Here is a 57,671-nt window from a genome sequence, read left to right as displayed (position 1 = left end):
AGAGCCGGAACAACTGCATAAATTCTAAAATTCTTCTTGTTATGCTCTACGAGATACTTCTCATACCCAGAGAACTTATGACCAATTACAAAGCATACCTCGTCGGGATTTAAGAATTCCAACATATCATCCAGCTGTTTAATGGCTGAATCCGTCATTCGAGTTGCCCTGTTTTCAGTGTTGAAGCTTCCGCCCATAAGAATAATCGGAAAGCGGTCCCAGGTAATATCCGAAATAATGTCCTTAAGCTCTGTATTGGCATCATAGCGTTTTTCAGCTTTTTTCCTAGTATTTGAGATCCTGACAGTCTGCATTTTCTCAAGCAGGACATCCTCCATATCCCTGTTTCCAACCAGCCTTTCAAAGGCAGCTTTTTTGTCGGAATAGGCCTTTCTGCTCTTTTCTATGATGCTGCTTTCCGTCTCCTTCATAAGGCGAAGGTCATTCTCGGAAAGATTAAGCAGCTTTTCAAGTGAAAGCTGTTCATCCAAAGAGGTGGTGCCATAAAGAGCTGCTCCGTCAGTTCCCTCTACGCACTTTATTCCTCTTTTCAAGTATTCTTTTAACGGGTGCTTATCTAGTGAGTTCAGGTTATTCAGTCTGACATTACTGGTTATCTGAAACTCCAGAACCACGTTGTTTTCTTTAAGTTCCTTTAGTACCTCTCTTCCTTTTTTTGAATTAAGAGAATAGGTATAAAGGCCATGTCCAAGCCTTATTCTGGGCATTTGTTGACCCTTGGCAAGAGAATCTCTTACGCACTGTATGGAATGAGCAATATTGTCCCTCAGAGAATCGTTTTCTCCAGCATGAACGCGGATTACAAAGGAAGGGTCCTTGGCTGCTATTTTGGCAAGCTCCTTGAATACCGGTTTAAGCACGATGATGTCGTTGATCTCTTCTCCTACAAAGTCACAACCTGCCACGTAAGGATCAAGGGATGTGGCCTTTAGAACCTCAAGATTCTGCTCCAGATAGTTTTCTGGAGTTACCGCATCCTTGATGATAGTTAAAGGAATCCTTCTCATAGCCGCAAGGAATCTGATCATTACACCGGTTTCCATGTATATTTTGGGCATTACCTCATGGACCTGCCTCAGCATTTCAATGGACTCGTATTTTTTAACAAGGGTTGTGTCACTAATTTCCGCATACTCAACTCCCTGTTTTTTGTAGTTTCTTGCTATCCACAAGAGCTTATCCTGAAAAATGGTATTATTGGAATAATCAGGATTCTCTTTGTCCTTAAGCATCTGAGTTAACGCTTTTTGTACGTCTCTGTCCGGGATCTGGGATATGTTGTTAAGGGGAATTTTTTCTTCACTCTCTTTTCCCTTTGCAAAGACATATCGATACAGATACACCTTCTCCAGGTTTGTGAAAACAGCCTGTCCATCCCTAATAATTCCTAAAGAGCCGCGAATTTTAACAATATTAAGTTCGGCATTATCAAGATTATTTAATATCAGATCTGCGAAATTGATGAAGGTATTATCATTGATTTTCCTATCAAGATACTTACCCTTAAGATCTGAAGACACAAACTGCCTTGCTACCTTTTCCCTCTGGGCCAGGGCCTTGACCCACTGAGCGTCAGTAAGCTGAAGTTCAAGCTTTTTAACATAATACAGGGGATACCTGATCTGATGATAGATTCCCAGCGCAATTAAAATATCAGCCGGAAGATTTCCGTTCATATGAGTATGTAGATCTGCTCTGAACTTGAGCTGTTTGGGAATATAGGTTCTGAAAAGTGTCTTGGAAAGATCCAGCCGATAGTCCTTGGTCTGACTCATAAGTGTCTTGGCGATGGCTGGAATAGCAGCCTTTGTTTCCACTCTTCCGTCGGGATAGATTGTAGCTACTTCTATATCCCCAAGTTTAAAAAGATAAATCTCTTCGCAGTTTGCATTTATGAAGCAAGGGACTTCTCCCTTGATAACAAGTTTGCCACCTTCATCTTCTGAAAGAGGCAAATTGCAGGTTTTCGCAAGGTTACTTATAAGATTTCCCGAATGATGATTGGGCGTTGCAAGAACATAAAAGAGCTTGTCCAGATCCTTATAGAGATTAACAACTATATCTTTTTCATTATCCAAAAAGAAAAATGTAAAATACGTCATAAGTTTCTCTCCAATTACTTCTAATGCAAGTCTATGCTGTATCGATAACTCTTTTCATGTCTTCAGGAATATCTGCAGATATACATATATTTTCTCCGGTAATCGGATGGTTAAACTCGATGTAACCTGCATGTAGCGCTGCCCTGGTAAGGCCATGGTTATCCGGTATTTCTTTTCCGTAAAAATTATCACCAAGAAGAGGATGCCCTAAATGTGCCATATGAACACGAATCTGATGGGTTCTCCCCGTATCAAGGTGGAGACGGACCAGAGCAAAATCCTCAAACTGCTTCTCAACTTTGTAATGAGTTATGGCTTCTTTTCCCTCGGGATGAACTTCCCTTATCATGCGCTCTTCCGGGCGCCTTCTGATAGGTTCATTCACAGTTCCATTTTGATTTTCAAAAACTCCGTAGCAAAGAGCCTGATACTCTTTTCTCCGAGACATACTGATGCAGTCATCATCTCCGTCTGTCTTTATCTGTTTGGCCATAAGGGCTGCCGCGTGACGATTCTTGGCAAAGATAACAAGTCCTGAGGTTTCACGGTCAAGCCTTCCTACTGTCCTTATAACATGCTGCTGACCGGTTCTTGCAAAGTATCCGGCCAGATAATTACTGAGAGAATCCATGTAATGGGCATATGAGGGATGTACAACCATATCCCCCGGCTTATTAACTATGATTAAATCCTCATCCTCAAAAACTAAATCCAGAGGGCCATCCGCCGGAACAATATCACCTGCATTATCATTATCTTCATAGATTCTGACAAATAACTCATCCCCCGGAAAAAGAGAATCTATAAGCCTTATGGGCATCTTCTCTTTAGTTGTAGCTCTGATACATGTAACTCCGTCTTCAAACTGTTTGCATCTGGAAATCTCGCGGCTTGAAAGCTTCATTATCTGCCGCATAACATCTCCGGCGGTAACATTGTCATCACATATGTATTTAAGTTCTCTGAAGCTCGTTTCCATCATTTATTTCTTTCTGCCAATTCAAGATAGTTTTCATTGTTTTTCTCCAGGTTATCTTTTGGAGTTAACTGTGAATTGATGATATTTTATCATTTTAATGATAGCACATAGAATCTGCACGGAATATAAAGCTTTTGTGAAAAATCAGAATATAAATATATCGCAATAACAAGGGAAAAGCTAGCAAGTTGTGGGTGGCTGAGGGCTTTGGCCTGGGATATATTATAGAAAGCATCACAGTATCAGATACTAAGGTGCTAATAAATGAAAAGGTAAAGAGAGAAAGGTATGAAAAAAAATAGTTTATTGGCAGCTCTTTTAGCTGCTACCCTTCTGGTTGGATGTGGGGTATCCAATCAGGAAAATGCTTCTGCATCGGCAAGTTCTACAGAAGCCGTAGTTGAAGAAAATGAATCAGCAGCTGTTGCAAGTAGCGAAAGTAACGCAGATGCAGCTATTGAGGCCTCATCAGAGGAAACATCAGAGGTTTTTGTGGATGATGTGGCCCTTAAGGATCTTTGCGCTGATTATTTCACATTGGGCGTAGGAATTAACGGAAGTGACCTGTTCAATCAGTGTCTCAATATCCCACAGTACATGGAATTATCCAAAAAGCATTTCAACAGCGTAACCATGAGTAACCTCATGAAGAGTTGCTATATTCTTGATCAGATGGGCTCTCAGGAGAGCCTTAAAAGCGGCGATGGAATGCCGGCCCTTAACTTTGCTTCAATTGATCCTACCCTGGAATGGTGTCAGGAAAACGACATGAAGATGCGCGGTCACACTCTCGTATGGCACACACAGGCTCCAAACTGGTTCTTCCGCGAGGGCTATACAGATGACGGTGAATACGTTGATAAAGATACTATGCTTAAGAGAATGGAAAGCTATATACAGCAGCTTATGACTCACTGCCAGGATGAATATCCCGGAGTTATCTATTGCTGGGACGTTGTAAATGAAGCCGTTGATCCCGACAGTGCCGATCCTGATTCCTATTTCAAGTGCAGAACCAAGTGCGGACAGGATCCTAACCCTTGGTACGATACTATCGGTGAGGACTACGTAGAGATGGCTTTTACCTACGCAAGAAAATATGCCGCTGACGATGTCAAGCTCTTTTACAATGACTATAACACTTTCCAGGCTCCCAAGACTGAAGGCATCGTTGCTCTTGCAACTTCCCTCAAGGAAAAAGGTCTGATCGATGGAATCGGTATGCAAGGCTATTGGGGAATCAAATATCCTTCAATAGATGAAATCAAGACTGCTATGACTAAGTTCGCTGATCTTAACCTTGAAATTCAGGTAACTGAGCTTTCTATCGGAGTAGATAAAGAGACTGACGCTGAATTTGAGAAACAGGCAGAGGCCTATAAGAAAGTCTTCGAGATGTTCAAAGAAATGGACACTCAGGGCGGTGGTCCTGCCAATATCACCAACGTCACAGTATTTGGCCTCGTAGACCACTACAGAGAAGGCGACAAGACCAATACCCGTCTATTTGACAAAGACTACCAGCCAAAGCCTGCATTTATCAAAGTAAGAGAAGTAATGGAGACCTATTGATAGGCGCTTCTCTCACAATTTATAGGAATTAAATCTGACATAAAATAATCCGTATGAGTTTGCATTTAAGCATTCTCATACGGATTTTTATTATTTGTTCTCAGTTGTCTCCAAGCTTTCCATCACTTTGGCAAATTCAGACTGATATATTTCTCCGTCTTTGGCGTGCTGTCTTGAAGCCTCTCTAATTAACTCCTTCGATAAAACTTCATGAGAAATAAATTTAAGATTATCTGTTGCTTTCATGCTCTTTAAGACAATCTGCTGCGACATAGGGCCTATCAAAAGAAGCTTCATTGCCTCTTCATCAGACAAATAGCCACTGGTAATTATCCCAAAAGTCTCATAGATCGTATCATTAGCAACCGGTCCCATTATCAGGTCATACTCTGCATAGGCATCGGGCTTAACCCTGCGATTGGAAAAGATATAATTAAACCACTCAGTATTCCTCTCAAACCTTTTTATCTTAAGAGAGCTTTCATCAAGACTGTAGCGGCTAATGATAATGTCTTTTCCGGGACTTTCTCTCACCCATTTGCGGGCAAAATCCAGACTGTCAGTAGTATAAAACCCCTGTCCAAAATCGGCATTCTTCCTGCCGTAGTGCACATCCGGATGTTCGATTATCTCATAGCTTGCATGGTACAGATCAATCATAAAAACTTACCTTTGGGAGATTTTCTGATTCTCCAAGCTTATACCAGTTCAATATTTCTTGTAGCTATAACATCAACACCTGTTCCGGCTACATCCTTGATAAGAACATCTCCGATGTGTGCCGGTGCAGCTACAGTTGCAGCATCGATATCCTTCATAACCTCAAAAATCTTGTTCTTTGGAATATCGCTTGCAGTCTTGCAGGATACTCTCTCTTTGTCACCGCCTATGATCTTAACAGTGCTGGTAACAATTCTTGTAGGATTAACTACTTCTTTTCTGGCATATATATCACCCTTAGGGCAGGTGTTTCCTGTAACCTCGGTAACTTCACCGTTCTCCATTGATACGGTAAGCTGACATCCCATAGGGCATCCGATACATGTAAGTTCTCTCTTTTCCATGATCATCACTCCTTCTCAATCTTAACAGTAATCTTCTTAAGTCCTGCCTTCTCCTGAAGCTGGCTCTTACGAAGTACGATCTGCTCCATTTCGCCCGGAGCAAGGATTCTCTTCTGGTTGTGCATTACTCTCTCGTCATCAAAGTAAACGCTGACAAAAGAATTCTTGTAAACATCACCAACACGGAATCTTACTGTTAAAAGATCATCCATTCTATCTACGTTAATGGTGCTTGGAACTGTATATCTTGCTCCATCAGTAGCAGTAACCTCGATTATCTCGCTATTACCAGCTTCCTTGCAGCCATCATTTATGTATTTAACAGCGTTTTGGCCTGCTCTCTTTGCTTCTTCAGAAACATAGTCAACAAGGTCATGAACATGAAGAACGTTACCACATGCAAACACTCCAGGGATGTTAGTCTCAAGGGACTCATTAACAACCGGGCCTGAAGTAATAGGACTCATAGTAACTCCAGCTGCTCTAGACAGCTCGTTCTCAGGAATAAGTCCGCAGGAAAGAAGAAGTGTATCGCAGGTGTATCTTTCCTCTGTTCCTGGGATTGGCTTTCTGTCAGGGCCAACCTCAGCGATAGTAACTGCTGTCACATGCTCTTTTCCCTCAATATCAACAACTGTGTGTGAGAGCTTAAGAGGAATTCCATAGTCATCAAGGCACTGAACAATGTTTCTCTTAAGTCCGCCCGAATAAGGCATAAGCTCTGCTACAACCTTAACCTTAGCGCCTTCCAGTGTCATACGGCGTGCCATGATAAGTCCGATATCACCGGATCCGAGGATAACTACCTCTCTTCCGGGCATATAACCTTCGATATTAACAAGTCTCTGTGCTGTACCTGCTGAGAAAATACCGGCAGGTCTGTAACCAGGAATGTTCAGAGCTCCACGAGGCCTTTCTCTGCAGCCCATAGCAAGGATTACAGCCTTAGCCGGAATCTGGAACATTCCGTCTTCTCTGTTCATGGCTGTTACTGTCTTATCCTCAGCAATGTCCATTACCATTGTATTAAGCTTGTATTCAATTCCAAGGTCCAGAACCTGCTTGATAAATCTGTATGCATATTCAGGGCCTGTAAGTTCTTCTTTGAAGGTGTGAAGTCCAAAACCATTGTGAATACACTGATTCAGGATTCCGCCCAGTTCGTGATCTCTTTCAAGGATAAGGATGCTGTCATTTCCGGCTTCCTTGGCAGCTACTGCTGCTGCGAGGCCTGCAGGACCACCACCAACTATAACTATATCGTATGTCTTCATGTCCTTTATACCTCCCCTTTGGTTCTCTCTATTACAATATTTGATTTGCCGCCTGACTTGGTTATCTCTTCATAGGAAAGTCCAAGCTCGCGGTTAAGGATTTCCATAGTTCTTGGTGAGCAGAAGCCTGCCTGGCATCTACCCATTCCTGCACGGGTTCTGCGCTTAACACCGTCGAGGGATCTTGCGCCGAGAGGTCTGTGAATAGCATCAAGGATTTCACCCTCTGTGATAGATTCGCATCTGCAAACGATGGTTCCGTAAGCTGGATTTTCTTTTATCAGCTTGTTCATCTCTTCTACAGAAAGACCTTCTGTTCTTGTGATGCCCTTTCTTGTTCCGATCCAGTTCTCTTTCTCGGTAAGGTTCATCTTCTCTTTAAGCATATCGCCAACCATCTCACCGATTGCAGGTGAAGCAGAAAGGCCTGGAGACTCGATTCCGGCTACATCGATAAAGCAAGGTGCATCCTTAACTTCTTCGATTACAAACTCATGTCTCTCAAGATGAGCACGGAGTCCTGCAAAAGAAGTAATTACATTTCTCATTGGAAGGTTTCTGACATTCTCAGAAGCCTTAGCCTGAAGTTCATCGATTCCTGCAGCTGTTGTGGCTGTGCCCTCTTTATTCTCAATATCAATAGCTGTAGGTCCTACAAGGAGGTTTCCATGTACAGTAGGTGTTACCAGAACGCCCTTACCGAACTTAGTAGGCTGTGGAAAAATAGTGTGTGACACATATCCGCCAACCTGCTTATCAAGAAGGCAGTAGTCACCACGTCTCTCAATAATGTGCATCTTGTCAGCACTTACCATGTTGTGGATCTTGTCAGCGTAAACACCTGCTGCGTTAACAACATATCTAGCCTTGTATTCACCATTGTTGGTGCGAAGGTGCCAAAGTCCATCCTCGCCCTTCTTGATATCCTCAACTCTTGTGTTAAATCTGAATTCTACGCCGTTTACATTGGCATTTTCTGCCATAGCGATAGTAAGCTCAAATGGGCAGATGATTCCGCCTGTTGGAGCATATAAAGCGCCTTCTACGTTGTCTGAAAGATTTGGCTCCATCTCAAGAGCTTCTTCTCTACTTAAGATCTTGAGGCCTTTAACACCGTTTTTTACGCCTCTTTCATAGAGAACCTTAAGGCCATCAAGTTCTTCCTTGTGGATGCAGACAACCATTGAACCATTTCTCTTAAATGGAATATCAAGATCTCTTGCGAGATCATCCATCATCTCATTGCCCTTTACATTAAGCTTAGCCATAAGTGAGCCTTCATCAGCATCAAATCCAGCATGAACAATGGCTGAGTTTGCCTTGGATGTTCCTTCGCAGACATCTTCACATTTCTCAAGTACGCATACGCTTGCGTTGTAGCGTGAAAGCTGTCTTGCAATCGCACTTCCGGATACGCCGGCACCAATTACAATTACGTCAAACATAATAATCTCCTCTTTCTCTTATCCTATATATCCCTATATATTTATGACTTATCTGTATTTCTTCTGATACAACTTAGATTTATGCTTCCTTGGCCCAGCCTCTTGTGGATGCCACAGCCTGCTGCCAGCCCTTAATTTCTTTTTCTCTCATTTCCTTGTCCATGGAAGAAGCAAATGTACGCTCTATAGCCCAGTTGCTGCAAACATCGTCTCTGTCCTTCCAAAAGCCTACTGCATATCCGGCCAGATAAGCAGCTCCAAGAGCAGTAGTCTCAACGCAGCTTGGTCTTATTACATTTGTATTGATAATGTCAGCCTGGAACTGCATCAGGAAGTTATTCTTGGAAGCGCCGCCGTCAACACGAAGTGAGGTGAGCTTCTTGCCTGTATCAAGCTCCATGGCATGAAGTACATCATAGGTCTGGAATGCCAGTGACTCCAGTGTTGCCCTGATAATGTGGTACTTGTTAACGCCTCGTGTAAGACCTACTATCGCACCTCTTGCATATGGATCCCAATATGGAGCACCAAGACCTGTAAATGCCGGAACTACGTAACAACCGTTTGTATCGTTAACTCTTGTTGCAAAGTATTCTGAATCCGGCGCCGAATCAATGGCTCTAAGCTCATCTCTAAGCCACTGGATCGCAGCTCCTGCCACATATACAGAACCTTCAAGAGCGTAAGTAACCTTGCCGTTAATTCCCCAGGCAATTGTTGTAAGAAGATCGTTCTTGGAGAATATTGGCTTATCTCCTGTATTCATCAACATAAAGCAGCCTGTTCCATAAGTATTCTTGGCATCTCCCTCATTAAAGCAGGTCTGACCGAAAAGCGCTGCCTGCTGGTCACCGGCTGCACCGGCAATCTTGATAGGTCCGCCAAAGAATTCCGGATCACTTTCTCCATAAATGCAGCTGCTTGGTTTAACCTCAGGAAGCATGCAGGTTGGAATCTGTAAAAGCTCGCACAGCTCTTCATCCCACTCAAGGGTGTTGATGTTGAAAAGAAGTGTTCTGGAAGCGTTTGAATAATCTGTTACATGAACCGCTCCCTTAGTGAGCTTGTAAATAAGCCAGGAATCCACAGTTCCAAAGCAAAGCTCGCCATTTTCTGCCTTTTTTCTTGCTCCCTCAACATTATCAAGAATCCATCTTATCTTGGTTCCTGAGAAATATGGATCAAACTTAAGACCTGTCTTCTGCTGGAATTTCTCAACAATGCCTGGAACATCTTTTTTCATCTGTTCAGCAAAATCTGCTGTTCTACGGCACTGCCAGACAATAGCCTTTGAAATGGGCTGTCCTGTCTTTCTATCCCAAACAATTACAGTTTCACGCTGATTGGTAATACCAATCGAAGCGATATCTTCAAAGGTTGCATCTATCTTACTCATTGCTTCACGAGCCACAGACAGCTGTGTCTGCCAGATTTCACTGGCATCATGCTCAACCCAGCCCGGCTGAGGAAAGAACTGTGTAAATTCCTTCTGCGCAACACTACACATCTCTCCCTTCTCATTAAAGAGAATACATCTGTTGCTAGTTGTACCTGAATCCAATGCCATTACATATTTTGCCATACCTAAAACTCCTTTTTACTAATGATTAAACACTCATCTGACTAATTCATTCTGATTGTTTTATAATCCCCAAACATCTTCATTGGTAGAGGAAATTGCTATTGCTCCTGCCTCTAAGGCATTCATAACATCTTCTTTGTCAGAGATAAGTCCCCCAGCTATTATTGGAACTCTGCTGACTTTATTTATCTTTTTGATCATCTTGGGCATCACTATACCCGGAAGAAACTCTATAAGGTCCGGTTTAACGCCTGATGCCTTGGACTGCTTCTCTATATTGGTAAGAGCCATACTGTCCAGAATAAAGTATCTTAGGACCGTGCTAAGACCAAGCTCCTTGGCATGAGGAATAAGATTGCTCTTCGTTGTAATGATTCCATCAGCCTTGGTATTGTTCTTAATAAAATCAATGCACACATCTCTTGAATTATTAAGACCAGTGATCAGATCTATGTGCACCATAGCAACTTTTCCTGCTGTCTTAATCTCATCCACGATATCTGAAATCGTACACACATCTCCATATAAAACAAAAATGATTTCCACATCCTCCTTAAGCGCTGTCCTAAGGCCATCATGGTCCTTGACCGCAGCAATTATAGGATTTTGTTCAATCTTATCTATAAATTCCCGATTCTCCATGTATCCTCGCTAAGTTTAATAACTATGTACCTCGTCAAGTTCTCTGCACAAAAAAATGAGCGCAAAAAGGAAGCAGAGGTCCTCCCTCTTGCTTACCCTTTGCTCTCATCTCTAAGGTTCATAATTAATAATTTTTCCATGTGAATATAATAGGCTTTCGCGCTAAAAAACGCAACAAGTTATAAATAGTTTCCGCGTTTTTTCACAATTTTTGTTGCAAGTGCACAATTTGAGCATCTCATTTTGTATGAAATGACAGTACCCTCAAAGGATACAACAATTATTTATTCTACAACTCTGCTATCCATATACTTATCTATAACCTTATATATCTCCATGTTAGGATCATCAATCATCCGAATAGTCGTATCAAGCTGAAGCAGTTTATCCTGGGTTGCAGATCTCTTTTCCCAGGCAGGAAGAAGTTCCGTGGATTTGCTGCCGTCGGCATTTATAAGAAATCCGTTAGGATCTCCTGTATACGCAAAGTTTACCCAGTAGCTCTGCATAATCTCTGAAAGCTTGTAATCTTCCTCGTCGTAAAGCCCCGGATGTCTCCACAGATTGCCATAGGCATAGGGAAGCTCTCCTGCATGATAATTGGACAAAAGGTTATTGGTCTTGGTGAAATAGTACTCGTAGGCGGGCCTATTCTGCTGAATCATGTAGTTATTCCATACATAGTGGGAATAGCTAAACCACATGGCACTATAGGCCACATTCAGAGCGCCCTTTGCTTCTCCCAAAGCGTCAACTATAAAGTGCTGATCTCTTTGAGGAAGTGTCGGAGGAACTACAGAAGCCATTTCATGGGCATATTCTCCCATATTATCCGCAAGCAGCTCTTCATAATTTTCATTAGTTGCCTTAGTGTTCAAAAGAAATGCATCCGACTCTTTTACGTTAAATCCATTAAGAAGGGCCTGCTCATGATTCTCACCCTTTTCATATGTAAGATAAGGCTGCTCAACAATGGCATAACCATCCACTGTCATGGATGAATTCTGAGTTTTGGTCTTAACAAGTTCCGATGCAGGAATGCTTCGAAGTTCTTCTGAGGAAGACACTCCAAACTCTTCCCTTACCTTACCACCGGTCTCTATCGCATCTTCATAATATCTAAAGGTATGAAATGGCTCTTTTGCCACAATACCACTAGACTCTGCAATGGCATATCTAAACAGTCCCTTAGTCAGAGGTGACACACAAAGTGCATTCACACTGGATGAGCCTGCTGATTCCCCTGCAATTGTAATCTTATTCTTGTCTCCGCCAAAGTATTCGATATTATCGTAAACCCACTGAAGGGCTGCAATCTGGTCAAGAAGGCCATAGTTACCTGTTGTGCCGTTTGGAGACTCTGCCTTAAGATCATCGGCTGCATAGTATCCAAAGACACCCAGTCTGTAAGCAAAGTTTACAAACACTACTCCTTTTTGGGCTAAATCTTCACCCCTGTACTCTGTATATGAAGACTGACCTGTTGTAAGGGATCCACCATGTACATAGAAAATTACAGGAAGAAGTTCATCATCGGAATCATTATTATCACTCGTCCCGGATAAAGAGTTTGTGTTTATTCTGGCATCTGCAGGTGTAAAGACATTGATATACAGGCAGTCTTCACTTGTTTCCTCAACATATTCATCACCAAACTTAATCTGATAGTCGTGCCAGCCAAGAATATGGGAAAGTGAATCTACAAATATTGACCCACTTGTCTGCATGGCCCTTGGTCCAAAATGATCAAATGTCCTTACTCCATCCCAGCCTTCGGGGGCCTGAGGCTCTTTATACCTAAGTTCACCAACAGGAGCCTTGGCATATGGAATTCCGGCGTACACCTTCGCAGTATGGTCCTTGTTATATACTCCGGTAAGCTGTCCCTGTGGAATTGTCACAACTTCAGTCACATCGGGATTCTTATTATCGACAGCAGGAGTTCTTTTTACAGGAGGTTGAGTCAGTATGTAGTTTAGAACCAGCACTGCTGCAAATACCAAAAAGGCAATTATTGTTCTTTTTGCACCGCTTCCCTTTTTGTAAAACAGACTTCTGTAAACAAGCATTGCTATCGTAGCCAGAATGCCAATAATCCAGCCTGCAATAACATTCTTGGAAAGCTCAAGAACTGCAATGTATATAATTCCAATGAGTATTACGCAGATATAGTATCCTATCATCTTTCATTACCTCCGTGTATTATTCGAATATCCGTAAAACTTATATTTTTGACATTGATTGTATGCAATTATATTTTATTATCATACTTATGTCAATTATCAATATAATAATCGTCTAACCATTTATCTATGTTTGGTATATAATGTTATTAGGATACAGCCATCAATTCTACAAAAGGAGACTATTATGTCATTAGGAAGAGAAGACCTTATTCATTCACTTGCAAAATCAATGGGAATGGGTGATGCCCAGAAAGCCAAGTACACTGCAGGCAAGTACAATCCTGACACCGGCAGTATCTTTTGTAATGGTCATGTTATAACAAAGCAGACAATCGAGCAGTCTCGAATCTATTTCCACAATCAGTACAGAAAGCTTGCAAGTAAAGACGATGAAGGGGCAAAAGATATGGCTTCTATCTACGAAGTTGCCCTTGAAGCAATTGACATGATGATCGAAAGCGGAAAACCTGACACTCCGCAGTAAGCAACTACGCAACTAGTAACTCCGGTAAGTAATCCCCCTTACTCCCCCACTGCTTCATAGGCAGTATAATAGGTTTCAATCCTGTCAAACTTGTAGTAGGCATCTCCTTTTATGGCTGCACTACTTCCGGGTTCGATGCATACCTCTCCTGAATTCTGAGGTATCATCCAAATGCAGTCCACAAGCTCTTCCCCATCAAAAAATAGCACGTAAGCATCTACTTTAGCCTTTTTATTGCTGGTATTCATAGCAGTAACAAAGGCTGAATTTTCTACGATTTCCCCAAGTACCGCCACATCGTCATATAGATTTTCTTCGTAAGGTTCCCTCTTGGAAATCAAGAACTCATACATAGCCGGAAGCACGCTTCCAAGCTCCTTCTTATCAAATCTTCCTTCAAACACGAATTTCTCGCCGTTTTTAACAACTTCCACTGTCTTATTTGACGTTGCAAGCTCATTTCCATCTTCATCTCTTGCTGTAAAAAGACATTCAAACCTGCAGTCTTTCCCTGTCTCATTCTGAAGAACCAGCACCGGATTACAGTTGTGATCGTCTTCTCTGAAGTACTGTCCCAAAATAAGTGTGCCTATAGGAAGGCCGCCGTAGGATGGCATATTATCGTCTGACGCAGCTTTTTTGCTTGCGCCGTAGCCACTATTCTTACCCTCGTCCAAACTGTCTATACTCTCAAAGATGCTGTCCTGGCCAAGTTCAAGTGCTATTTTCTCAGAAGCCTCTTTTCCGTTCTTATCGCCAAAATCACTCTGTCCGCTTCCTTCCTGATCCAGCGCATTAGTATCCGTATTCCCATTTAAAGTTCCGTCATCTCCGGCAGGACTCCAGTCTTCGTATTTATCCTCTATACTAATTCCGTCATCAGACGCAACAACACCATCTGCCACATAATACATTCCATCAGAATTATCAACCGTGGTCATCATAAAATCATCATCATTGTTCTTTACCATTCCGCTCATATCGAAGCCAAGCTTGGTGTAATTATCATAGATGATCTGGGTAAGCGTACTAAGCCCCTGGGGCTTATCATAGGGCAGCTTAAGTCCATAGGTATTCAGATACATAACTATTGGGAGCAGTATTCCGACAAAAGAGATTGCCAGCGACCTGACAGTCATTATAGATTTCTCATCCTTTAAGTTGAGAATATTCAGAACAAAGGCAAAAACAGAGGGAATTAGTCCCACAAAGCCAAAGGATGTAATTAGACCCAGTATAGATATTATCAGAGCAATTGTTGTTATATGCATGAAATTCCCTCTCATTTTCTGTGCATATTTTACAAAAATTATTTCAATATAAATGTCAATACTTGTATCTATTTATTTTTGTACTACAATATATTGTAGTTAAGAAATGATTTTTATTTCGTATGTATTGTTGTATGAGGAGGGTGTAGATTATGAGTAATGTTGCTGATATTGAGGCGCTTGATTCAAGTGTTATTCGCAACATCCTTCGCTCCATGGCCAATGAACACTGGTCAGTAGCTGAGGCATTGGACGAGTACGATATTCCGGAAGAGCTTCGTAGTGAGTATGAATCTCAAATTGAAGAATGCTTTGTAGATTGATTTCTACAATCACTAGTTGAACTATCAGACCGCTATGATCAGCGGTCTTTTTTTTCGTCCTTTAAAAGGTCCATTCCCACATCGTAGACCTTGCCTTCACAGGCGTCTATAAGCCACTTAGCCATGGTTATTCCGTTTTCAGTAAACAAAAGAAAATGCGGCTCACGGACACTGGTATGCACTGTTCCGCCCATGGTAATAAGCGGTATCTTCCAGTCGTCTATGAACATTCCAAACTTTGGTGTGATCTCCTTTAGCTCTTTTACCATTTCCTGAAGCTGCTTGTAGTATTCAAGCTGAACATCCTGATCAGTCTTGTACTTCTTGTTGATAATATCGTTGTAATAAGCGCTCAGAAGATAATCGTAGATAGAGCTGGAGTATAAATATCTGAACCTGTCACCATACTTGGCATAAAGAGCCTTGTACCAGTCCAACGTAATATTCTCGGTGTGAATTGCTTTCCAGGTGGCCTCCTTGGTCATCCAGATATTCTTGGCAGTCTTCCTCCAGTTCTTGTACAAAAGCTGCCCACTGTCAGAAAACAGCGTAATATTCCTAGCTTTTGGATAATAGTCATCAACTATCTCACCTGCAAGAGCAGGAACTGCAAAGGCTCCGGCGGAATTACCAGCTATCAGGAGTGTACTTGGATTTGGAAAAAGAGATTTGGCAATCTTCATACTCTCAAGAAAATTCACATATCCATGAAAATGAAGAATGTTGTTCTGGCCATCCTCACCTACATAAGGATAATCATTATTACCTACATGGAAATCCCCTGTAGCATAGGTAATTACAACAAAACCCCAATCCCTGAAAGGATTCTTGTCTGTGATAATATCTGTAATTCCCACATTGATATTCATTATCTGAGTAAATGGGCGCAGGTTATTCCAATAGTAATTGGGAAGACCTGCAGCAACTTTGCCGCCTGTTACAGGTCTTGCCGCTGTATATTCGTTGTAGGCAACACCACCTCCGGACAGGAACACGCACAGTTTGTCCGGATCGGCTAGTTTCACGTAAATATGGTACTCAGAGCCATCTCCTGAAAGACCTTTTTCAAGGGGCACCTTATACCAGGTCATCTTCTCAGGTCTTTCGGGAAGGTCCGGGGCCTTAAAAGAACTCTCTTCTATAGCCTTACCAATTCTGTTTTCTACAAAGTCACCAACCTTGGAAGCAAAGACAATTCCACGTTTGAAGTTATTTTTATTAAGTCCGTCCTTTAGACTCATGGTTGTCTCCCACTAGTAATTGATGATAATCATCACATGTTGAACATTTTTTCCGATGCTCTCTTAAGATCTCTGAATCTGAAGATAATAAGCCCGGCTATAAGGATCAAATAAACCATGATCACGCAAACTGCGGGCCAGGTAAACTTATTCATACCGTTTCTGATGAATATTATCTGCAAAAGAGCCATCACAAGATCAAGCACCAGATAAAGAATGTATTCATCAAGTCTTAGCTTAAGAATCTTGGCTGTAACTATCGTTACTATAGCAAGGCCCAATAGCGTACTTGGTATCATCCACATCACGCTCCAGCCAATAAATCCCGTTCTAAGATCTACGTAAACATCGACTATTATGGCCACTATAACTTCAAAGGTAATAACTTTGATCAGATTATTTCTGATGTACATAGTGGTTACGATAGTTGCCCATCCAACCAGTATTCCCAGCATAGTAACGCCGATAAAAGAATATCTGCCGTCAGTCATATAGTTGATTGTTCCAAACACAATCTCAGAAGCAATAAACAAAAAGGTAACTATCTTAAAAAGTGTTATACTGCTGACCTTTTTCTTTTTCAAAGTTGGGAAAGGAGCTTCCGGCTCTCCATCTGTCTGTTTGAGCTGTCCCTGGCATAATGGACAGCAAGCCTTTCGGCCTCTTATATTAACCTTACATTTAGGACAATACTGCATTTTTTACTCCTTGTCGTAATCATTTGTTCCAAGCTCTACTTCCAGGCCCATCTCTGTGAGGCACCTGAAGAAATTAAGCATACTCTTGTGAGTCTTGTAGGGTGAGCATTCACCGAAGGTAAGCCTGTCCTTGTAAGAGCAAACTGTAATCTGCTGGCTTGCTGCAGTCATGAACGCACTAAAGCCCTCAATATAATCTGCAACCTCCTCAGGCATCTTGATCTGTCCGAGGTTTGACATCGAACTTGTAACGCCCTTCTTGGCCGCTCTGTCAAAGTAGCCTATGCCTAAATCCTTGATTGGAAGCGGAATCATCTTGATTCCAATATTATGCTCAAGAGCCGCATAGGAATTCATGGTTTTCTCAATATTGTCCGGGGCAAGCTTTTCTTTGAAATCCTTATCAACCTTGCTGATAATACTGCTCATCTGTCCGTCATAATCCGCCGGATCATAATCAATATTGATAACTCCAAAGAAATTTCTGCTGGTTCCGGATTTGAAGTACTGACGAAGATTAACAGGAACACTGACAACAATATGCTTTCTTCTCTGTGCCCTGTTCATGCCTTGGATAATTGCCTTGATATACACTGCAACACACATAACACCTACTGTAGTGTTGTTCTCATGGGCTATGTCAAGGAACTTCTTGGCAGATATTGTGCCCTCAATCAAATGAGGCAAAAGATTGTCATCAATCTCACCATTTAACTGGTAAGCCTTGACTGAACGCATCTCCTTCAGCTGTTTCAGACCCTTTTGTTTGCTGTAAAAGTCCGTGAAAGCATCCACGTTTTTTTCCTCAATGGAAAACTCATCTGTGGGCTTAATATCAGCATCTATGCCATGCTTGATCACAAGGTACCTTGTCAAAAGATTTTTGAAGAACATGAATGCTCCTGTACCATCCGCCAAAACATGGAACATTTCCAGATTAATTCTGTTGTTATAGTAATTTACTCTATACAAAAGGTTCTTACGTCCCGGAATATACAGCGGAAGACAGGCCGGTGTATTCTCCTCCTCCACTATCTCCCGAAGGTCACTTTCTTCCAGGTAATACCAGAATGCCCCCCTGTGCAACACGCAGTTAAAGATAGGAAATTCTTCTATAATTTCATCCAGAGCCTGCTGCAGAATGTCTTCGTCCACCTGCTCAGTCAGCTGACAGGTAAGTCTGAAGACTCTGGTATTTGCGCCTTTTGCAGTTGATGGTACAATTTTGGCCGCATTATCCAGTTTGTACCAGTTGTTACTCTTTTCCATTCAGTTATGATTCCTTTTTAGTATTCTCTAGTCTTTCAGTCACAACATCCATAGACCCCCGGCTCATTCTGTAGATAACATCCTCCAGGGATATAAATTTCTTGTTTCTGATAAATTTCAGATATTTAGGTGTGAATCTCATCTTGATACCCTTAGGCTCAATTCCGGTATTCACCTTACTCTGAATTGTATCGCAGGTATCTGTTGCATCGTGAGTCATGCTCTTAGAAAGAATGCACAGAAGTGTTCCTGCCGTACGTACAAGTCCCTCAATATTAGGGTCTTCAGACACATCAAGAGATTGGAGTGCCCCAACGGACCATCTTTTCAGGTTATGGTAAATGCCATATTCAAGATCAAGCTCCACAAGCTTCTCATTAGTGCCATCATATAGCCAGACTTCATTGCCTTTAACAAACATGTCGCTTACCTGGAAAAGACCTCCCTCAAAGGGGAACTTGATTCCACAGGCATCACACCCTGTAAGCAGAACATTGGAATTTATTTCGCTTACCCTGTTTTCGTTTTCAAACTCATCCTCATCTATGGTGAAGTTAGGTTCTTCTATTTCTTCCAGATTAGGAGCTTCATCGGTTGGCTCTACATAGATTGTAGGCGCCTTCTCTTTTACCTCCTCTAAAATCTCATCGGCTTCATCATTCTTCTTGGAGATTCTGGCCTTCTCTTCATGCCTTATGAGATATGAACCAAAGCCCGGAGTCTGTACTGTGAATCTGTCGGTTCTACACTCTTCGAAAGGACCGGCTACAGGGTTAATGCCTCTTTTCCTTCCGAAATAATCTCTGTCAAAAATTATCTCTGTTCCGTCAGGATTTTCGAATCTTGCCTCCGGTTCAAAGGCAACTCCCAAAACAGCAGAGTTAACAGGCATAGTTATATTTCTAGGCAGATACTCATAGAGATTGGTATGAAGTGTATATCTGCCCTCTTCTTCGTCGATATAGAAGCTTATCTTGTGGTCTTTGTCCACATGGCACTTCTCAGTATCGCAGGGCCTTGCCCCGTTAAAATATGCATTACCTGACATGTAAACAGGCAAGTGATCATAGTAATGATCCTTGGAACCCTTATCTTTTTCTGCGCCCTTATAAAAGCCCGAGAAATACTCAGAAGCAGTCGGATAAGCATTATATGGGCATGTTCCGCAGATGAAATTATTCTTGTCGATAGTATCAGCATCCTTGGATACACAGTACTCCAAAAGATCCTGACGCACGTTCCTCTGCAGGAAAATGTTGTTATAGAATCTGGCATCACCATGAAGAATTGTCATAAAGCCTGCAATCTTGGTAGAATGTGGCACATGATATGGTGTGTACCTGTTTGTAGCAAATCTTTTACCACCGTTGTCTGTTCCGTTTCCAACATAGGTAAAAGAGCCAGCGATAAAGTTATGTACAAAGGCTATTCCCTGGGTACTGAGCCTGCAGGCAATATCCGACAGTAGCAGGTTATGATCCACGATAGTCGGGCCATGAGATACCTCTACAAAGATATCTTCTCCAAGGGAAAGACCATTGTCAATGATGGTCCCCTCCGGTGGCACGTTGTCATGCAGGAAGTTCTGACTTACTCTTGTGCCCTGGGCCTCCCAGTCAAGCCAGATTCCCCTTGTACAATGATCAATGTGGTTACGTCTTATTATGGTGTCGATTGCAGCATGAAGTTTAATTCCACCAATCTCAGCACCTGCAAGGTTATGCTTGTTGTTAATATGATGAATATGGTTATCTTCAATTACGCAGAAGGCTCCGCCAAGATGTCCCACAATACCCGTCTGACCACAGTCATGAATATCGCAGCGCCTTACAATGTGGGATCCAACATTCTCTTTATCCCAGCCATCATTTACAGCCTGGCACACAGCATCTCTTTGGGTCTGAGTTCCATCTTTTACCCAGTTTGTGGTCCACTTATTGTTATTGCCCTTCTGATAATACTTGCCCAGAGAGATACCACTGCACTTCGACTCGCAAATATCGCAGTCCTCAATGATCCATCCTTTGGACCAATGGGGACCTATCATACCTTCCTGAACAGCTGTAGGAGGCGCCCACTGGGTTGCAGCGCACCTGATGCTAAAGCCTGATACTGTAATGTAATCAAGCCCCTCTTTTTCTGGATAAAAACAAGCCTTTCTGACTGATAGCTCGACATTTTCTATATTCGGATTCTTACCTTGAAAATTAGCATAGATAACGGTCTCATCGTTCTCCTGGGCTGTATACCAGACATACTCTGTAAAGCCGGGATCCCAGGACCTCTTGTCTTTCATGGGATGCATGCATGTATTTAAATCAAAAACCTCATACATGGATTTGCCGTTTAAATATATATCTCCGGTGTGGGGAATGTTGTCAGAAGCTGAGAACCAGTCCCCATGAACAGTATCCACGTAAGGGTTGTAGTTTCCAAAGAAGCTATTAGGAATTCTGATTCTCCAAACATTTTCAAACTGCTCAAAACCGCGCAGTTCTTCCGCACCTGTGATTATAGCCTCAGATCTTGAGGTAGAAATATATGTGATTCGCTTATCCTTAGTACCGGAATTAACCGGTTTAACCCACTCTCTGTATATTCCAGGGCCAACAAATACTGTATCACCTGCATTTGCAAGCTGTGCAGCTTCCTGTATGGTCTTAAATGGGTGATTAACAGTTCCATCACCACTCCGAAGCACATTACCAGCTACATATATCTGCATATATACCCCCTCCTTCAAGTCCGCGAACCCATGCTTAAAATGGATTCCTATAAATGAATTATTCTAAGAACGAGAACAAGATTTACATACATAATAATTATATCATGTTTTATGCACTTCTTTTGCTGATTAGGATTTTTCAATATTGATATTTTCTGTATAAGTTATTTTGCAAATTACATCTTTAATGAATACGTTCAAATGCTATATAATATTACTTACTAAGTGTAAGGAGTTAAGCTATGGGACGAATGAAATACATATATGCAATAGCAATACTAGCAGGATTCATACTGGCGGGACTGCTTGTCAGTTCTTTAGGTAGATTATTCTAATTTCTCTAAGATAAATAGTAAGGCCGAAACCATGATGGTTTCGGCCCTTGTTATTTCAAATTCTATTTTTATCTTAACCGGCGTTTAGTTTCTTTTGCTTGTAAAGATCAGAGTCAGCTCTTGCAATGAATGACTGTATTGAAACAGGCTCTGAGAAGTCATACTGCGCTATTCCCACACTCACATTAAGTGGATATGACAAGCTGTGTTCTCCGCTGATCTTTCTTACATTTGTTCTGATCTGTTCTGCAAGCCATGTAGCTTCTGCCCTATATCCCATTTCAGCAACAACTACAAATTCATCTCCGCCATATCTTGAAACAAAGAATCTGTTTCTTGGTCCCTGACATGCACTCTTGATTGCATCTGCAATCATAACCAGAGCATTGTCACCTTCTATATGACCGTATGTATCGTTAATGCCTTTAAACTTATCAACATCAATTATCAAAAGAAATAGTGAAAGCCCGGGGTCAGGATTCTTCATTTTCTGTGTCAGATATTTGTACATCTGATTTCTGTTGTTGACCTGCGTAAGCGGATCCAAAGAAATAAGGTTATCCTGAATTGAGGTGTAAACGTAGAACACCGCTGCTACAGCTCCGTAACACAAAAATGGTGCTCTCCAATAGGCAGCCTGAGCAATACCCAAAACAATAGGTGCGATAGGGAAAAATCCTATCATGAAATACAGATTTCGCTCTGCATATTTGTCCTTGTTAAATGCCCTTCCAAAAGCTTTTACCGACGCTGCTATCATATATCCAAAAGGAACTATGATAAGAATTACATAAAGCCTACCGCCTACAAGTGCTCCGTTCTCATCTACATAATATGCCAGTCCGGTTCTGTACGCTGTTACACACAATATAGTTGATAGCCAGACAGGTATACTCAAAATAAGCTTTGTAGCATTACTCTCTATAGCCTTGTTCTTCTGAATTGCCTCCGAGAGCAAATACCATTGATAAGCCGCAATACCAAGTAACACATAGGTAAAAATATTGGATAGGTACAATAAAGGTTTGGTGGAAGCAATGATTCCCCCATCAACGATTGACCAAAAGATTTCAGCTCCGAAATAAAGCATCAGAACAAAAATCAGATTCCCCAAATATACCTGTGATAGCTGTTTATTGACGCTGTTATGTATTTTAAAAAGGACGATACCAAGTAGAAATATACTTGCCACTTGCGCCATCACATAATAAAAGACGTATTCCAAAGTCTATCCTCCGAATTGCCAATGTAAGAACAATTTTAGCACTTTTAAAAATATGTGTGACAATGTTTATGCATTATTTATACATTTTTTATAAATTAAAACGAAGAGCTCTCACCCTTCGTTTATGCTCCATTTGCAATTGCAGAAAGTGCTTCAAACTCTGATTCATAAACCCCTCCCATAGCTGCCAGATCTTCCCATGTATACCATGCTCCGCTTAGCTGAACTCCCCTGATAGATATGTCTGTTGCTATTACCATGAATGGCTTGTGATTAACCACAATATAGCAAGTCCTGTTAAGTCCAAAGGGAGTTACGAATACATGGCCTGTATCTATCAAATGATTGATCTGATCAATTGTGTAGTTCTTATTTAACGGTTCCGTCCTGATCATATTAATTCATCCCAATCTTTACATAAATGGAAGCTTCACAAAATCTTCTATAGGCACAGGTACAGAATAGAAGTACCCTTGATAAGATGATGCTCCAAAAGACTTAACTGCATCCCTTATAATGCCCGATTCCACACCTTCAACCGTTATGTGTAATCCCATTTTCTGTGCGCAGGTTATTATTGCCTCAGCTACAGCCTGTTTACGTATGTCCTCTGCTATTCCGCTGACAAAAGACCTGTCAATTTTGATTCCCGACACAGGTAAAACCAAAAGAAGTTCCATAGCCGAAAAACCTGTGCCAAAATCATCGATAATAGTATCAATGCCTTGAGATTTCATGAAAATAATCTCATTTCTAAGAAAATGCTTGTCAAGTATTGTACATCTCTCAGTAAGTTCTACTTTAAGCCTATCAGCAGGAAAATCCAGCTCTTTTATCAAATTAGCAAAATCTTTTCTGAAATTCGATCTTTCAAGCTGAGTATAGGAAAGATTTATGCTCAAGTTCAGGTCAGGTCTGACTGTCAGAACATTCTCCTTCCAAAATCTCATTGCATTCTCGGCTATCCATAATCCCAGGTCGTAAAAAAGCGGATCATCTTCCAGCCAGGCTATAAAATCCGCCGGAGAAACATTTCCGTAAGGATCCTTTTTCCATCTAACCAGTGCCTCTGCGCCTTTTAACGACTCAGTTTCTGCATCTATAACCGGCTGGAATACAAGCGAAAATCCGTCGCAATCTTCCAGTATGCTATTCCTAAGAGCATTTAATAATACAAGCCTTTCATGGCTCTTATCCATAAGGCTGTTACTGAAGGCATTGATTTCTCCATGTTTCTCGTACATGGATTCCTCAAGTCCTCTAAGACCATTAGAAAAGACAGTATGCTCATCAACAGCAAAGTTCGTAACTTCCGTACAGGAAGCCCCGAGCATTATGGCAACATGTGTTCCATCAACAGTAATTGAATATCTTCCGTAATCAGCCAGTTCTTCATATATCTCTTTTAACTGGCTTAGTTTTAATTCTGTGGAAACTACTGCAAACTTTGTGCCGCCTGCTGAAAAGACCTCGGCATCATCAGTGTATTCCAACAGTTTTTCTGCGAAATTCTTGATTACTTTGTTTCCAAACTCATATCCATAAACATTATTGATATCTATAAAGTTATAAATACCAATAAAAAGAATGTTGTATCTTTGCTTGTCTTCTTTGTAATCAGCCAAGGTTTCAATCAGTTTTTCCTTGGTGTACAGATTGGTAACATTATCATATTCGCTGGCAATACCATGATTTATTATTGTGCCCGCAAAAAACAGAGGAGTATTATCGTCATCACGTATCACTTTTCCTCTGCATGTTACTGCTACGTACTCTCCGTATTTATTTCTGGCTCTGTAAACTAAATCATGGGAATCTGTTCTGCCGCTAAATACATCCTCAAGCGACTGATCATACCTTGCCCTGTCCGAAGGATGCACATGCTCAGCCCATATCAGTCCGGCATCTTCGATACGATCTGAAGGAAGTCCAAATTCCTCCACGCACTCCTTAGACCACCTGGAATACCCGGTTTTTATATCCGATAAAAAGACATAACTTCCCTTATTGTTATTGGCTAAAATCTCGAAAACTTTGCTTAAAAGAGTAATCTCTTCCATTTTCATCCCCACACAAAAAATGCCAAATAGTATAAGTAAATTATACTATCCGGCATAATTAGTGTAAATTCGTTTATGTTTATTTAATATTTCACATTTTTTATTTAGAATAATTTCGCTCACCAAAGATTCCGGTGCCCACTCTTACGAAGGTTGCGCCCTCTTCGATAGCAACTTCATAGTCTCCCGTCATACCCATTGAAAGAGTATCCATATTTACTCCCGGAATATTCATAGCGTTAATTTCATCCTTCAGTTTACGAAGTCCGCTAAAGAAAACTCTGTTTGTCTCAGGTTCCTCTGTATATGGCGCTATGGTCATAAGTCCGCGAATCTTAAGATGTTTGTTGACACTTATCTCTTTTACAAAATCAGGCGCTTCCTCCGGAGTGATGCCAAACTTGGTGTCCTCATGAGCCATATTAACTTCTACAAGTACATCCATAACAATGTCATGTTTGGCTGCCTGTTTCTCAATTTCATCCGCAAGTTTCACATTATCAACGGAGTGGATCATGCACGCAACTCCAGGAAGATACTTAACCTTATTGGCTTGAAGATGTCCAATCATATGCCAGAACAATGGCTCTTTGATCTCAGCAGTCTTATCTCTTATTTCCTGAACCTTGTTTTCGCCAAATACAGTAATTCCGCATTCCATAGCCTGTCTTATATCACTTACAGGTTTAGTCTTGCTGACTGCAATAAGTGTAACTTCGCTTCTATCTCTTCCGGCCCTTTTGCAGGCTTCTTGAATATTCTTCTCAACTATTTCAAGGTTTTCTTTTATCATTGATGTTCTCTCTCCTAATGTCCAAATAATCTTATGTCTAACCAGCATCTTGGTAAAAACGATATTTTCTTGCTAAAATAACATGCCCATTATATCATATTTATAGGCGGTTATTACGCCTTTCTATATTAGTTTGTATTATCAGCCAACAATTTCCGATCCTAAGTTTCAGTGGGGGAATCAATGAACATCAACGATATTGCAGCCGGATCCGAAGTAAAAATTCATGCATCCATAAATCAGCATAACGTTGTTCTTATGACAGAGGCCATTTTTGGTGTCAACGCAGGCCTCCTTGTGAAGCCAATGGAATACTTTGGCAAATATATGCAATTTCTAGAGCCCTCTCAGATTCAGATTCGCAACAAAAGAGATGGCAGAATCTATAAATTCATGTCTACATCCGTAACTCCCGTCAAAACCAGATACGGCAATTTTCATCTTATACGCTGCTCTTCTTCTCTTGAGCCTGAAAACGAGCGTAAAGCGGAGCGCTTTTTCCTGGAAAAACTCGGAGTTTTCAGAACCAATGGCAATTCCGCAACTATTAAGAACTGTATTGTTCATGATATTTCCATGAGAGGAATGTCTCTGATAGTAGATAATGCCACCAAGGTAAGGGTTGGGGATCAGATTGATGTAACCTTTAGATACGGTGAACTGCTCCATCAATACGAGGTCACAGCCACTGTGGTCAGAATGTTCTCCGTTTCTGACAGACCTGCGCTAGGCTGCAGTATTTCCAACATGAACGTAGACCTCATTGGTCTTCTTAATACCAAAAAGAGTGAAAAGTACGGAACTCCGGAAGATTCCGGCATCATTGCTACTCCAATCAGGGAGGATATTATTCCTACTGATCTTAATCCTGATATTACCAAGGAACAGCAGATTGTGGAGGTTGAAGAGGACCTTGCAAGAAACATTATCCCTGAAAAGAACTCCCCAAACAGGAGAATTTCTTCTTCCAATCCTCTTGATCCTGCTAATCTGGAACACATAAGCCGTGAGCCTAAAACTCTTCGTGAGCAAAAGAAAGAAGCCCGCATGAAGGAACAAGCTAAGGCTATTGAGAATCTCCTGGACCTTCGAGATGTGTAAGTTCAAAAAGAGCGAATGCGAAGGACAAGCAATTACAATTGAATATATTTCTATAAACAGAAAATAAGAATATAAAAAATACATGTTTAAACGATTTTGGTGCTATGTATCCGAGGCCACCGTTGTGGGCTCGGAGGAATGCTTAGCACCATGAGGCTTAAACATGTATTTTATATTTGAATTTTCGTCCTATTACATCTTCATTGCGATGTCCCAAGCGCCCCAAACAGCGCTACGAACATTTCCTACCTTCTTGCAATCGCCGAGAAGGTGTACATTCTTGGCAGCCTCAAGAAGAGGTGTTGCGTGATATCCAACAGACATAATTACATTATCTGCAGGAAGTGTTACTGTTCTGCCATCACCTGTTGTGATGACTACGCTGTCTTCCTTAATTTCCTGAACGGAAGCCTTAAGATATACAGGGACCTTGTTGGTCTTGAAGCAGTCACGAAGATAGCTTGTGTTAGCAAGACACATATTCTTAACTGAAATGAGATCATCCTTCATCTCAACTATCTGAGGATTCTTGCCCTTTCTGAACAGATCAAGAGCAATTTCACATCCTGTAAGACCACCACCAATGATAACAACATTCTTACCAACCTTCTTTTTATCCAGAAGATAATCTGTTGCATCCATAGCATAATCAGCTGCTCCCGGAATAGGAATACGATTAGCCTCCGCACCGGTTGCAATAATATATTCATCGGCCTGCGGAAGTGAATCAGCCTTAACCTCAGTATTCATATGAATCTCAACGCCAAGCTTACGGAGCTGACGTTTCTGCCACTCAATAAGAGCTTTGTCTTTTTCCTTGAACTCAGGAGCTGCAGCAGCGATAAATACACCGCCAAGCTCATTTGTCTTTTCATAGATTACAGGCTCATGTCCGCGAAGAGCAAGGATTCTTGCTGCTTCCATACCGCCGATGCCGCCGCCGATAATAGCAACCTTTTTAGGGTCCTTGGCAGGAATTACGCGATATTTTTTGCTCTGCATACTGCGAGGGTTAACTGCACATTTGCACATTCCCGCAGATTCGGAAAGATCCTGGTCATTAGCACTGTTACCGTGCTTGGTAAGGTTAAAGCAGGCTGTATGACAGCAGATACATGGACGAATATCTGCCTCCAGTCCACGTTCCAATTTAGCAACCCACTTGGGGTCAGCCAGAAACTGACGACCAACAGCCATAGCATCTATATCCCCGTTCTTAATAGCCTTGGCTCCGGCATCAGGTTCCATCTTGCCGGCACAGACAACAGGAATATCAACAAACTTCTTGATATGAGCCACATCCTCAAGGTTACAGTTCTGTGGCATATACTGTGGTGGATGAGCCCAGTACCAGGCATCATAGGTACCATTATCGCAGTTGAGCATGTCATAGCCAGCATCCTGCAGGTACTTGGCAGCCTTCTCAGACTCCTCCATATCACGTCCGATTTCCTCAAAGTCCTCTCCAGGCATAGCGCCATACTGGAAGGCCTTGGTCATGGAGCGCACAGAATAACGAAGAGAAACAGGGAAGTCCTCTCCGCATTTTTTCTTGATTTCTTGTACAATTTCTACAGCAAAACGATATCTGTTCTCAAAAGATCCGCCATATTCATCTTTTCTATGGTTGGTATAACCAAGAGTAAACTGATCAAGAAGGTATCCTTCATGAACAGCATGAACCTCTATACCGTCAACTCCTGCTTCTTTGCAGAGTCTAGCAGTCTCACCGAAGGCATATACAATGTCATGAATCTCGTCAACTGTAAGAGGTCTTGTCATGATGTCATCAGCCCATCTGTTAGGAAGAACTGAAGGCGCAGCTGTCAGATACTCAGGGTCAACATAAGGTTTCGCAACCTTGCCCAGAGCCTTGTTCCTGATAAGGATTGCAAGAGAATCTGTCATGGCAAAAGACCTTCCGAATCCTGCAGTTAACTGTACAAACATCTTCGCACCTGTGCCGTGAAGCTGATCCATAAAGCCAGCAAGCTGCTTAAACTTGCCGGGATTCTGATACAGCCATTTGCCGCCCAGCATATCTTTTACCGGCGCAATTCCAGGAATTACCAGGCCGCAATCGTGCTTGGCAACCTTAAGAAGGAGTCTTGCAGCCTCTTTGTCAAAATGGCTTCCCCCGGGCTCCATCCATCCAAAAATACATGTTCCACCCATAGGCGCCAGAACAATCCTGTTTTTTATTTCTAGATTTCTGATCTTCCAAGGCGTGAACAATGCTTCATACTCTTGTTTCAAACCTTCTATACCCCCTTATCTATGGTCTTCTCCGGTATTATCCCGGATTCTAATAATGCCCCAAATAATTCTTACTGCTTCTTTTTGCCAAGATGCAGTTCCTTCATACCCTCTACTTCATCGCAGACAGGCTTCATGCTGCAATGTCCGCAATCGGTAGGCATTCCGTCCAGAATATGTGTCAAGGTCTTGGTTATGGTATCAGCCTTGTCTGCATTAGGCATCAGCTTTTCTACCAGCTCTTTTTCTGTTATAAAGATAACCCTTACCTTCTTGACCTCGGGAACCTCTTTATATTTTTTGATATAAAGAGCTCCAACCTTGGCAAAGTTAATTCCATTTGAGAAGGCACCCTGGCTGATTCTGATCTGCTCCTGATTGCTGCGGGCTGATACTCTTACCATGTAGCCCTTTGGAAAAACGTGATACCTTACGAACTCAAGATTTCTGATAGCAGCAAAAGCTATTTCAGTATCCTGATCTTCCTTAAGATCCTTCGTATCCAAAATAACTATTCTTGCAAAAGCAGTATTTCCTTTAATCTCATTAATATCAGGTCCATAGACTAATACTTCGTCTTCTGTGACAATTCCTGATGTAGACACAAGCGTGTAATTCACTGAGGGCTCTCCTCCTGCCCCAAGTTCAAGGGCAACGTCCCTCTGCATAATAAATTCACTGCTTTCATTGTCTTTCCAGGAACTGCCGGCATACGGATATTTTTTTACCCCGTCTAAGTCTCTGTAGGACTCCAGAACTTCCATGGTGTCCGATATAATGCCGTCATACAATTTCATGTTATCTAAATTCCTTACTATAAATCATATTTCTGACAGTCAGCCTTTCTGTTATATCAGAATCTGACATCAGCTTTCTTTCGATCAAAAATCTTGTTAACAACAGTATAAAGCCATGCCATCAACTTCTGATCAAGATTCCAGAAATAGATAACAAACAAAACACCGGTGATAATTGTCAGCACTTTTAAGATAGTGCCTATAATCTTGAGAGCTTTACTCATGTTTTATCCTCTCTTTTTCTTATTTAGCAAGGCCTTTCTGTCTTGCGTACTCAGCAGCGCCAAGGGCACCCATAAGCTGAGGATCGATAGAAAGATTAACAACCTTAAGCTTAAGTACCTGCTCAATAGCAGCCTTAAGACCATCATTCTTAGCACATCCACCGGTAAGTGTGATGGAATCTGTAGCTCCGGCCTTCTTACTCATTACGAAGCATCTCTTAGCAACTGCCATCTCGATACCAGCTGCAATCTCGTCCATAGGCTTTCCTTCACCAACAAGGGTGATAACCTCAGACTCAGCAAAAACAGTACACTGAGCTGTGATAGGAATAACGTTCTTGGCCTTAAGAGAAAGTTTAGAGAAGTCCTCAAGACTCATCTCGAAGGATCTTGCCATAGCCTCAAAGAATCTACCTGTTCCGGCAGCACACTTATCGTTCATGGCAAAGTTCTTAACTGTTCCGTCTGTATCAATTGCAATACCCTTAACGTCCTGACCACCGATATCGATGATAGCCTTAACGCTTGGATTTGTTACATGTACGCCCATAGCATGACATGAAATCTCAGAAATGTTCTCATCAGCAAATGGAACCTTGTTACGTCCGTATCCTGTACCGATAAGGTATGTAAGGTCCTTGGAGCTGTTAAGTTCCGGAACCTGGCTTACAACTTCCTTCATAGCCATCTCTGCAGATTCCTGTGCAATAATCTTACTCTTCAAGGTAGTATTAGCTACCATCTTGCCTGTCTCGTCAATAATTACAGCCTTTGTGTAAGTTGATCCTACGTCACATCCACCAAAATATTTCATTCTTTTATACCCTTTCATTTCAAAAAATTTGATTTGTGCAAGCACATCATTATATGACTTTCCATCCCTATATCACCACGTTGTATCATCCTCAAAATCCTCCAAAGAAGGATCTACAGGTTCTGCCTTCATTACTGTTCTCATGAACTCATTGACCTGAGCACGCATATCTTTTCTTGATACCGTTCTAGGATCCATAAGATCGTGAGAAACCCATAAAAGCTTAATTCCGCGCTCTCTTGCCTGATCTTCGAAAAGTCCCTGTACTGTAGCCATGTTCTTGCAGGATACATGCTGGTACATAAGTACGAAATCAACATTCCACTGTTCGCACTGTCTCCAAAGCTCTGTTACTACGTGATCATAACCACCGTTGGTGTGTCTTCTCATGACCATACGCTCATAGAGTCTTGCAAGATCCTTAAGTGCCTCGTCCTGATTCTGGGTTTCCAGAGGCTTGGTAAAGTTAAGTGATTCCATCTCTACCAGAATATCTACTCCCCAACAGTTAGCCATCCAGTTGGAGAAGTTTGCGTAGTAGTGAGCAGGGATTGACCAAACAATTGCCCTGTACTTCATCTTGCCACGCCATGGCTCATCCTTCATCTCATAGGCCTTCTTCATGAGTTTGTCTACATTGTAGAAGGTCTTGATAATTCTGGGATCCAGACCACCATCCATCTCGTAGTTCCATTTGCGGAACAGCTCGTAACATGGTCCGATGAGCTGAGGATTCGGAGTCTGATTGATTTCCCACTTTTCAAGCTCATACTTGGTCTCTATATTGAATCTCTTCATAGCAGCAAAGTAAGCATCCCAGTTCCACTTTGCTCCGGTGTTATCTTCGATAAACTTAATGCAGCCCTTGATATCTTTAACCGCTGCATCCATTAAGGATTCATCCTCATATCTAACTGGGAAAGCCAGGTGATATGTAGGAAGATCTCTAAATCTACGACTTGTATAAGATGATGCCATTACTGAACCATCACAGGGCATCGAACTTGAAATGAAGCATGCTCCCATGTGAGGAAGGGCATCAATTACAGCAGCACCGCACTCCGATGACGGAACCGGACAGGTATCCGACGGCAGTCCGTATGACTCAACCGCATCGATATATGGCATGCAGGCCAGCTGATCAATCTCAGACAAAAGAAATACCGGCATCAGCTGATAAGGTATTCCGATAAGATCAGGGAAGCCTGCCATGATCTGTGACATTGTCATCTCATCAAAAAGAACTATCTTCTTGGAAAGCTCTTTGGAATTACCAACCTTCTCATCTGCCTTCATAAGAAGAACCAGGTTCTCGGCAACATATCTGAAGATTGAGTAGATGAGCTCGTGATGCATCTTGAGAGCTCGTCCTCGTAGTCCCAATGTATTCTTGTCCATAAATGAGTGACAGCAGAAGTAGGAAACCATCCATCTGTAATGTACTGCTCCCATCATGGCCGGAACAAGATCCTGTGAGAAAGTTGCAAGAAGCATTCCCCACATCTTGGCCCATTCATAGAAGTCAACACCTGTGTCCTTGACACCTCGCCACTCACGTCTGACTGTAGCCATCTTGCCATTAGCATATAGCTTACCAAGCTGTTTTTCTCCGTTCAGTACAAGGTCTTTAACCTCATCGGGAGACATCTGCTTAAGAAGATCAAGCTCATGGGTAAGACGCTTTTTGATACCCTTTGCATCCTTGCCGGCAGCCTTAGCCACATCGCTCCAGTCTGTCTCTTTTACCAGCTCCATGGCAATCCCGGCTATTTCCTTCATATTGGCAGCCTGGGCTTTCCAGTCGATATTATCCTTTAATCTGAAGTTCTTGGGATCAATGTATTTCATCACACTACCCCCTTCTTCCTGATATTCTTGATTTCAAGGGCTTCCACAAAGGCCTGGAACCTGGTGCGGAGCTGTCCTGAATTATGTACGTTGTAAGATCTGTCAATGGAAAGAGTAGGCCATCCGTACTCTTCTGTAAGGATATGACTTGCAAGAGGTCTTTCAAATGCCCAGAAATCGCAGTACTTGATCTGTTCATAAATGATACCGTCAGCCTTAAACTCTTTGGCCAATTTATCAACAGTATCTTTTCTCTGCTGAACCTTCTCCTCTGCCATGTATCTTGGGCACTCCGATGTAAGCATATAGTGTCTTGCAATCTGTCTTACGATATCTTCATCATCATTAAGCTTAATCTCTTCTCTTCCCGGGAAGGTTCCGTAGCAGTACCTATCGGCGACAACCATAGCTCCGGCATCTTCAAGAAGTCTTGTGAAATTAAGGTCATCAATTTCTGATCCGACAACCACAACTCTTGCCCTGAATTTGTTCTTATCATCTGGCTTTCTATCCTTGAGTTCTTCCAACGTTTCTTTTAACAAAGGAAGAATCTTGGCTGTAGGGCAAACATAGCTTGCCAGGCAGATCACATGATATTCATAGCCTGTGATTCTTGGATTATCTTCCTTGCGGAAGTCGCTGATGGCAGTCATAACACGGCACATCTCATTATGAAGCTCAACTGCCTTCCTGATTGCCTCATCTGATACATCAGTGCCAAGCTTCTCATGCATCACATCAAGAAGACGAAGCCTCATCTGGCTTGCCACCTGGTCAAAGTTGTACTCCTCAACCTTATAAGGAACATCCGTATGTGTTACAAAGAAGTGCGGCTTCTCATTGCACTTCAATATTTCCATATGCTCATAGCATCTGTTCATGGCTGAGCAGGCGTCTACACCGGCAATTCCATCAAGAAATCCGTAGCCTCCCTCAATACCATTTTCCAAAAGAGATCTGGCAAACTCACAGGTATAATTAGACATGTAATAGGTTGAAATATCTATTGAACCAACTCTGGGTGCTCGCATTCTTACTGAAAAACAGTTGTCTACATTAAGAAGCACCTCGGGCATGTGATAACAGGTGTAGCCAATGGCATATTTACCTTCATCCTGTGCCTCTTTGATCAAGGGATTAGATGCATCCTCCAGCCATTTTTCAAAGGTAATCATGTGCTTTAAGTCTTGCACTTTTTATCCTCCTTCCGCCTCAAATGACATTCATATTAGATAGTGCCCTTCGTGCACCCTCTAGAATCTCTGTATCTTTGGGTAGTTCAAAAACGCTTTTTCCTTCTATGTCATTCTCTGTCATGACATCATCAGGCTTAATAACAGCAACGACGGGAACTCCGCCAATCTCACTTTCTGTAACCTTATCAGGAAGTGGTGCTCTGTTTACAACAAGTCCTATCCTGTCATACATTACCAGATCATCAGCCACATTTTTGATGGTCTCAATGATCTGAAGCCCCTTACGACTCTGATCCGATACGCAGATAAGATGGGTAACCTTCTCAAGAACTCGCCTATTTATCTGCTCTATACCCGCCTCTCCGTCTATTACAACGTAGTCGAAATCATCAACCAGCATCTCGATAACCTTACGAAGATAAGTGTTTATAGCGCAGTAACAGCCTGCTGCTTCCGGCCTTCCAATCGCCAGAAAAGCAAAACCGTTTTTTTCTACCATTGTGTCATACAACTGGAATTTAGCTTCCGCCAGGATATCCTGCGTGTCCTTAAGTTTACCTGTTACGTCCTCTGCCACCTTCTTTCTAATTTCATCCAAGGTCAGCTCCGGTTTAACTCCAAGTGCTACTGATAGTCCAACAGCAGGATCTGCATCAATTGCAAGAATTTTAGAATTCGGATATGTATCCGTCAAAACTCGCACAATACAAGCCGAAAGAGATGTCTTGCCAACACCCCCTTTACCCGTAAGTGCGATAATCTTAGTATGTTCCCCCATGGAAAATACAATCCCCCTACCTAACAAAAATAACCTACTCCTATTTTAGCCTAAATTGATATTTTTTCACAGAGGATTTTGATAAAAATATATTGAGTTTTATTTTTCTAAATATCGTTCAAGTTTCCAAGAGATTATGCTATCATTAAGTTTAGGGTTAGCTACTGATATTCAGTGTTAGCGATTTTGAGGGATAAAACTAATAAGGGGGAATACATTTCATATGAAAGATCTCGTGCATATTTTTGAGCTCGAGGACCTGCTACAGGAAGCGAATAATGAGCTTATTCGCAAGGCCAAGAAAGATGGCAAAAGAGTGCTTGGTTATACCTGTTACTTTATGCCGGAAGTTCTTTTGGACCTTCCCGGCTGTGTGTCATGTCGTCTTCGCGCGCCTCGCAGTTCATCACCTGATATGGCGACCTATTACATGTCTAACCGCACCTGCATGTACGGCAGGTGTCTTTTGGAGCGTGCTCTCGAGGGCGGCTTCAATTTTCTTGACGCTCAGATGGCTACAGAAACCTGTACTGTAACCTGTAGATTCCAGGAGCATCTTCAGCTCATGGACATCATTCAGAATCCTGATTTCTTCTGTGAATTCACAGATGTTCCATTCAAGAAAAATGACAATTCAATAGATCATTTTGAAACTCAGCTTCAGGCTCACGTTCTTGATAAGCTAAACGAAAAATTCGGCATTGATACCAGTGACGAAGCACTGCTTACAGCAATCAAAGAGCATAACGAAGTATGCCGTCTCGTGAACGAAATCGGAAGCTACAGAAGGCTTGATGAGCCAACTATCACAGGAACAGAGTTTTCCATCATCATGCTCTCAACTCTGGTTTGTCCTAAGTACCTTATAATCGACAAGCTTAAGGATATTGCAGAGCAGCTTAAGACCAGAAAGCCTGATGAGAAAAAGACCTACAGATGTAAGGTGGTTCTCTCCGGCTCTGAAGAAGATGATCCAAACTTCATCAAACTGATTGAAGAATGCGGTGCTCTCGTAGTGGCTGATCGTCATTGCTATGGCTCAATTCCGGGACGTGAGGAGATTGTGGTAAAAGAGGGCGAGAAACCGCTCCACGCTATCGCAAGGCACTACCTTGAGACCAGCCAGTGTCCTCGTTTCATGGATCAGCACATCATGCGTGACCGCAAGCAGTTCCTTGCAGATGTCGTTAAAGAATACAAAGCCGACGGACTTATCATCTCCCAGATGAAGTTCTGCGAATACTGGAGCTATGAGCGTACAATTGATACTCTCATCTTCCCAAGAGACTTCGGAATTCCTGTTTGCTCTATAGAGAAGGAATACGTAAATAATGCTGTTGGCCAGTTAAGAACAAGATTCCAGGCCTTCGTGGAAAGTATCGAGCTTAAAAATATCCAGAACAGTAAGAACAATTCTGACAAGGAGGTTACAGCATGAAGCTAAAGGATGTTAAAGCTAAATACAGAGAGCTTTTTGTTGTAGAAAAGGCTCCCGAAGAAAAAAATAAACCCAAGGATTTAAAAAAGGCCGCCAGGGATTTCTGGTACGGCAAGCCTCATGAAGAAAGACGCCTTGGTGATCTCTACGTTGGAGATACCGGCCTTTACAAGCATCGTGAGTGGCGTGGATTTATGGATACCATGTACTACTTCAACATGATTTGGCTTTACAACTACGCTCACATGGTTGGTGATATTGTTAAATACGGCGATGGTCCAGAAGGTATTGTGGACTTTTTCAAAGGTACAATGCGCTATCGCTGGATGGGCCAGACCTATCTTACCGTTATGCACTGGTTTGACAGAGGTATGGAAGGGATGCGCGGCGAAGCCATGAAAGCTTCCGCCTGGCACTATCGTGGAATGGTAAGTGAAACCATTCGTCAGTTCCAGGAAATGTTCATTGCCGATAAAAAAATGCATGGCGGAAAAGAAGGCAAAAACTGGAGTAAGAACATCGCTCATAACGAGACTGTTGGTGGAAGCTTCTTCTATCCTTTCAGAGGACAGCTTGAAGATATTCCTCTTGAAATGATTCCGTACTTCGTTTCTGTTCATGTAAACAGCCACACTGTTCTTAACTATATTGACGCAGCTCAGTCCATCGGTCTTCCTTCCGATCCATGTCCAATGTGTCAGGCTGAGTATGGTCTTTTTGTACATGACGATTATCCGGACTTCGCTCCTGCTATGATTACTACCAACGAAGCCTGCGATGGTTCTGTAGCCACAAGCGTACTTCAGGACTGGTTCCTTAACCGTCCTCTCTACGCGCTTCCTCAGCCAATGCGTTATGACGATCCTCTGGTTCAGAAGAACCATCAGAAGGAAATCGAAAACGCCTGGAAGTTCATTGAAGAGACCTACGGAGTTAAGTTTAATTGGGAAGAATACAAAAAAACTGCTGAGTCTTTCAACAAACTCACAGAGTTCGAGTGGGAAAAATGGGACGTTGCAGCCAACACTCCTTATTATCCTATCAGTGGTGTTGCTCAGGCTCTTTATCGTATCTATTATTCTCAGGATGGTGACAGACCTATCTGGCATGAGATGGATGAGCACGTTAAGCGCATCATGAATAAAACCGTCAAGAATAAGATTGAAACCTTCCCTAAGACCAGGCATCGTGCCATTGCCTGGAGCTGCGCTCCTCTTTATTACTCACACTGGTGTACCTGGGCTTACAACTGCTGGGGTATCAACTGCGTTATCAATATGGATTCTCTTATGTTCGATCAGTACCTTAGAACAGATACTTACGAACATGCACTTGAAGATCTTAGCTGGATGAATGAGAAGGCTCCAATGAGAGCAATGGCTGTTGGTGGCCACGAGCACATCTTGTCACTGTTTAATTACATGGAGCGTTTCAACTGCGATATGGTCATCATGTATGATCAGCTCCAGTGTAAGGGAATGCAGGGTATCCACGGAGTATTTGAAGACGAATTCAGAAAGCGTAACATCCACGCCATCTGGGTTCCACATGCTCTTCCTGACAAGAGAACAGTTTCAAGAAAAGAAATCAGACAGATTATCAATGACTATATGACAACAGTCATGCACGAAGAACCACTTGATCCTACACTGGTTGACTTCGACGATGATAAGAGCTGGTAAAATATAATTATTGCAGAGGTAATAATATATGAAATCATTTTTAAAATTTTTTGGAAAATTCATAGGCTTCGCTGCCGTAGTCTACGGAATTCTCTTTGCAGTTTTTTACTGGGATCTTGATGGTAAGTTCATGTACTACATTTGGGAGCCAATGATGATAAAGAGATTCGACAACATGAAGCGTGCCGACAATACAACAATTCCTTATTTCCAGAAGGAAGCTGTTGCTCCGTCAGAGTATACGGAGATATTGTAATCAAATAGAAACGTTTAGGAGGTAATTCATTATGTCAGAACATGAGCCCACCCACGACAACGAGCATGACCACTGCGGATCACACAATCATCAGCACAGCACCATAGAGTCAGCAGATAAACTCAAAGCTCTCCTCCACCACATGTATCACCACAATGAGGACCACACAGCTGAGCTGGACACCATCGTTCGTTCACTGGAAGAACAGGGTAAACCGGAGGTTGCCGGCAAGGTTAAACAGGCCATTGAGGAATACAAAAAAGGAAATGCACTTCTTGACGAAGCATTAAAAGAGCTGCCATAACGGCAGCTCTTTTCTCATCAAGATTTTCTATTCTGTCAAGGAGTCTATCAGCAATTCTTAAATGTACCATCCATGATGCCATACCTTAATCCTCCCATATCACGATTATTCTTCCCCGGCCTTTCAGGTATACTATCTGCAATCAATCTTCAGTACAGCGCCTGTCAGATCTGCAAAGGTAAGGCTTCCTCTAATTACTTTTTTCTCTCCCATGAGATCTACAAGAGTAATTGTATCGCCATCTATTGATAGTGACTGCACATACTCCATTAAAATTACATCTGGGTTATCCGCTCTTACTGCTGTTGATAAACACATAGTATTACCTTCCTTTTTGGTTAACTTCTACATTAATCATAGTATCTCACAACACCAAAAGATTCAAATACGCATTTTCTTAATTCATTAAGATCAGCGAATACGCCATCTGCTAACATCTGTGCACCGATATTACCGACAGCTGTAGCTTCTCCGGGGCCTGCATTAACCGTTCTACCTGTTTCAGCGGCTGTGAGCTGATTGAGGTATACTGCGTTAGAACCACCGCCTACGATGTTGACACTGTCAAAGTGTTTGCCTGTAATGGCCTCAATCTCCTCTGTAGCCTGCTTGTAGCATACAGCAAGGCTTCTGTAGATTACACGGGCAAGTTCCCAAGGAGTGTTTGGAACCTGCTGACCTGATTCCTCACAAGCTTTCTGAATCTCTTTTATCATGGAATCAGGATTAAGAAATCTTGCGTCGTTGGCGGGTACTACTGAGTCTATAGTTTCCTTGGCCGCTCTGTCACAAAGGTTTGCAAAAGAGTAATCTTCTGCAGGAGTTTTTCCGGCATAATCATAGCCCTCTTCAAGTTCCTTTTTAACAGACTGGATCATCCAAAGGCCCATAATGTTCTTGAGGAATCTGTACCTGTGCTGATATCCGCCTTCATTAGTAAAGTTGGCTTTTCTTGCTTTTTCTGAGCAGTTTGCGCTTTCCAGTTCGCACCCCATCAGAGACCAGGTTCCGGAAGAGATATAGAGAGTATTCTCGTCCGTGCAGGGAACGCTCATTACTGCCGATCCTGTATCATGGGTTGCAGGAAGGACCACATTGCAGGTAAAGCCCACTTTTTCAGCAATATCTTTTTTAAGAGGACCAACTAAAGTTCCCGGCATGGAAAGCTCTCCAAAGAGCTCATCAGGGAAGCCTAGTTTTGCTATAAGTTCATGATCCCAGTCGCCGGTCCTCGCATTGAGAAGCTGGGTTGTGGAGGCATTGGTATATTCCTGCTTGCGAACTCCTGTGAGAAGGAAATGGAAATAATCCGGAATCATAAGGAATGTTCTTGCTCTCTCAAGCTTTTCAGGCTTTCTGACTTTTGTAGACATTAGCTGATAAATGGTATTAAAGATAGCTTTCTGAATTCCGGTTCTGGCATAGAGTTCCTCTTCAGAGATTATCTTGTAAACCTCTTCATCCATTCCTTCTGTTCTGCCATCTCTGTAGGCAATACAGTCACCGATTTTATTGTCGTCCTTATCAAGGAGCACGTAGTCTACTCCCCAGGTGTCAATTCCCATGGTTGCAGGGATTTTACCTTTTTTCTGGCATTCCTTCATTCCGGCAAGGATTTCAGAAAAAAGTCTGTCTGTATCCCATACCTGGTGCTTGCCCTTCTCATCCATTCCATTGTAGAAACGGTAGACTTCTTCCAGCACTATTTTTCCATTGTCCATGTGGGCAAGTATGTGGCGCCCTGATGAGGCACCTATATCAACTGCGAGGTAATATTTCATTTTATTATTCTCCCCCAATATGTGCTTAGCAAATTTTGTCTTACATTATTGGTCATAGCTGTTTCTATTCTTCAAAGATACTAATAATTGACACATTCTTCGTTTTGGTCTTACTGCATTTTTTTCTTGTAATAACAAACTAGTTTCTGCCTTCTACTTGGTATAACTTTATTTTTCTTCAGTAATAACAATCCAGGGTCTGCTCTCTTGTTTGGTATTACTTTATTATTTTTTTGTAATATCAATCCAAGTCTGCTCTTCAGTTTGGTATTACATTATTCTTTTCTAGTAATAACAATCCAGGATTTGTTCTCTTGTTTGGTATTACTCACATTCTCTTCTGTAATACCAAACAAGCATATCCAGCATTGTTTGATATTATTCACAGATTTCTTTGTAATACCAAGCAATATATTTTCTCCTGCCTGGTATTATTATCAAATCAATATTCCCCAATTACATCAGACTTCTTTTCATAGAGGAAATCCTCACTGATACTTACTCCAAAAGGTTCATTGAGGGCGCGGAAATCAGCTGGCTCAATTGTCTGTCTCTTTCTGTCTGTCATGGACATTACCTTAACAAGGATCTCTGCAGCTTTCTCTACTGTGTGCATAAGACCGAAGGTGATATCAAAGTCTGTTCCGCAGGCAAACATGCCGTGATGAGCCCAGATAGCAACATCCTGTCTCTTCATGATCTCAGATGTGGCAACAGCGATTTCTCTTCCGCCCGGAACCATCCAAGGCACTACACCGATTCCTTCAGGGAATACGATTGGACACTCTGTAGCCATCTCCCAGATTTCTCTTGTAAATACCTTTCCATCAAGAGGAAGCACAAAGGTAAGTGCAATAGTGTTAGCTGGGTGACAATGATATACGACTCTGATTTCTGCGTTACGTGCCTTACAAACTTCAAGATTCATAAGGTGTGAAGGAAGCTCTGATGTTGGTCTTCCGCCCTCTGTAAGGCCCCATACAATCTTGTACTTCTCACCGGCATCATCAACCTTTATAATGCATACATTTGCAGCAGGATCAATCTCGACATTTCTAAAGTACTTGCCTGAACCTGTTACCATGAAATATTCGCCGGCAAGGCCTGTGACTGTTGCACCAATCTCTTTCCACTCACCTGATTCATCCAGGTCATCTTTTACACTGGCAATCTCCTCATCCTTAATTCTATAGCTGAGATTACCGCCGTTTCTCTCATGCCATCCCTGATAAAATCCATCAACACACAGACGGCAGAAGCCCTGTGCGAATTTCGCATCTAAAACTTTCATAATTATTCTCCTTAAATAACATCTTCCACTCAATATATTTACATAATCCTCCGATGATTCTTCGAATCAAATCGGATTATGTAAATATATTTTCGTGTCAGACCATTCATTTATATACAATTATAATTTTATTTCTCATTCATTACGCTCTTTGGCTTAATACTTCCTTCTCATACTTAGCACAGTCAGCGAACCAGTCTTTTTCAAGAGCTACTCCCTTAGACTGGCAGTAGTAATCCCAAACATCACCGAAAGGCATTACCTTGAGCTGCTCTGTAATGGACATAAGCTCTGTGAAGTTGCCTGCATTCTGGAGAGCTGTAAGCTTATCCATTGGCTGAAGCTCTGCATACATAAGAGCCTTGAGGAAGTTTCTCATTCCGTTGGTCCAAGCAGAAATTCTGTTAATGCTTGCATCAAAATAATCCATTCCGATGTAGAATCTGTCAGCACCGTTTCTTACGATTTCCTGAGCAAGATCTCTTGCATCGTCATTGAAGATAACTACGTGATCTGAATCCCAGCGAACAGGACGTGATACATGAAGAGCCATCTTATCGTAGAAAAGAAGCATTGAAGAAAGCTTGTCTGCAACATTCTCTGTTGGATGAAAATGTCCTGTGTCGATTAGGCACATTACATCGTTCTTAGCAGCATAGTTCATATAGAATTCATGGCTTCCAACCGTATATGACTCAGCACCGATTCCAAATACCTTAGACTCAACAGCAATGGCAACTTTGCTCTTGTCATAATCTATTGAAAGGATCTGATCAAGAGAGTCCTTAAGTCTCGCTCTTGGAGCCTTTCTATCCCCTGGGATATCCTTAAGTCCGTCAGGAATCCAAATATTCATCATACAGGTCTGGCCTGTCTGCTCTGCAAAATACTCTGAAATTCTAATGCAGGCCTGGCCATGTCTGATCCAGAACTGTCTGATTTCCTCATCTGCTGAAGAAAGTGTAGCAACCTCTGACTTAGGATGGCTAAAGTAAGTTGGGTTGAAGTCAACGCCCAATCCTCTTTCCTTGGCAAACTCTGCCCATTTTTTGAAGTGCTCGGGCTTTAGCTGATCTCTGTCAGCCCACTCTCCATTCTCAAAAATTGCGTATGAAGCGTGAAGATTGATCTTGTGCTTACCCGGAACATATGAAAAAGTCTTATCCATGTCAGCCATGAGCTCCTGTGGAGTTGTAGCCTTGTATGGATAATTACCTGTTGTCTGAATACCGCCTGTAAGTGGTCCCTTCTGATCGAAACCAATTACGTCGTCCCCCTGCCAGCAGTGCATTGAGAGTTTGATATTTGAAAGAGCATCTAAAGCCTTATCAACATCCACGCCAATTTCTGCATAACGCGCCTTTGCGTCCTCGAATCTTTCCTGTACTGTCATGTTTTTCCCCTTTCCTTATGACTAACATTAAGTATCTTAATTATTTCATGGTAAAAGAAATACCAATCACTCCTATACATAATCTACACGTATTTAATGGAATTAATAAGGTCGACAAAAAACAAATTTTACGTCCTTTCTTGCAAATATATCTTGTGAGGGCTATCATCGTATTGTAGTGAAAAAAGATGGCAAATGTATCCATCCAATGCGATATAAAACACATATCAAGGAGCGTCAAAATATGGAATACATTGAAAACGAGTACCTGAAAATAGCAGTAGCCGAGCACGGTGCCGAGCTTAGCAGTATTTATGATAAGAAAAGAGAAAAAGAACTTTTGTGGCAGGCTGACCCAAAATTCTGGAACAGACATGCGCCGGTTCTTTTCCCATTTGTCGGAAACGTAGTTAACGACGAATTTAGATATAAAGGCGTAACTTACCACATGTCATCCCACGGCTTTGCAAGAGATATGGATTTTGAGTTCGCAGAAAAAACAGCGGACAGCGTAAGCTTTAAATTAACTTCCACAGCCCAGACCAAAGAGAAATATCCCTTTGACTTTGAGCTGGTTATAACGCATAAACTTACTGATAATAAAATAGATGTCATCTGGGAAATCAAGAACCTAAATGAGACAGAGCCAATGTACTACTCTATCGGCGGACATCCGGCCTTCAGATGTCCTATCAATGATGGTGAAAAAAGAACTGACTACAAGGTTCGTTTTAACAACGGAGAAGATAAAAATCAGCTGGAGTACGTCCTGATAATCCAAAGTACCAGAGAAGTTGATTTCGAAAACCCTAATCCAATTGCGCTTGATAACGGCTACCTTAATATCACGGATCACATTTTTGATAAGGATGCTCTTATCTTTGATAACAATCAGGTTAAAGAGGTTAGCCTCTGCACTCCTGACGGCATGCCTTACATAACTATGAACTGCGAGATTTTCCCATCCTTTGGTCTGTGGTCCAAGCCCACTAATGAAGCCGAGTATGTTTGCCTCGAGCCATGGTTTGGAAGATGTGACAATAAGGGCTTTAGAGGAGAGCTTCCCGAGAAGTTCGGCGAGCAGAAGCTTGAAGCTACAGAAGCAAGATCAATTAACTACAGTATAACCATTTCGTAAGAATAATATGAATCAAAAACTAATTGAGATATTAAGTACAATTACAGATGAAGAAAAGGCTATCCTGGATGGAAACACCCAGGTAAACAGAAATTTGTACTACTCCAAAGATCCAATTTCAAATGATGAAATTGATTCCGCAAGGGTTCTCCAGAATGGCAAACTCATAGACATGCGTCCTCATGTGCGCTTTATACATTTTCCTCTCCACACTCACAACTACGTGGAATTCATTTACATGTGCCAGGGAAAAACCGTGCACATTGTGGACGGTCAGCGCATCACTCTCCATCAGGGCGATCTTCTTTTTCTGAATCAACATGCTCATCAGGAAATTCTGCCTGCCGGCGAAAATGACATTGCAATCAATTTCATGATTCTGCCTGAGTTCTTTGATACCTCTTTTGCAATGCTCCAGAATGAGGAAAATCCATTAAAGGACTTCCTCATAAGCTGCCTTACCAAAAAAGATATCGGCGGTAACTTCCTGTATTTTGGTGTATCAGGTATTCCTCAGATTCAGAACATAATGGAGAATCTGATTCTGAATATGCTTCCCACGCCTTCCGGTGATATAGATGGTGATAAAGTCTCCTATTCCACCTCAATTAACCAAGTCACGATGGGGCTTTTGTTTATGACTCTTTTACAACACACAGAAACCATTAGGGTATCCCGGAAGTCCTACGATCAGGAGATAATGTTCGGCCTTCTTCGCTATATCGATGAACAATACAGAGACGCAAGCCTTGCTGATTTTTCAGAAAAAGTTCATGAGGATGAGTATGTTCTTTCCCGAATCATTAAAAAGAACACCGGGTCCACCTTCAAAGAACTTCTGCAGAGTAAGCGCATGAACAAAGCCTGCGACCTACTAAAAAACACCGACATATCAATTGCTGATATATCGGTGTTGGTTGGCTATGATAATACTAGTTTTTTCCATAGATTATTTAGAAGAACCTATGACTGCAGTCCGAGGGACTACCGAATTAATCTCTAGGTCTCATGTAGAAGTTACCCATAACTTCTTCTGTCCTGATTGAGTTAACAAAAGCATTCGGGTCAAGTTCCTTGATCATAGGAATAAGCTTTCTTGTGTCAGAAGCACTAACTATAGAATAAACAATCTTCTTATTTTTGTGGCCAAAAGAGCCCTCTCCGTCTATGAGTGTTGCACCATGCCCTGACTGGGCATAAATAAGTTTGCAAATATCATCCGGAACATCAGTTATTATAAACAACGTCTTTTGCTGATAGGTTCTGTAGAGAACGTGCAACGCCTGAGTAGTAACATACTGGAATATCATGGAATACAATGCCTTATCCCAACCAAACAAAATTCCAGCAATTGTAAGCAGTATTACATTTCCTGCAAGAATAATTGGGAAGGCATCGATTCCCTTTCTCTGGGATAAAAAGATAGAAATAAAGTCTGTTCCACCGCTGGTAGCATCAACTTCAAGACACATAGTGATTGCAACCGCGTTGACAATACCACCGAAAACAGCAATGAGAAGTGAATCATGAGTTACAGAAAAGGCAGGCAAAAAGTCAACAAAAACACCATTTGCCAAAACCATGATAAGTGAAAACAAAGTGAATTTCTTACCGATAAATCTAAATCCAATATATATAGGAATTGCATTAAGAATCAGGCTGACAGGAGTATAGGGAATATTTATGCCAAAATACTTGGCAGCAACTCTTATGATAATAATCGTAAGTCCCTGCGCTCCTCCGGGATAAAGTCCTCCGGCATTGATGAAGGTCTGAATATTCATCGCCATAACAAACGCTGCAACCAGCACCACAACAAGACGAATCAGGTCCTTCTTAAGTGTAAAAACTATTTTTTTACCTTTTTCTGACATAAATACCTTCCACCCGTTACTTTACTCTTTTTCCCACAAAAGACTTAAATCTCTTTTTCTCTCAGCTTCCATATCAAATTTGATACTGGGTTCTCCAAAAAGGCTCTCTTCTATTCCCGCATAAATACGAGCGCCTTTACATTTTAATACATCTCTCGGAATATTAACTATAGCTTGCGCCTGCTGCCCTGTCAACATACTCTTAAGGTCAATATTCAGCCTGTAAACCATCATTCCTTCAGCCTCAGTACCTTCCTGGGCACGAACTCCCTCTTTTCCTTCAAAAGAGATATCACTTCCCTCCGGAAGCTCAACATAAAGACAAGGAACACAGTCAAAGTAAATTGGGCATACTCCGTCATTGGTGATTGTGACTGTAAGTTCGGCAGTGTCTCTTCCAAGAGACTTTCTGATATTCAGCTCTTTTACCCTATATCTATAGCCCACATATTTAAGAAGTGAATCTGCACTCTCATAGAATTCCAGACTCTCTCTCTTAACATAGGGCACCATTGGTCCGATGAAGCTCATATGTGACTGTTTTAGCAAACTCACAGTTTCATCATAATTCTCGCCAAGCATAGTACTTATAGGCACAGAACTTGCAAACTCTCCGCCAACCGGCGCTTTATTCCATATTTCAGGTACAGCAACAAGGGCTCCCTTTTCACCTGTCTCGTTATAATCACCGCCCTCGGATATCCATCCAAGCCATGTACTGGTGTCATGACTTATACCTGTCATATCATTAAATACTCCGGCACCATCCGGAAGCTCTGCAAAAGGCCTTCTCATAAGTAGTCTGCAGAATGTAAAGTTATCAGTATAGTGTTTAACATACTTAGCACGGACAGTTGTTTCAGGCATTCTGGGAAGTCCTGCTGTGTAATAAGTGTGCCACTCTCCCCAGTGTCCAAGGCTTCCTAGTTCAACATAGGAAACGAAAGCCTTCTCCTTGAAGTGTCTCGCAACTTCTTTAATTACTCTCTCGTGCTCCTGAATAAATATCTCGTTGTTATATTCCGGACAGTATCCCTTTCCATAGGAAATATCATAGAACTGTCCATCCCCCGTTTTGTCATACAACCACTGGGGGATATCCATGTGTTCTTCCTTGCCGGGTTTGTCGCATACAAATCTTAGGACTACTGTTTTACCCTCATCTCTCCATCTCTTCATATGATGAGTTGAATCATAGTGATCCCAGTTAAATACGCCCTCTTCCGGCTCGATTTCAGCCCAGGTAACTTCACAGTATACCAGTGTAGACTTTTCACATAAGCTCTCACTGGTGGCACTTGGAGCATAACCTATGTATGAATTGGTGATGCACTCTGTTCCCTCATTATATTTGTAGGTGGTTCCGGTTAAATTTCTTATATACATCTGATAGCCTCTTATTCCCGCCCCCAAAATCATGGCGAAGATCAGGAAAAAAATAAAACCGCTCTTATTTCTATCGTTCATTGTTTTTATTAGTCCTTTAAATATTCTGATCTTGTTACTGTTCCATCCAGATTTACATAAAAGCACATGATGCCGTATTCTTTGCCGTTTTCTGTCTCGATTGTATCAAAGGCATCCTGAACTTTTCCGCTTTGATTTCTGGCGCTGGCCTTAATAAAGTATTGGCCCGGCTCCAGATAAGGCTCGCTAAAAGAGGTCCAATTGCCTTCATAAGAAGTAACAATGTCGGTACACTCCAGATTCCTTGCCACTACAACTTTATAAACTATATCCTCCTGGTCAAAATCATAGCTTGCATCCCAGGTATAATTTATCTTAACTCCCACCATCTGCGGAGTACCGATGAAAAACGGCATAGGCTTATCCAGCGAGTCCAGATATTGCTGATAATAAACATCAACCAAATCAGGAAGCGACGCTACTACCTCATTATACATGTCTTCTGTCAAAGGAGCAAAACCCACATCAGGATCAGAATATAGATACGGAAGTATTATCTTGGAATAATCATCAGATAATTCCTTTATCCGCTCTCTGGTCATATGGCTTCTTATATCCTGCACAGCCGCATCAAGCTGCTGCCTGAATTCTTTGGATTTAAGACATCTTTGGAACAGAACATTGCCCCAATAATTACTTACACCCTGGTCCCAGCTGCCGGCTTCCGACCAACTCAAAAGATCATTTTCGCCTTTTCTGAAGCTGGCATCCAGATCCCAACAGTAGAAATACCAGGTATCTTTATTCAATGGACTGTATAGATAAGCGTTTCTACTCTGGGTATCATAGTTACCGGTCAGGATATTAAAGGCAAGCCAGTAAGTCAGATTTTCCATATCAAAATGCTTTTCTATCACTGTCTCTATAGGAAGACCATAATCATTTACATCCTCCAGCATGGCAATAAGCTTGCTATGGTCTTCATTTCCCTTAATTTCAAGGTATTCCTCAAAAGCCTTTTTGTCATAAGTGCTGTCAGTTGCAAGCTTAATTACATCTTCATATCTTTGGAACTCAAAGTAATTAATCTTATAAAGATGTCCTGCCCTATCAAGTCCGTGGGTTCTGAGCGCCTTCTTATTAAGCTGTTCTACCTGGGTATAAAGGCCATAGTCCTCAAAGCCACTGTCTTCACCATCCGTAAGATCATTAACATACAAATGAACGAACTGAGTTCGAAGGCTCATCAGCTGATCTATATCAGTAAGAAGATCAAATCCAAGTTTATTTCTGAAACGAAGACCATCAGTCATATGCTTATTAAGCGCTATAGTGGTCTGACCATTCCAGGAGCCTTTATTTTTCTTAAGCTCTATTTTGTAGTTCTTTTGCGCATTGAGAGAGGAACTCTGTCCCCTTATCTGAACTGTGGCATTAGGCGCTGTATCTCCGTATCCAAAATCGTCTTTTGAAACTCCATTCTCGTCCCCCACTTGCAAAAGGGCCTCAACCTTATATCTGTCTATGTTTTTCTCATCATAGTAATAAACTGAGTAATTATTTATTTCTTCCCAGGTATGATTAGTACCCTCTGACTTATTGCCCTCTCTCACGGTAAGGTACATGGTAACAACACCATCATCATCCTCGTACAGAGTATTATTATCTCTAAGGTGCTTGGTACCTGCATCACTATCATCGTAGCTTATTGAAACAGCATTTTCTTTTTCGCTTTCCGCCTCCGGAAAAAGAGCGCTCTTAATAAGGGAAAGATTGCTTCCAATTGCAACTACAATCCCAAGTATGATAAATACAAAAATTATACCGATAATATCTTTTTTCATAAGCTACGCCTCTTCTTTTCCATAGAGAGCATCCACAGATACAGCTTAGTTCCAAGGCCTTTTTTATGAACTGCCAAAAGAGGCTGGGAACTAAGTATGTGATATGGCAGCCTTTTTGTATAAGTCATTAGTCTGTTTATTCCGTATACAAGATAAACTATACTGCCAAAAGCAAAGGCGAATCCGTAGTACTTGGATTCAAATAAAAGTGAAACCAGTGAAAGAACTGTTGTGGTAACTGCAAAGACAATATTGGCTTTTTTGGCATCTTCATAAGCAGTAAAGTACATAAGAACCAATGTCAGGACATTTGCAACAGCATAGGCCCCATATCCAACGCAGAGTATTCTAAAGTATCCTTCCATCAGCGCATCAAATCCCAAAGGAAGCCTTTCAAGAATTACAAGTCCTACGCTCAGTATAAGAGCTGTTCCGTAAAACTGCCTTCTTGCTGTATATATAAGCTCATGGTCCAAAACTGTCAGCATCTCTTTTTCTGCCTGTTCTATCTCGAAAATGGAGCCATGGCCGTTAAAGAGATCATAATAACGCCTGTACTTTGGGTAGAGATTTACTTCTACCGATGCCACAAAGTTGATAGTCGTAATAAGGATAGTTAGGAACGCAAACAATGCGGAAATATCATGCTCAGGTGCCGCATAGAATAGTCCCTTTATCTGATGACCGATTCCGCCAAACCAGGCAATTACCAGATGAGAAAAAAGTCCTATGTTTGACATAAGTCCTATTACCATCAGATCAGAATACTCATCAAACCAGGGTAAGAAATCAAAATGGTTCTTCTGGGAATTAGGGAAAAATCCATACAAAAGTCCCATGTCAATAGTCATCATAAAGCCATAACCAAGCACAACGCTAAGAAGCATCAGGGTTACGCTTCCTCCATAGAATCTTCCAAGAAGCGATGCCGCTAAAACCGCGAGGGCAATTGAAATCACATAGGATATGAGTATTCCGCGATAATCCTTTATCGCTGATAAATAATTCATTTCAGTCCAGACAATTAAAAGCTCCCCAAACAACATTAGCGATAAAAAGCCCTGGGTAAAGGTAACTCCTGAGAATACAAGAAACGTTCCCCACAGCAAAAGACCTGTTGGCAGAAGAAAGCAAAGTATTCCCTCCAAAGACGGGATGACCTCTCCCTCTTTGTGCTCATACAAAAGATCTGCCACAAACCTTGTCATTACCATTGAAAAGATACTACTGTATATCATTGAAGCCAGAAGCGAATAAGTGATGATACTTACTAAAAGCTCGGTTTCATTTTTGGACATGCCAAATTTTCCTGCTATTACCTGAACCGAAAGCAGGAAGATAAAGCCAAGAATCATAGGACCTGCCGTGATCATTCCGGTATATCCATAGGCTCTTAGCATTGATAATACGCCTGTGGCTTTAAAAAGCTTTTTTAGCTCAAAACCTATTCCAGCCATTTATCAGATACCTCTGTAAAGTGAAGCATATCGCTTTATCATAAGGTCATGCTTAAAATACTTTGACGCTCTTTGTTGCCCTGAAGCCCCCATTTCCTCCCTGATCTGTCTGCTATCGCACAGCTTATTCATGGCTATGGCCAGTGCTTCTCTGTGCATAGGAGGAACACAAAAGCCTGCCGGACCATACATATCCCCTTCTTCGCCCTCAATCAGCTGCCTGCAGCATCCAACATCAGTGGTAACAGCAGGTCTTTTTGCTGCAAAGGATTCCAGAACCGACAAGGGCTGACCCTCTGAAATACTGGTAAGAATAGTAAAATCCACCTTTTTCATGTACTCAATTACATCCACCTGTCCCACAAACAATACATCCTTAAGTCCCAAAATTCTGACCAGGTCGTAACACTCACCGGCATACTCTTCATCATCGGTTCCTCCAAGGATATGGAGCCTTACATTTTTCCTCATACTTTTAAGCTCGTTAAAGGCATATATGAGTGTTTTGACGTCTTTGATGGGTGCCAGTCTTATGACTGCCGCAATATCTACCATTCCATCCTCTTCTTTCAGAGGAATATCACAGAATCTATCGTAGTGTATTCCATTGGGAATAACCTGACATCTCTCCTTGGGTGCTCCAAGCTCCATCTGGATCTTGCCGGCATTTCCGAATAGGCAGGTAATATGCTCAGCTCTTTTGTAAACCGCATCAGAGAGCATGTAAAAGAATCTTATCCAGTGCCTCTTAAACTCAGGCTGAACCCATCTGGCTCTTATGATTTCTTCTTCTCTTTCTCTTGAATAAATACCATGCTCTGTAAGTATTACTTTTTTACCTGTAACGAATTTGGCAAGAGCCGCCAGAAGTCCGCCGTAGCCTGTACATACCGTGTGATAAATATCCGCTTTTGGGACATCACTTTGTATAACGTGAAGTACAGGGATCAGCATTGATCTTATGGTGTAAAAAATGTCCGCAAATGCCACGTAAGGGTATTTTTCTTTACACAGCTCAGTCAGGATATCAAGAAAATCATCGCTCATAAGAAAGCTGGCAGGATTGAATTTTCTAACCTGAAACATGTCAAAAAGCACATCCCAGTTTGGTTTATCGCAGTCAATAAAAGCTTTTAAAGTTTCTCTCTCCGTATCTGCAAGCTTAAACTTGTCTTTTTTGTTTGGCTTGATCAAAAGAGCATCATCCAAAAATACTTCGTGTACTTCTTTGACATTTTCAGGAAGCTCGTACTTAAACTTTCCCTTATCCGATGCCTTGGCACCAATGACCCACAATATGAATTCATGCCGCGACATGGCTTTTATGTAGTTGTGAGTCCAGGAGGAAACACCGCCAAAAGTATACGGATAGCTTCCCTCCAGAATAAGGCAGATTTTCATTAGTCTCCGCTCCTTATTATGGTCACCTTTTCAGACTGGGTCTTCAAAAGATATAACGTGTCATTTAGTTTGTACAGTTCTCCGCCATAAGCCTCATCAAGCTGTCCTTCATTTGCTCTTATAAGGTAATAGGCGCTGTCTATAAGTCCTTCGCTATTAAGGCTAATACTTTTATCTTCAACCTGATAATCCGGAACAAGGTTTACGTATCTTTGTACTGCTCCGGCCATCCCGGAGCCGGTAACATGTCTTATTTTTACTGCTGCTTCATCTACCCAGCCCATGTAGTCATCCAGGTTTTCTTTTAACACTGCCCATCCAAGGTCAGCACCTCTGTCCTCATCAAGAAGATCATCCGGATGCATGAAATGCGAGCTTACAAAGTGAAGGTTCAGCTCTGCAAATGCGGTAATCCTCATATAATCATCAAGTATTCCGCCGGAAACTATTCTGGGAGTTTCAACAATGCCATCCTCTGAGACTTCAAATTCCTGAACGTATTCATCCTGTCCTTCAAGATAGATACTTGCAATGCATTTAACCTGTGGAAAATCAATTCCAAGCATTGATCTGCCTTCATCAGACAAAACATCTGATGGTGGGACATACACAGACATGTCCTGATTAGGGAAAATACTGCTTGAAAACCTTATCAGCTCCCTGATAGATTCATTCATGGTCTCATAATCCGCCCAGGTCTTGTAACCAAGTTCCTGTTTGTAAGTAAAATTCGGAAGGCAAAGGGGCTGATGGTTATATCCGTGATAGCCAAGCTCTCCCCCCTGGTTCAGAAGCATATTTCCGTAGTAGTAATAGTTGGAGGTACTCTCATTGGCCTTGAGCTCTCCCTCCGTAGTATCCTGATAGGTTTCTATAATGAGGCCAGTGTATTGAATATCATGTTTTCTTCCAAGGTTCAGCATATCGGGCCACCATACTCTCGAATAGAAGTCCGCTATGCCCATGTTGTAATCTCTTTTAACATATTCTCCGTTTCCTGCCGGTACCGGAGATGGAAAGTCGTCAATATAAAATGTAGATGCGTTTATTACAGGATAGATAAATATGTCGTCCAAAAGAGAAAAGGCACTGGCATATATTCCTCTGTAGGCCTTCTCTGCATATCCAAAATTGCAGACAACAAACTTGCCCTTTTGATACTCTCTGGACCATACCAAAGGCACTCTCCCATCCCCTGTGCTCGCATAGAGCTTAGCATCTGAATCAAGAACCACCGAAAGAGCTGACTCGTAGCCGTCAATTATCGGATATGTCCTTGCAGCTCCAAGCATATAGCCCTCTTTAGATGCAAAGTCGTCAACCTTGGCATATTCCTCAGATGCACTGATTACTCCTATTTTTCCTGAGACATAGTTAAAATTGGTAGTCTTATAGGGAGGAAGTCCGAATAATAGACGTCCGCCTTCTCCCACCCAGTCAGCAAGCTCTATTATCTGTGTATCAAGGCTCTCTAAGTCGCTAATGGCAAGCACAACTTTGCTATATCCCTTTAGCAGAGTCTGGATTTTTTCTTCATTTTCTACCAGATTGACATTGTCATGGGGAACTCTCATGTCTGTCAGTACCTGGTCATATATTTTAATTGCCTTCTGACTTGCAGGGTTTGCGTCATCCCAAATAACAAGGCATTCTTTTCCTTTTCTGGTCTCTTTATCGTGGACTATCCTGTCATCCATCAAAAGGACATCTTCATTGGAGGCTGAAGTATAGAGAATTCCTATTCTTTCAACCAAAAGAAGTACAAATATCAGGGTGAATCCAAGGGCTACAGAGATCAGCTCGCCAAATCTTTTGTTCTTCATGCGCTGTTCTCCTTATCGGAACTATCCCAAAGGCTTACAAGATCCCTGATTTCTCTGGAATAATACTCTTTGCTGTTCTTAACCCTGGAGACCATGTCCCTAAGTTCTATTCCGGAGCCGGTCTCATAGTAATAACGAAAACGCAGTTTAAAGGACCTGTCGTCGTTTGGATAAGCTTTTTCCATGCTTCTAAGGGCCTCGTCTGCAATAGAAAACTGCTTGTTGTTCAAAAGAGTTACAATAAACCTCTCGTAGGTTTCAGGGCTTGGATTCCTGTGCACCTTTTCCATAAGAAGCTGCATAAGTGTATTTTTTTGAATTTCTAAAAGCTGTCCCTGAATAATATTGCTGGAAATATACTGCTCCAAAAACATGATATATTCGTCCAAAAGGCCCTCTTTTTCCGGGTCCCTCGCATATTCGGAGCTGTATTCCTGCAACTTAAGCTCATATTCCTTGGAAACTTCAACCATGGCTGTTGTGGCATAGTGAACAACCTCAGCATCTTCATTCATTCTGGCCTGGCTTAAGACCGAAATGTAACCTGAGGTGTCACTCATAAGAACATCCAGCATAACTGATCTCTTGGTGGCAGAATCATCCATGATAAGGGCATCTTCCAGGGGAACTACATTTTCCCCCTCCGGAGCTTCCACATAAAGAGACTGGCTTTCCTCTATACCGCCGTGCATTACCTCAAGATCACCACTGTTTCTGCCTACAAGGTTATTTCTAATCATGATGCTGACAATAACCGCACTAATCATACCCCAAAAAGGAATGCACACTAAAACTACCATCATCAGGTAATCAACTTTCAGAATGCCTATCTTTTTCAGGATAAAAGCTATTATCACTATGAAAATATGAACTGCCAAAAGAACATATCCCATAGAAATTTCTCCCATAGAAAGCATCTCCCATAGCTTTAGAAAAAGCCTACGCTACACTATTAACTATCTCACACTTAAGTCCCATATCCCTGAATCTCTTTAGGACTATCCTCTCACTGCTTGAATCAACCTGAGCTGCAAGAAGATAGATATTTCCATCATTTCCTATGCCTATAAGGTCGTTATTTCTGATCTTGGACTGGAACATTTCATCTATTTCCTGAAGACTTCTGTCTTCTCTTTGTATCCGTATCAGCCTAAAGCTTGTAAGGTGGTTGTCCATCATTTCTTTTTGTATCTCAAACTGCTGCTTGAAGTACTCTGTCTTGGTTATTCCTGTTCCCTCCAGATAGGTTCTGGCAACCACAGCCTTCTGATAGTCCCAGGCCTTAAGGATGAAGTTCTCCATAAGTCCCGCCAGAATTCGGATAAGGTTTGAATAATAGGTACTTATCTGCATATATTCAACCTGATAGATCATGATAAGGACCGTTACCATGCCTTCAGATTTAATTCCGGCAATATATGTAGGATATCCCTCAAGAACCCCATTGTTAAACCAGATATCATTCTCAGAAAGGGCGCTTAAAACCTCACTGTACTCCTCAAGGTTTATAGACTTTTTCAGAACCTGCCCCAGTGATTCCGAGCATACATTAAGTCTTGCAAATCTTGCATTTGGGTCGTTGATTGTATAAATGGCGATAGACTTGTTGTTAAGAACGTCCTCCATTACCGGAATTGACTCGGCAAATATTTCTTCCGGAACTGTGGTACTTAGTCTTTTAACAACGTCAAAAATTCTTCCAAAACCGTCTCTACTGCCGATAAGGTCGGCCTTATACTGGTTTTTATAGTTCATGGCCTCCTTGTAGAGCTGGTTAACAAATGCATTTTCAGACTTGATGTTCTCACTTTCTTCTTTTACAAAAAGAATATCCTCTTCCCTTTTTTGCTTGATATAGCCGCAGATAGCAGCTGAAACCATAAGAAGGATAAAGGCAATCCAGTTTCCGGGATCATAGAATAGTAAAAGAGCATTTGTCCCCGCAAGCTGATAACCCACAATAAGCGATATGATCTCTATGGTGGCAGCTAAAGATCCCACCTTGGTTCCATACATCAAAGACATGATGATTACAAACAGTAGCCTAACGTCTATCATTCGGAACTGGACGCTGCCATTTGACATATAGTTATATACTTCAACAAACACTGCTCCGCCCACAAGCTCTATGGGCATTAAAAACTTTCCTATTACAGAAAACTTTTTACGTATTCTCTGGGTCAAAGTAGGATTGATATGATAAAGCTCCTGATAGCGCTTTATATACTCATCAAAATCCCAACAGGCATCGCTATGGGCAAACCAGCCATATATTTCCCTTGCCTTATTCTCGCCATGCTGAATTTTGCCTTTAATTCCGGACTTGGATAAAGTAATATCCGCATAGGGATAGAAATCCAAAATAACCTTCTTTATCTCTCCGTAGGTAGTACTTGCGCCGCTTTTTAGATATATCTTTTCAAAAGAACTTGTCTCCTGATCATTACTCTCCGGTTTCCAATCAGCAAAAAGTCTCGACAAAAAATCCACAAGGTCCCTGGGTTTCAAAAAATAAGCAACCTCGTTCTCTAAGGATTTAATCTCGACACTTTCCTTGTTTTCGACACTTCTTAGAATTCTTACAAAGTAGTCATCCTTGTTATCTGCACTTAAAAGATATGGTGAATAAATTATTTTGACATCGATTCGATAGGTCTCTGCATAATATCTGCAGATGTTCTCCGTAGAATCAAAAATGATAGAGTCACTGTTATCAACATCAACAAGTGCCTCGTCAGAAACTAAATAAGTAAACTGTTTAACATGATGCTTCTGGCTAAGGGAAAAGGCGCGCCTTAGCTCCTCGATTTCTCCAACATCATTAGACTCTTTTGTCAGAGTCTTGGAAAAGAAAATTACCCGTTCAAAACCGTAGGTATCGAAAAGCCTTCTGAATTTATCCGACATAACAGGCTGGTCAAACCACGTTATCTCGCCATCTCTATAGGCATCATGAGCCATATCGCATACCACAACAGTATCGCTATGACATGCGACTTTTATGTCCTCTTCTCTTAAATAGCTTGTGTTGCCTACTAATAGCGTATCCATCTTGGCCCTTGATTCCAAAGTAAACAATCCATTAATGCTATATTGATAGTATCTATTATTTTATTTCGGTAACTTTGCCGGCATACTTTAGTCTGTATATTCTCCTTAGAGACTCATTTATTCTGTCTTCGGTAATAATTCCGTTTCCTACAGCCTCTAATACTCCCTGAATGCCTTCCTCAAAATTCTCTGGAAGAAATACAACATCCGCCCCTGCTGAAATTGCCTTAACAGCAGCCTCTCCGGATGTGTAATATTCAGTGACAGCCGCCTCATTAAGTGGGCCTGTTACTACAACTCCATCAAATCCCAGCATACCTCTTAGTTCATCGGAAATCATCACAGATGAAAGAGATGCAGGAGTATTGTCTCCGGTGATATTAGGAAGCGATACATTACTCATCATCACTGCCTTTGCACCACCATCACCTATTGCCCTCTGATATACAACATATGATGATGTGGTAAGTTCTTCCTTGGAAATCTCGTTTGTAACCATTTCTGATTTGGTATCAGCAGCAACCGGGAACTGATATACACAGGTTGTAACCCCGCCATCATGAAGGCCTGAAGCCAATGAAACTGTAATATCTGCCACAGACTCCATCTCCTGGCCATATTTACCGTTTTCTGTAATATCAAGATCAGGCGCAATATCGAAGTTAAAGCCATATCCAAACATAGCTGTTCCTATCACATTACCTGCATTATAGGCTGTATCGGAATTGTTTATTTCTCCTGCCTCGAGAGAACCAAGCGAAGCTTCTATCGCTCCATTTCCACTTCCGTCCTCTTTAACAGCCATAAAAAGTGGATACTTACTCATATCCGAAGTGTTCCTTAGCATCTCCATGATCTGGTCTTTGGATTTGAGATTCTTGGCTGAATAGAAAAGACCTCCAATTGCATATTTGGAAAGTGCATCCTGTGTGCTTGATCCGGCCTTAACCACAGTTTCTACACCTGTAAGCTGCTCAGGTGTGACCATGAAAAGCCCTGCCACTTTTTCCTCCAATGTAAGCTCACTTATGCAGCTGTTAACTATCTCTTCAAGAACATCTCCCTGAGTCATTTCTTCAGGCTCCGGAGTAGTTTCCTGCGGTGTTTCTATTACAACTTCCTGGGCTGAACTAATAGCTGCAGCCGCAGCTTCTTCCTTCTCTGCCTTATGGGCATTAACGACCTTCCTTATTGAGTAAAAGCCAAAGGCCCCTGCAACAATAATT

General features: G+C 41.8%; 48 protein-coding genes (2 of these 48 running past the window's edge). 10 read left to right on the top strand and 38 right to left on the bottom strand.

The features are described 5' to 3' along the window. Positions 1–2,123, bottom strand: partial view of an adenosine deaminase gene (locus G613_RS0101240; protein WP_029230914.1) — the 5' portion only. The gene continues 343 nt to the left of window position 1, outside the view; only the first 2,123 of its 2,466 coding nucleotides appear in the window; it begins with the start codon at positions 2,121–2,123; the stop codon falls past the left edge of the window. Positions 2,124–2,154: 31 nt separating this feature from the next. Beyond that, positions 2,155–3,105 carry an RluA family pseudouridine synthase gene (locus tag G613_RS0101235; protein ID WP_081647723.1) on the bottom strand — a complete coding sequence of 317 codons (951 nt, stop codon included), beginning with the start codon at positions 3,103–3,105 and terminating at the stop codon, positions 2,155–2,157. 285 nt (positions 3,106–3,390) lie between these two features. Between G613_RS0101235 and G613_RS0101225 the strand changes: the two genes are divergently transcribed. Further along, positions 3,391–4,674, top strand: coding sequence for an endo-1,4-beta-xylanase (locus tag G613_RS0101225; RefSeq protein ID WP_029230912.1), 1,284 nt, complete (start codon positions 3,391–3,393; stop codon positions 4,672–4,674). A gap of 90 nt (positions 4,675–4,764) precedes the next feature. Here the strand turns inward: G613_RS0101225 and G613_RS0101220 are convergent, their stop codons facing one another. The 7 genes from G613_RS0101220 to G613_RS0101190 all read right to left on the bottom strand — a co-directional run bounded on the left by G613_RS0101220 (position 4,765) and on the right by G613_RS0101190 (position 12,864). Next, on the bottom strand, positions 4,765–5,334 hold the full coding sequence (locus G613_RS0101220; protein WP_029230911.1) for a DUF3990 domain-containing protein: 570 nt from the start codon (positions 5,332–5,334) through the stop codon (positions 4,765–4,767). Between the two features lie 38 nt (positions 5,335–5,372). Further along, entirely contained in the window at positions 5,373–5,738 is a 366-nt protein-coding gene (locus tag G613_RS0101215; protein ID WP_029230910.1) for a DUF1667 domain-containing protein, read from the bottom strand. 5 nt (positions 5,739–5,743) lie between these two features. Next, a complete protein-coding gene (locus tag G613_RS0101210; RefSeq protein WP_029230909.1) occupies positions 5,744–7,012 on the bottom strand; it encodes an NAD(P)/FAD-dependent oxidoreductase in 1,269 nt (422 codons plus the stop codon). Positions 7,013–7,017: 5 nt separating this feature from the next. Further along, a complete protein-coding gene (locus tag G613_RS0101205; RefSeq protein WP_029230908.1) occupies positions 7,018–8,457 on the bottom strand; it encodes an NAD(P)/FAD-dependent oxidoreductase in 1,440 nt (479 codons plus the stop codon). A 79-nt stretch (positions 8,458–8,536) separates the two neighbouring features. Then, on the bottom strand, positions 8,537–10,039 hold the full coding sequence (glpK, locus tag G613_RS0101200; RefSeq protein WP_029230907.1) for a glycerol kinase GlpK: 1,503 nt from the start codon (positions 10,037–10,039) through the stop codon (positions 8,537–8,539). Positions 10,040–10,099: 60 nt separating this feature from the next. Next, on the bottom strand, positions 10,100–10,681 hold the full coding sequence (locus G613_RS0101195) for a glycerol-3-phosphate responsive antiterminator (RefSeq protein ID WP_029230906.1): 582 nt from the start codon (positions 10,679–10,681) through the stop codon (positions 10,100–10,102). 284 nt (positions 10,682–10,965) lie between these two features. Then, entirely contained in the window at positions 10,966–12,864 is a 1,899-nt protein-coding gene (locus tag G613_RS0101190; protein WP_029230905.1) for a carboxylesterase/lipase family protein, read from the bottom strand. A 187-nt stretch (positions 12,865–13,051) separates the two neighbouring features. Here G613_RS0101190 and G613_RS0101185 point away from each other — a divergent pair, with 187 nt between their 5' ends. After that, the gene (locus G613_RS0101185) at positions 13,052–13,351 is read left to right on the top strand and encodes a hypothetical protein (RefSeq protein ID WP_029230904.1); all 300 of its coding nucleotides are present in this window, start codon (positions 13,052–13,054) and stop codon (positions 13,349–13,351) included. 38 nt (positions 13,352–13,389) lie between these two features. Here G613_RS0101185 and G613_RS0101180 read toward each other — a convergent pair whose 3' ends face one another. After that, positions 13,390–14,622 (bottom strand): hypothetical protein, encoded by a 1,233-nt coding sequence (locus G613_RS0101180; RefSeq protein WP_029230903.1) that lies wholly within the window; start codon positions 14,620–14,622, stop codon positions 13,390–13,392. Between the two features lie 152 nt (positions 14,623–14,774). Here G613_RS0101180 and G613_RS19380 point away from each other — a divergent pair, with 152 nt between their 5' ends. After that, positions 14,775–14,945, top strand: coding sequence for a hypothetical protein (locus G613_RS19380; RefSeq protein WP_155828002.1), 171 nt, complete (start codon positions 14,775–14,777; stop codon positions 14,943–14,945). A 38-nt stretch (positions 14,946–14,983) separates the two neighbouring features. On the opposite strand, the gene G613_RS0101170 is transcribed toward G613_RS19380, so the two are convergent. The 8 genes from G613_RS0101170 to G613_RS0101135 form a co-directional block, all read right to left on the bottom strand. Beyond that, positions 14,984–16,186 (bottom strand): pectin acetylesterase-family hydrolase, encoded by a 1,203-nt coding sequence (locus G613_RS0101170; RefSeq protein ID WP_029230902.1) that lies wholly within the window; start codon positions 16,184–16,186, stop codon positions 14,984–14,986. 32 nt (positions 16,187–16,218) lie between these two features. Continuing rightward, the gene (locus G613_RS0101165) at positions 16,219–16,884 is read right to left on the bottom strand and encodes a DUF6320 domain-containing protein (RefSeq protein WP_029230901.1); all 666 of its coding nucleotides are present in this window, start codon (positions 16,882–16,884) and stop codon (positions 16,219–16,221) included. Positions 16,885–16,887: 3 nt separating this feature from the next. Next, positions 16,888–18,153: a hypothetical protein gene (locus G613_RS0101160; RefSeq protein ID WP_029230900.1), complete on the bottom strand. Its 1,266-nt coding sequence runs from the start codon at positions 18,151–18,153 to the stop codon at positions 16,888–16,890. Between the two features lie 4 nt (positions 18,154–18,157). Beyond that, positions 18,158–20,878, bottom strand: coding sequence for a right-handed parallel beta-helix repeat-containing protein (locus G613_RS0101155; RefSeq protein WP_029230899.1), 2,721 nt, complete (start codon positions 20,876–20,878; stop codon positions 18,158–18,160). Positions 20,879–21,286: 408 nt separating this feature from the next. Next, positions 21,287–22,438: a GGDEF domain-containing protein gene (locus tag G613_RS0101150; RefSeq protein ID WP_029230898.1), complete on the bottom strand. Its 1,152-nt coding sequence runs from the start codon at positions 22,436–22,438 to the stop codon at positions 21,287–21,289. A 122-nt stretch (positions 22,439–22,560) separates the two neighbouring features. After that, the gene (locus tag G613_RS0101145; RefSeq protein WP_029230897.1) at positions 22,561–22,833 is read right to left on the bottom strand and encodes a hypothetical protein; all 273 of its coding nucleotides are present in this window, start codon (positions 22,831–22,833) and stop codon (positions 22,561–22,563) included. An 18-nt stretch (positions 22,834–22,851) separates the two neighbouring features. Beyond that, positions 22,852–24,498 (bottom strand): EAL domain-containing protein, encoded by a 1,647-nt coding sequence (locus G613_RS0101140; protein WP_029230896.1) that lies wholly within the window; start codon positions 24,496–24,498, stop codon positions 22,852–22,854. 100 nt (positions 24,499–24,598) lie between these two features. Beyond that, a complete protein-coding gene (locus G613_RS0101135; protein WP_029230895.1) occupies positions 24,599–25,291 on the bottom strand; it encodes a YggS family pyridoxal phosphate-dependent enzyme in 693 nt (230 codons plus the stop codon). Between the two features lie 183 nt (positions 25,292–25,474). Between G613_RS0101135 and G613_RS18295 the strand changes: the two genes are divergently transcribed. Beyond that, a complete protein-coding gene (locus G613_RS18295; RefSeq protein WP_029230894.1) occupies positions 25,475–26,392 on the top strand; it encodes a PilZ domain-containing protein in 918 nt (305 codons plus the stop codon). A 192-nt stretch (positions 26,393–26,584) separates the two neighbouring features. On the opposite strand, the gene G613_RS0101125 is transcribed toward G613_RS18295, so the two are convergent. The 7 genes from G613_RS0101125 to G613_RS0101095 form a co-directional block, all read right to left on the bottom strand. Continuing rightward, positions 26,585–28,648 carry an oxidoreductase gene (locus tag G613_RS0101125; RefSeq protein WP_029230893.1) on the bottom strand — a complete coding sequence of 688 codons (2,064 nt, stop codon included), beginning with the start codon at positions 28,646–28,648 and terminating at the stop codon, positions 26,585–26,587. Between the two features lie 71 nt (positions 28,649–28,719). After that, positions 28,720–29,445, bottom strand: a complete 726-nt coding sequence (locus G613_RS0101120) for a hypothetical protein (protein ID WP_029230892.1) — start codon at positions 29,443–29,445, stop codon at positions 28,720–28,722. Positions 29,446–29,501: 56 nt separating this feature from the next. Further along, positions 29,502–29,669 (bottom strand): hypothetical protein, encoded by a 168-nt coding sequence (locus tag G613_RS19375; RefSeq protein WP_155828001.1) that lies wholly within the window; start codon positions 29,667–29,669, stop codon positions 29,502–29,504. 19 nt (positions 29,670–29,688) lie between these two features. Next, the gene (locus G613_RS0101110; protein WP_029230891.1) at positions 29,689–30,483 is read right to left on the bottom strand and encodes an acyl-CoA dehydratase activase; all 795 of its coding nucleotides are present in this window, start codon (positions 30,481–30,483) and stop codon (positions 29,689–29,691) included. Positions 30,484–30,555: 72 nt separating this feature from the next. Continuing rightward, entirely contained in the window at positions 30,556–32,331 is a 1,776-nt protein-coding gene (locus tag G613_RS0101105; protein ID WP_029230890.1) for a 2-hydroxyacyl-CoA dehydratase family protein, read from the bottom strand. Continuing rightward, a complete protein-coding gene (locus G613_RS0101100) occupies positions 32,331–33,524 on the bottom strand; it encodes a 2-hydroxyacyl-CoA dehydratase family protein (RefSeq protein WP_029230889.1) in 1,194 nt (397 codons plus the stop codon). Before G613_RS0101100 ends, G613_RS0101105 begins: the two co-directional genes overlap by 1 nt. Positions 33,525–33,543: 19 nt before the next feature. Then, complete coding sequence (locus tag G613_RS0101095) at positions 33,544–34,305, bottom strand: AAA family ATPase (RefSeq protein ID WP_029230888.1); 762 nt, start codon at positions 34,303–34,305, stop codon at positions 33,544–33,546. A 223-nt stretch (positions 34,306–34,528) separates the two neighbouring features. Between G613_RS0101095 and G613_RS0101090 the strand changes: the two genes are divergently transcribed. The 4 genes from G613_RS0101090 to G613_RS17755 are packed head-to-tail and all read left to right on the top strand — an operon-like array spanning position 34,529 to position 37,985. Next, the gene (locus G613_RS0101090; protein ID WP_029230887.1) at positions 34,529–35,743 is read left to right on the top strand and encodes a 2-hydroxyacyl-CoA dehydratase family protein; all 1,215 of its coding nucleotides are present in this window, start codon (positions 34,529–34,531) and stop codon (positions 35,741–35,743) included. Then, a complete protein-coding gene (locus G613_RS0101085; RefSeq protein WP_029230886.1) occupies positions 35,740–37,425 on the top strand; it encodes a 2-hydroxyacyl-CoA dehydratase family protein in 1,686 nt (561 codons plus the stop codon). Before G613_RS0101090 ends, G613_RS0101085 begins: the two co-directional genes overlap by 4 nt. 28 nt (positions 37,426–37,453) lie before the next feature. After that, positions 37,454–37,681 (top strand): hypothetical protein, encoded by a 228-nt coding sequence (locus G613_RS0101080; protein ID WP_029230885.1) that lies wholly within the window; start codon positions 37,454–37,456, stop codon positions 37,679–37,681. A 31-nt stretch (positions 37,682–37,712) separates the two neighbouring features. Next, positions 37,713–37,985: a hypothetical protein gene (locus G613_RS17755; RefSeq protein WP_029230884.1), complete on the top strand. Its 273-nt coding sequence runs from the start codon at positions 37,713–37,715 to the stop codon at positions 37,983–37,985. A 132-nt stretch (positions 37,986–38,117) separates the two neighbouring features. Here the strand turns inward: G613_RS17755 and G613_RS0101070 are convergent, their stop codons facing one another. The 4 genes from G613_RS0101070 to G613_RS0101050 form a co-directional block, all read right to left on the bottom strand. Next, positions 38,118–38,303: a CooT family nickel-binding protein gene (locus G613_RS0101070; RefSeq protein ID WP_029230883.1), complete on the bottom strand. Its 186-nt coding sequence runs from the start codon at positions 38,301–38,303 to the stop codon at positions 38,118–38,120. Positions 38,304–38,335: 32 nt separating this feature from the next. Continuing rightward, positions 38,336–39,766, bottom strand: a complete 1,431-nt coding sequence (rhaB, locus tag G613_RS0101065; protein WP_029230882.1) for a rhamnulokinase — start codon at positions 39,764–39,766, stop codon at positions 38,336–38,338. Positions 39,767–40,208: 442 nt separating this feature from the next. Continuing rightward, the gene (gene rhaD, locus G613_RS0101055; RefSeq protein WP_029230881.1) at positions 40,209–41,057 is read right to left on the bottom strand and encodes a rhamnulose-1-phosphate aldolase; all 849 of its coding nucleotides are present in this window, start codon (positions 41,055–41,057) and stop codon (positions 40,209–40,211) included. A gap of 142 nt (positions 41,058–41,199) precedes the next feature. Continuing rightward, entirely contained in the window at positions 41,200–42,450 is a 1,251-nt protein-coding gene (locus G613_RS0101050) for an L-rhamnose isomerase (protein WP_029230880.1), read from the bottom strand. A gap of 244 nt (positions 42,451–42,694) precedes the next feature. On the opposite strand from G613_RS0101050, the gene G613_RS0101045 reads away from it, so the two are divergent. Continuing rightward, positions 42,695–43,588, top strand: coding sequence for an aldose 1-epimerase family protein (locus G613_RS0101045; protein WP_029230879.1), 894 nt, complete (start codon positions 42,695–42,697; stop codon positions 43,586–43,588). Between the two features lie 7 nt (positions 43,589–43,595). Further along, the gene (locus G613_RS0101040; protein ID WP_029230878.1) at positions 43,596–44,591 is read left to right on the top strand and encodes an AraC family transcriptional regulator; all 996 of its coding nucleotides are present in this window, start codon (positions 43,596–43,598) and stop codon (positions 44,589–44,591) included. Here the strand turns inward: G613_RS0101040 and G613_RS0101035 are convergent. The 9 genes in view from G613_RS0101035 to G613_RS0100995 are tightly spaced (at most 55 nt apart) and all read right to left on the bottom strand, a layout consistent with a single transcriptional unit that may run on beyond the window. After that, entirely contained in the window at positions 44,581–45,462 is an 882-nt protein-coding gene (locus G613_RS0101035; RefSeq protein WP_029674361.1) for a YitT family protein, read from the bottom strand. The genes G613_RS0101040 and G613_RS0101035 overlap by 11 nt on opposite strands. A gap of 21 nt (positions 45,463–45,483) precedes the next feature. Next, entirely contained in the window at positions 45,484–46,929 is a 1,446-nt protein-coding gene (locus tag G613_RS0101030; protein ID WP_081647721.1) for a DUF4832 domain-containing protein, read from the bottom strand. Positions 46,930–46,937: 8 nt separating this feature from the next. After that, entirely contained in the window at positions 46,938–48,713 is a 1,776-nt protein-coding gene (locus tag G613_RS0101025; protein ID WP_029230875.1) for a CotH kinase family protein, read from the bottom strand. Beyond that, positions 48,710–50,170 (bottom strand): exopolysaccharide Pel transporter PelG, encoded by a 1,461-nt coding sequence (pelG, locus tag G613_RS0101020; protein WP_029230874.1) that lies wholly within the window; start codon positions 50,168–50,170, stop codon positions 48,710–48,712. The genes G613_RS0101025 and pelG overlap by 4 nt, the downstream gene beginning before the upstream one ends. A 3-nt stretch (positions 50,171–50,173) precedes the next feature. Continuing rightward, the gene (gene pelF, locus G613_RS0101015; RefSeq protein WP_029674358.1) at positions 50,174–51,571 is read right to left on the bottom strand and encodes a GT4 family glycosyltransferase PelF; all 1,398 of its coding nucleotides are present in this window, start codon (positions 51,569–51,571) and stop codon (positions 50,174–50,176) included. After that, positions 51,571–53,394 carry a DUF2194 domain-containing protein gene (locus tag G613_RS0101010; protein ID WP_029230873.1) on the bottom strand — a complete coding sequence of 608 codons (1,824 nt, stop codon included), beginning with the start codon at positions 53,392–53,394 and terminating at the stop codon, positions 51,571–51,573. Before G613_RS0101010 ends, pelF begins: the two co-directional genes overlap by 1 nt. After that, complete coding sequence (locus G613_RS0101005; RefSeq protein ID WP_029230872.1) at positions 53,391–54,302, bottom strand: hypothetical protein; 912 nt, start codon at positions 54,300–54,302, stop codon at positions 53,391–53,393. The genes G613_RS0101010 and G613_RS0101005 overlap by 4 nt, the downstream gene beginning before the upstream one ends. 31 nt (positions 54,303–54,333) lie before the next feature. Continuing rightward, entirely contained in the window at positions 54,334–56,445 is a 2,112-nt protein-coding gene (locus G613_RS0101000) for a hypothetical protein (protein ID WP_029230871.1), read from the bottom strand. A gap of 55 nt (positions 56,446–56,500) precedes the next feature. After that, positions 56,501–57,671: the 3' portion of a glycoside hydrolase family 3 N-terminal domain-containing protein gene (locus G613_RS0100995; RefSeq protein WP_029230870.1), read on the bottom strand. The gene runs 110 nt beyond the window's last position; 1,171 of the gene's 1,281 nt are visible here — the last part of the coding sequence; the start codon falls outside the window, past its right edge; it ends in the stop codon at positions 56,501–56,503.

The organism is Butyrivibrio sp. VCB2006 (assembly GCF_000420945.1).
GTDB lineage: Bacteria > Bacillota > Clostridia > Lachnospirales > Lachnospiraceae > Butyrivibrio.
The sequence above is the reverse complement of the archived record's forward strand: the minus strand, read 5'-3'. Positions and strand labels throughout refer to the sequence as shown.

What these genes read in the sequence shown, in the direction of transcription:
- G613_RS0101040 (WP_029230878.1), top strand. Translation starts at nt 43,596, where the DNA reads ATGAATCAAAAACTAATTGAGATATTAAGTACAATTACAGATGAAGAA.
- G613_RS0101145 (WP_029230897.1), bottom strand. Translation starts at nt 22,833, where the DNA reads ATGATCAGGACGGAACCGTTAAATAAGAACTACACAATTGATCAGATC.
- G613_RS0101105 (WP_029230890.1), bottom strand. Translation starts at nt 32,331, where the DNA reads ATGAAATACATTGATCCCAAGAACTTCAGATTAAAGGATAATATCGAC.
- G613_RS0101010 (WP_029230873.1), bottom strand. Translation starts at nt 53,394, where the DNA reads ATGAAGAACAAAAGATTTGGCGAGCTGATCTCTGTAGCCCTTGGATTC.
- G613_RS0101235 (WP_081647723.1), bottom strand. Translation starts at nt 3,105, where the DNA reads ATGATGGAAACGAGCTTCAGAGAACTTAAATACATATGTGATGACAAT.
- G613_RS0101005 (WP_029230872.1), bottom strand. Translation starts at nt 54,302, where the DNA reads ATGGGAGAAATTTCTATGGGATATGTTCTTTTGGCAGTTCATATTTTC.
- G613_RS0101205 (WP_029230908.1), bottom strand. Translation starts at nt 8,457, where the DNA reads ATGTTTGACGTAATTGTAATTGGTGCCGGCGTATCCGGAAGTGCGATT.
- G613_RS0101080 (WP_029230885.1), top strand. Translation starts at nt 37,454, where the DNA reads ATGAAATCATTTTTAAAATTTTTTGGAAAATTCATAGGCTTCGCTGCC.
- pelF (WP_029674358.1), bottom strand. Translation starts at nt 51,571, where the DNA reads ATGAAAATCTGCCTTATTCTGGAGGGAAGCTATCCGTATACTTTTGGC.
- G613_RS0101110 (WP_029230891.1), bottom strand. Translation starts at nt 30,483, where the DNA reads ATGAAATATTTTGGTGGATGTGACGTAGGATCAACTTACACAAAGGCT.
- G613_RS0101095 (WP_029230888.1), bottom strand. Translation starts at nt 34,305, where the DNA reads ATGGGGGAACATACTAAGATTATCGCACTTACGGGTAAAGGGGGTGTT.
- rhaB (WP_029230882.1), bottom strand. Translation starts at nt 39,766, where the DNA reads ATGAAATATTACCTCGCAGTTGATATAGGTGCCTCATCAGGGCGCCAC.
- G613_RS0101090 (WP_029230887.1), top strand. Translation starts at nt 34,529, where the DNA reads ATGAAAGATCTCGTGCATATTTTTGAGCTCGAGGACCTGCTACAGGAA.
- G613_RS19375 (WP_155828001.1), bottom strand. Translation starts at nt 29,669, where the DNA reads ATGAGTAAAGCTCTCAAGATTATAGGCACTATCTTAAAAGTGCTGACA.
- G613_RS0101210 (WP_029230909.1), bottom strand. Translation starts at nt 7,012, where the DNA reads ATGAAGACATACGATATAGTTATAGTTGGTGGTGGTCCTGCAGGCCTC.
- G613_RS17755 (WP_029230884.1), top strand. Translation starts at nt 37,713, where the DNA reads ATGTCAGAACATGAGCCCACCCACGACAACGAGCATGACCACTGCGGA.
- rhaD (WP_029230881.1), bottom strand. Translation starts at nt 41,057, where the DNA reads ATGAAAGTTTTAGATGCGAAATTCGCACAGGGCTTCTGCCGTCTGTGT.
- G613_RS0101190 (WP_029230905.1), bottom strand. Translation starts at nt 12,864, where the DNA reads ATGATAGGATACTATATCTGCGTAATACTCATTGGAATTATATACATT.
- G613_RS0101165 (WP_029230901.1), bottom strand. Translation starts at nt 16,884, where the DNA reads ATGCAGTATTGTCCTAAATGTAAGGTTAATATAAGAGGCCGAAAGGCT.
- G613_RS0101225 (WP_029230912.1), top strand. Translation starts at nt 3,391, where the DNA reads ATGAAAAAAAATAGTTTATTGGCAGCTCTTTTAGCTGCTACCCTTCTG.
- G613_RS0101025 (WP_029230875.1), bottom strand. Translation starts at nt 48,713, where the DNA reads ATGAAAAAAGATATTATCGGTATAATTTTTGTATTTATCATACTTGGG.
- G613_RS0101180 (WP_029230903.1), bottom strand. Translation starts at nt 14,622, where the DNA reads ATGCATATAACAACAATTGCTCTGATAATATCTATACTGGGTCTAATT.
- G613_RS0101170 (WP_029230902.1), bottom strand. Translation starts at nt 16,186, where the DNA reads ATGAGTCTAAAGGACGGACTTAATAAAAATAACTTCAAACGTGGAATT.
- G613_RS0101085 (WP_029230886.1), top strand. Translation starts at nt 35,740, where the DNA reads ATGAAGCTAAAGGATGTTAAAGCTAAATACAGAGAGCTTTTTGTTGTA.
- G613_RS0101195 (WP_029230906.1), bottom strand. Translation starts at nt 10,681, where the DNA reads ATGGAGAATCGGGAATTTATAGATAAGATTGAACAAAATCCTATAATT.
- G613_RS18295 (WP_029230894.1), top strand. Translation starts at nt 25,475, where the DNA reads ATGAACATCAACGATATTGCAGCCGGATCCGAAGTAAAAATTCATGCA.
- G613_RS0101045 (WP_029230879.1), top strand. Translation starts at nt 42,695, where the DNA reads ATGGAATACATTGAAAACGAGTACCTGAAAATAGCAGTAGCCGAGCAC.
- glpK (WP_029230907.1), bottom strand. Translation starts at nt 10,039, where the DNA reads ATGGCAAAATATGTAATGGCATTGGATTCAGGTACAACTAGCAACAGA.
- G613_RS19380 (WP_155828002.1), top strand. Translation starts at nt 14,775, where the DNA reads ATGAGTAATGTTGCTGATATTGAGGCGCTTGATTCAAGTGTTATTCGC.
- G613_RS0101000 (WP_029230871.1), bottom strand. Translation starts at nt 56,445, where the DNA reads ATGGATACGCTATTAGTAGGCAACACAAGCTATTTAAGAGAAGAGGAC.
- G613_RS0101160 (WP_029230900.1), bottom strand. Translation starts at nt 18,153, where the DNA reads ATGGAAAAGAGTAACAACTGGTACAAACTGGATAATGCGGCCAAAATT.
- G613_RS0101035 (WP_029674361.1), bottom strand. Translation starts at nt 45,462, where the DNA reads ATGTCAGAAAAAGGTAAAAAAATAGTTTTTACACTTAAGAAGGACCTG.
- G613_RS0101030 (WP_081647721.1), bottom strand. Translation starts at nt 46,929, where the DNA reads ATGAACGATAGAAATAAGAGCGGTTTTATTTTTTTCCTGATCTTCGCC.
- G613_RS0101215 (WP_029230910.1), bottom strand. Translation starts at nt 5,738, where the DNA reads ATGGAAAAGAGAGAACTTACATGTATCGGATGCCCTATGGGATGTCAG.
- G613_RS0101140 (WP_029230896.1), bottom strand. Translation starts at nt 24,498, where the DNA reads ATGGAAGAGATTACTCTTTTAAGCAAAGTTTTCGAGATTTTAGCCAAT.
- G613_RS0101135 (WP_029230895.1), bottom strand. Translation starts at nt 25,291, where the DNA reads ATGATAAAAGAAAACCTTGAAATAGTTGAGAAGAATATTCAAGAAGCC.
- G613_RS0101185 (WP_029230904.1), top strand. Translation starts at nt 13,052, where the DNA reads ATGTCATTAGGAAGAGAAGACCTTATTCATTCACTTGCAAAATCAATG.
- G613_RS0101120 (WP_029230892.1), bottom strand. Translation starts at nt 29,445, where the DNA reads ATGAAATTGTATGACGGCATTATATCGGACACCATGGAAGTTCTGGAG.
- G613_RS0101155 (WP_029230899.1), bottom strand. Translation starts at nt 20,878, where the DNA reads ATGCAGATATATGTAGCTGGTAATGTGCTTCGGAGTGGTGATGGAACT.
- G613_RS0101070 (WP_029230883.1), bottom strand. Translation starts at nt 38,303, where the DNA reads ATGTGTTTATCAACAGCAGTAAGAGCGGATAACCCAGATGTAATTTTA.
- G613_RS0101220 (WP_029230911.1), bottom strand. Translation starts at nt 5,334, where the DNA reads ATGATTGATCTGTACCATGCAAGCTATGAGATAATCGAACATCCGGAT.
- pelG (WP_029230874.1), bottom strand. Translation starts at nt 50,170, where the DNA reads ATGGCTGGAATAGGTTTTGAGCTAAAAAAGCTTTTTAAAGCCACAGGC.
- G613_RS0101050 (WP_029230880.1), bottom strand. Translation starts at nt 42,450, where the DNA reads ATGACAGTACAGGAAAGATTCGAGGACGCAAAGGCGCGTTATGCAGAA.